The 57,671-nt window shown below is 50.4% G+C and carries 41 protein-coding genes (1 of these 41 running past the window's edge); 17 read left to right on the forward strand and 24 right to left on the reverse strand.

Features of this window, described 5'->3' with window-relative positions:
* Window positions 1-946: 946 nt before the first annotated feature.
* Window positions 947-2,254, reverse strand: a complete 1,308-nt coding sequence (locus ST42_RS13030) for a helix-turn-helix domain-containing protein (protein WP_082028538.1) — start codon at window positions 2,252-2,254, stop codon at window positions 947-949.
* A 399-nt stretch (window positions 2,255-2,653) separates the two neighbouring features.
* On the opposite strand from ST42_RS13030, the gene ST42_RS00745 reads away from it, so the two are divergent.
* Together ST42_RS00745 and ST42_RS00750 are read left to right on the forward strand one after the other, a co-directional pair.
* Entirely contained in the window at window positions 2,654-4,804 is a 2,151-nt protein-coding gene (locus ST42_RS00745; protein WP_044071886.1) for a GH92 family glycosyl hydrolase, read from the forward strand.
* A gap of 88 nt (window positions 4,805-4,892) precedes the next feature.
* Window positions 4,893-6,383 (forward strand): glycoside hydrolase family 125 protein, encoded by a 1,491-nt coding sequence (locus ST42_RS00750; RefSeq protein ID WP_052484776.1) that lies wholly within the window; start codon window positions 4,893-4,895, stop codon window positions 6,381-6,383.
* Between the two features lie 142 nt (window positions 6,384-6,525).
* On the opposite strand, the gene ST42_RS00755 is transcribed toward ST42_RS00750, so the two are convergent.
* The 9 genes from ST42_RS00755 to ST42_RS00795 form a co-directional block, all read right to left on the reverse strand.
* Window positions 6,526-7,560, reverse strand: coding sequence for an L-rhamnose/proton symporter RhaT (locus ST42_RS00755; protein WP_044064997.1), 1,035 nt, complete (start codon window positions 7,558-7,560; stop codon window positions 6,526-6,528).
* A gap of 97 nt (window positions 7,561-7,657) precedes the next feature.
* Entirely contained in the window at window positions 7,658-8,911 is a 1,254-nt protein-coding gene (locus ST42_RS00760) for an L-rhamnose isomerase (RefSeq protein ID WP_022316830.1), read from the reverse strand.
* Between the two features lie 42 nt (window positions 8,912-8,953).
* Window positions 8,954-10,438 carry a rhamnulokinase gene (locus ST42_RS00765; protein WP_044071887.1) on the reverse strand — a complete coding sequence of 495 codons (1,485 nt, stop codon included), beginning with the start codon at window positions 10,436-10,438 and terminating at the stop codon, window positions 8,954-8,956.
* Window positions 10,439-12,925: 2,487 nt separating this feature from the next.
* A complete protein-coding gene (locus tag ST42_RS00770; protein WP_044071889.1) occupies window positions 12,926-14,608 on the reverse strand; it encodes a SulP family inorganic anion transporter in 1,683 nt (560 codons plus the stop codon).
* A gap of 348 nt (window positions 14,609-14,956) precedes the next feature.
* Entirely contained in the window at window positions 14,957-15,832 is an 876-nt protein-coding gene (locus ST42_RS00775) for a helix-turn-helix transcriptional regulator (protein WP_022315856.1), read from the reverse strand.
* Window positions 15,833-15,851: 19 nt separating this feature from the next.
* A complete protein-coding gene (locus tag ST42_RS00780) occupies window positions 15,852-16,424 on the reverse strand; it encodes a GNAT family N-acetyltransferase (protein WP_042519174.1) in 573 nt (190 codons plus the stop codon).
* 96 nt (window positions 16,425-16,520) lie between these two features.
* Window positions 16,521-17,228 carry an SIMPL domain-containing protein gene (locus ST42_RS00785; RefSeq protein ID WP_022315854.1) on the reverse strand — a complete coding sequence of 236 codons (708 nt, stop codon included), beginning with the start codon at window positions 17,226-17,228 and terminating at the stop codon, window positions 16,521-16,523.
* A 206-nt stretch (window positions 17,229-17,434) separates the two neighbouring features.
* Window positions 17,435-18,853: a sensor histidine kinase gene (locus ST42_RS00790; RefSeq protein ID WP_044071890.1), complete on the reverse strand. Its 1,419-nt coding sequence runs from the start codon at window positions 18,851-18,853 to the stop codon at window positions 17,435-17,437.
* 71 nt (window positions 18,854-18,924) lie between these two features.
* Window positions 18,925-19,614: a response regulator transcription factor gene (locus ST42_RS00795; RefSeq protein WP_044071891.1), complete on the reverse strand. Its 690-nt coding sequence runs from the start codon at window positions 19,612-19,614 to the stop codon at window positions 18,925-18,927.
* A gap of 381 nt (window positions 19,615-19,995) precedes the next feature.
* On the opposite strand from ST42_RS00795, the gene ST42_RS00800 reads away from it, so the two are divergent.
* Window positions 19,996-21,171, forward strand: a complete 1,176-nt coding sequence (locus ST42_RS00800; RefSeq protein ID WP_042519180.1) for a trans-sulfuration enzyme family protein — start codon at window positions 19,996-19,998, stop codon at window positions 21,169-21,171.
* 77 nt (window positions 21,172-21,248) lie between these two features.
* Window positions 21,249-22,418 carry a MalY/PatB family protein gene (locus tag ST42_RS00805; protein ID WP_044071937.1) on the forward strand — a complete coding sequence of 390 codons (1,170 nt, stop codon included), beginning with the start codon at window positions 21,249-21,251 and terminating at the stop codon, window positions 22,416-22,418.
* A gap of 204 nt (window positions 22,419-22,622) precedes the next feature.
* On the opposite strand, the gene ST42_RS00810 is transcribed toward ST42_RS00805, so the two are convergent.
* The 6 genes from ST42_RS00810 to dacB form a co-directional block, all read right to left on the reverse strand.
* A complete protein-coding gene (locus ST42_RS00810) occupies window positions 22,623-24,653 on the reverse strand; it encodes a choice-of-anchor J domain-containing protein (protein WP_044071892.1) in 2,031 nt (676 codons plus the stop codon).
* Window positions 24,654-24,690: 37 nt separating this feature from the next.
* Window positions 24,691-27,387: a TonB-dependent receptor gene (locus ST42_RS00815; protein ID WP_042519183.1), complete on the reverse strand. Its 2,697-nt coding sequence runs from the start codon at window positions 27,385-27,387 to the stop codon at window positions 24,691-24,693.
* Between the two features lie 351 nt (window positions 27,388-27,738).
* Entirely contained in the window at window positions 27,739-29,298 is a 1,560-nt protein-coding gene (locus tag ST42_RS00820) for an ATP-binding protein (protein ID WP_082028539.1), read from the reverse strand.
* Between the two features lie 231 nt (window positions 29,299-29,529).
* On the reverse strand, window positions 29,530-29,715 hold the full coding sequence (locus ST42_RS00825) for a hypothetical protein (RefSeq protein ID WP_022316261.1): 186 nt from the start codon (window positions 29,713-29,715) through the stop codon (window positions 29,530-29,532).
* Between the two features lie 252 nt (window positions 29,716-29,967).
* The gene (locus tag ST42_RS00830; RefSeq protein ID WP_044071894.1) at window positions 29,968-31,326 is read right to left on the reverse strand and encodes an MATE family efflux transporter; all 1,359 of its coding nucleotides are present in this window, start codon (window positions 31,324-31,326) and stop codon (window positions 29,968-29,970) included.
* Between the two features lie 162 nt (window positions 31,327-31,488).
* Window positions 31,489-32,856 carry a D-alanyl-D-alanine carboxypeptidase/D-alanyl-D-alanine endopeptidase gene (gene dacB, locus ST42_RS00835; RefSeq protein WP_044071895.1) on the reverse strand — a complete coding sequence of 456 codons (1,368 nt, stop codon included), beginning with the start codon at window positions 32,854-32,856 and terminating at the stop codon, window positions 31,489-31,491.
* Window positions 32,857-33,086: 230 nt separating this feature from the next.
* Here dacB and nadB point away from each other — a divergent pair, with 230 nt between their 5' ends.
* The 4 genes from nadB (at window position 33,087) to ST42_RS00860 (ending at window position 38,599) form a co-directional block, all read left to right on the forward strand.
* Window positions 33,087-34,676, forward strand: coding sequence for an L-aspartate oxidase (gene nadB / locus ST42_RS00840; RefSeq protein WP_042519190.1), 1,590 nt, complete (start codon window positions 33,087-33,089; stop codon window positions 34,674-34,676).
* Window positions 34,677-34,982: 306 nt separating this feature from the next.
* Window positions 34,983-35,852, forward strand: a complete 870-nt coding sequence (locus ST42_RS00850; protein ID WP_022316257.1) for an electron transfer flavoprotein subunit beta/FixA family protein — start codon at window positions 34,983-34,985, stop codon at window positions 35,850-35,852.
* Window positions 35,853-35,855: 3 nt separating this feature from the next.
* Entirely contained in the window at window positions 35,856-36,878 is a 1,023-nt protein-coding gene (locus ST42_RS00855) for an electron transfer flavoprotein subunit alpha/FixB family protein (RefSeq protein WP_022316256.1), read from the forward strand.
* Between the two features lie 8 nt (window positions 36,879-36,886).
* Complete coding sequence (locus tag ST42_RS00860) at window positions 36,887-38,599, forward strand: acyl-CoA dehydrogenase family protein (RefSeq protein WP_044071896.1); 1,713 nt, start codon at window positions 36,887-36,889, stop codon at window positions 38,597-38,599.
* A gap of 113 nt (window positions 38,600-38,712) precedes the next feature.
* Here the strand turns inward: ST42_RS00860 and ST42_RS00865 are convergent, their stop codons facing one another.
* A complete protein-coding gene (locus tag ST42_RS00865) occupies window positions 38,713-40,221 on the reverse strand; it encodes an ATP-dependent DNA helicase (protein WP_044071897.1) in 1,509 nt (502 codons plus the stop codon).
* Between the two features lie 119 nt (window positions 40,222-40,340).
* Between ST42_RS00865 and ST42_RS00870 the strand changes: the two genes are divergently transcribed.
* From ST42_RS00870 to cls, 5 genes are all read left to right on the forward strand, one after another.
* Window positions 40,341-40,817: a hypothetical protein gene (locus tag ST42_RS00870; protein WP_044071898.1), complete on the forward strand. Its 477-nt coding sequence runs from the start codon at window positions 40,341-40,343 to the stop codon at window positions 40,815-40,817.
* Window positions 40,798-41,607, forward strand: coding sequence for a DUF3822 family protein (locus ST42_RS00875; protein WP_262503191.1), 810 nt, complete (start codon window positions 40,798-40,800; stop codon window positions 41,605-41,607). Before ST42_RS00870 ends, ST42_RS00875 begins: the two co-directional genes overlap by 20 nt.
* 49 nt (window positions 41,608-41,656) lie before the next feature.
* The gene (locus ST42_RS00880; RefSeq protein WP_044071901.1) at window positions 41,657-42,211 is read left to right on the forward strand and encodes an RsmD family RNA methyltransferase; all 555 of its coding nucleotides are present in this window, start codon (window positions 41,657-41,659) and stop codon (window positions 42,209-42,211) included.
* Window positions 42,204-44,150, forward strand: coding sequence for a DNA primase (gene dnaG, locus ST42_RS00885; RefSeq protein ID WP_044071902.1), 1,947 nt, complete (start codon window positions 42,204-42,206; stop codon window positions 44,148-44,150). Before ST42_RS00880 ends, dnaG begins: the two co-directional genes overlap by 8 nt.
* Window positions 44,151-44,235: 85 nt before the next feature.
* Window positions 44,236-45,660: a cardiolipin synthase gene (gene cls / locus ST42_RS00890; RefSeq protein ID WP_044071938.1), complete on the forward strand. Its 1,425-nt coding sequence runs from the start codon at window positions 44,236-44,238 to the stop codon at window positions 45,658-45,660.
* Between the two features lie 315 nt (window positions 45,661-45,975).
* Here cls and nhaD read toward each other — a convergent pair whose 3' ends face one another.
* The 4 genes from nhaD to ST42_RS00910 form a co-directional block, all read right to left on the reverse strand.
* Window positions 45,976-47,328 carry a sodium:proton antiporter NhaD gene (gene nhaD, locus ST42_RS00895; protein ID WP_044071903.1) on the reverse strand — a complete coding sequence of 451 codons (1,353 nt, stop codon included), beginning with the start codon at window positions 47,326-47,328 and terminating at the stop codon, window positions 45,976-45,978.
* Between the two features lie 297 nt (window positions 47,329-47,625).
* Window positions 47,626-49,131, reverse strand: a complete 1,506-nt coding sequence (locus ST42_RS00900; RefSeq protein WP_022316246.1) for a glutamine synthetase family protein — start codon at window positions 49,129-49,131, stop codon at window positions 47,626-47,628.
* A gap of 243 nt (window positions 49,132-49,374) precedes the next feature.
* Window positions 49,375-51,075: a phosphoethanolamine transferase gene (locus ST42_RS00905; protein WP_044071905.1), complete on the reverse strand. Its 1,701-nt coding sequence runs from the start codon at window positions 51,073-51,075 to the stop codon at window positions 49,375-49,377.
* Between the two features lie 27 nt (window positions 51,076-51,102).
* The gene (locus ST42_RS00910; RefSeq protein WP_044066122.1) at window positions 51,103-52,062 is read right to left on the reverse strand and encodes a PCMD domain-containing protein; all 960 of its coding nucleotides are present in this window, start codon (window positions 52,060-52,062) and stop codon (window positions 51,103-51,105) included.
* Window positions 52,063-52,414: 352 nt separating this feature from the next.
* Here ST42_RS00910 and ST42_RS13350 point away from each other — a divergent pair, with 352 nt between their 5' ends.
* Together ST42_RS13350 and ST42_RS00915 are read left to right on the forward strand one after the other, a co-directional pair.
* Window positions 52,415-52,585, forward strand: coding sequence for a DUF3791 domain-containing protein (locus ST42_RS13350; RefSeq protein ID WP_370756888.1), 171 nt, complete (start codon window positions 52,415-52,417; stop codon window positions 52,583-52,585).
* A 73-nt stretch (window positions 52,586-52,658) separates the two neighbouring features.
* Complete coding sequence (locus ST42_RS00915; RefSeq protein ID WP_044071940.1) at window positions 52,659-52,880, forward strand: hypothetical protein; 222 nt, start codon at window positions 52,659-52,661, stop codon at window positions 52,878-52,880.
* A 450-nt stretch (window positions 52,881-53,330) separates the two neighbouring features.
* Here the strand turns inward: ST42_RS00915 and ST42_RS00920 are convergent, their stop codons facing one another.
* From ST42_RS00920 to rhaD, 3 genes are all read right to left on the reverse strand, one after another.
* Window positions 53,331-54,557, reverse strand: coding sequence for a saccharopine dehydrogenase family protein (locus ST42_RS00920; protein ID WP_022315830.1), 1,227 nt, complete (start codon window positions 54,555-54,557; stop codon window positions 53,331-53,333).
* Window positions 54,558-54,570: 13 nt separating this feature from the next.
* Window positions 54,571-55,167 (reverse strand): DUF6621 family protein, encoded by a 597-nt coding sequence (locus tag ST42_RS00925; protein ID WP_042519208.1) that lies wholly within the window; start codon window positions 55,165-55,167, stop codon window positions 54,571-54,573.
* 224 nt (window positions 55,168-55,391) lie between these two features.
* A complete protein-coding gene (rhaD, locus tag ST42_RS00930; RefSeq protein WP_022315828.1) occupies window positions 55,392-56,201 on the reverse strand; it encodes a rhamnulose-1-phosphate aldolase in 810 nt (269 codons plus the stop codon).
* Window positions 56,202-56,553: 352 nt separating this feature from the next.
* Here rhaD and ST42_RS00935 point away from each other — a divergent pair, with 352 nt between their 5' ends.
* Both ST42_RS00935 and ST42_RS00940 read left to right on the forward strand, forming a co-directional pair.
* Window positions 56,554-57,447, forward strand: a complete 894-nt coding sequence (locus ST42_RS00935; protein ID WP_044071907.1) for a hypothetical protein — start codon at window positions 56,554-56,556, stop codon at window positions 57,445-57,447.
* A gap of 40 nt (window positions 57,448-57,487) precedes the next feature.
* Window positions 57,488-57,671, forward strand: partial view of a hypothetical protein gene (locus ST42_RS00940; RefSeq protein ID WP_044071909.1) — the start only. 347 nt of this gene lie beyond the right edge of the window; the window shows 184 of its 531 coding nt (coding positions 1-184); it begins with the start codon at window positions 57,488-57,490; its stop codon lies off the right edge, out of view.

Genomic DNA, 57,671 nt, shown 5'->3' on the forward strand with positions numbered 1-57,671 from the left:
CTATACACAGACGTCTTTGAAGACTTATTTATTTTTGGTACAATTCTTTACTTTTTGTGTTTTGCTATATTTATTTCATGCTACATTAATAAATTCCTATATGCTAAATCTTTTCAACCATTCCATCCACAATTCTTCAGATGCTCCGTGTTTTCGGGGCCTCCATACATTCTGGACAAACGGTTCCTTTTTTCTTTATCTTGATAATTGTATTTTTATCTTAATTCTTTTATACTTTCTTGTTTTTTGCTTTAGTCCTAAAAACTGTAGATATTGCTTTAGTGAAGTTCAGCTTTTGACAATTTAAAAATGATGATTGAATCTATATATTTTATTATTTGACTTAATCAAAGTTGTATTATTCTATATTGTCATCTCTCCTTTTTGCTTTCTTTTTGCTTTCTTGCTAGCTTTTGTTCTTGCTTATTGCCTTTATCTTCTTCTTTTTTTTAATAGTGCCCCACATCGTTCTGTTGATGCGGAGCCCTATTCTTTATTGTTCTTACATATTTAATATTTCAAGGAGATATTTATTGTCTCTTCAATGCATCATTTATTTGATTGCGCTGCAAAGGTAATAAAAGGGAATTAATTCGAGTTAGTAAAAATATGATATAAATTTACTAATGTGTCGCATCCGATGTAATATTTTGTTGATTTAATACAAATGTTTCTTTGAACCTCTGGCTGACATTTGAGGGTGAGATGTTGGGAAGTGCTTGAATTTAAGGCAGATATGTGATATATGACATTGTAACATTTTGGCTTAATCGTTTTTGAATGATTAATAAATATGTTACACTAATATTTATGAGATTGCTTGAAAAATGGTTTTGTGTCCTTGGTTTCTGTTGCTTTGTCGTGTCTGAAAGATGGATTTTCGTATATAACGAATATTCCCCCCCCAACGGTCTGATAGCCGTTTCAGATGAGTGTACAAAGTGAATTATTTTCTTCTGCGCCTCTTATGCTCCTGCTTGTATTGCGACGGCGTTATGCTTTCAGACTTCTTGAATACCTTTGACATGGCAGAAGAGTCCGTAAAACCAGTATGGGCAGCTATATCTACCAGAGTCATTTCCGGTCTTTGACTTATCAACCGCTTCACTTCCTCTATGCGCAGCATGTTTATCCATGCATTGAAGTTCATTCTATACATATTGTTTATGAAGCCGCTCAGCAACCGTTGGTCGATTCCCATTTCAGCAGCGGCTTCTCTCAGTGCCAGTCCCTCACGGCAGTATGGCTTTGACGGTAGTCTCATCCAGCTTCTCACTGTGGCTTCTATTGCCTCAGGCTCCTTCTTCTTTTCTTCCTTATTCGTTTTTCTTGCATGCGAATGGATTATTTCGTTTGTTGTACTATCCTTGTTCGCTTCATTCTTCAACAATAGGTTTTCTATATCCTTTATGCTTATAGCCTTTAGTCTTGTGTTTTCTGCATTCCTTTTGGCTTCAAGATAACCAGTTTCTTTCATATATCTCAGCGATATGTTGACTATGATGCCACCATTTGATACGAATATAGCTGTATGGACAAACACGAATACTATATTCGCACTGTTGCTAAGGTGTTTCCCGGTTATTGCCTCGAAGAATATTACACAACCTAAAATCGTTACGTATGCAATGGTCATCTTGGCAATCTTTATCATCGGCTTCGTCCTGATGCGTTTGCTGAGCTCTTCGTCCTTTTCCACACTATCTCTAAACCTTCTTATTTCGAAGTATATCATTGCGGAGTATACCAGGTAGATAGAGAATATGGCTACAAGCAGAATGTATTTTATTATCTTGGCAGGGAGAGTATTGGTGAACAGTTCATAAGATCCGATATTGAACTCCGTTTCTCTGTTCACGATGAAATATACAAGGTAAATCAGTGTCAATGCCACAATCGGCAGGCAGGTCATGTTTTTTATGTCCACCTTCTTCTGGTCTGCAATGGTCATTGTCAGAATAGATGTTGTCAGCAGATACAGTTGGATATAGTATGTCAGAGGGTAGGCGAATGATGTCAACACGTCATAGTCGATACCTTTTGCTATCAATGTGGCATTGCACATCTGAAGCACGCCGATTACAAGTGACGTCCATGCGATGCAGGCCCTTGGTGATTTGTAGCAGGCGGCCATTTCCTTTTCCATCACTCTCAGCGACATCAGGAATATACCCAATATGATGAATGCCGTGCTGCTTATCACGTATGCCGTATAGCCCAACATATTGAAAGTTGGAGTTAAAATCATTTCCATATCAGCCAAGTTTTACTGTTTAAGGTATAAGTCTCGCTTTTGTCTTGCTTCAAAGCATGATTCAATTTCAAGTACAAAAATACAAATTCTTTTCTTCTTTCTGCTCTTTTCCCCTTTTTTTTCTCATCCTTGTTGTCGCGTTCCCCCTTCATTTGTCACATCTTCCCAGTCTTTAGTCAAGGCTTGTTCTGGTTTTGATTCCTTTGGTTAGTAACAGTAAAATAATAACTTGGTACGCAATTTCTTTTTCTTCCCTCACTCAGCATGTTTTTTTGCTTCACTTTTATTGATTATTCGTCGAAATTCTTGTCCGTGTCGTGATTTATTCATACTTTTATACCGAATATTATCCGACGACCCGTTTCGGGCAGTCTTTGGAAACACACCTTAATATATAATATGAAGCATTCAATCTTTACCTTATTGCTTGCGATAGGTGCATTTTTTTGCGGTTTCGCACAAGACAATCTCACACAATACGTGAATCCCCGAATCGGCACCGGCGGACACGGACATGTATTTCTTGGTGCCAACGTGCCCTTCGGTTATGTCCAGCTCGGTCCCACAGAGCACACCCGCGGTTGGGACTGGTGTTCCGGCTACCACGACTCCGATTCTGTGCTGATAGGTTTCGGCCATCAGCATCTTAGCGGCACCGGCGTAGGCGATCTTGGCGATGTGGCTTTCCTTCCCGTCGCTGATGCCGGTCAAGAAGAGATAGTCTTCCATCACAGCAATGAGAGCGTGCGCCCCGGCTATTACGCCCTGAAACTCGAGCGGCCCAATGTGTGGGTAGAGTTGACAGCCACCCGGCGTGCCGGTTTCCACCGCTATACCTTCGGTGCTGACATGGCGAAAGCACAGCTTGTTCTCGACCTTCATCAAGGTATAGGTTACGACAAGCCTGCAGACTATGCCCTCGACCGCATCACTGATACGACAATCTCCGGCCATCGTCATTCCACAGGTTGGGCAAAGAACCAGAAGGTGTTCTTCTCTGCGGAATTCTCCCAGACAGTCAGCATAGAACCGCTTGACAGCGGCAGATGGCTTCTGACGGCAGCCGACGTGTCCCAGCCATTGATGATAAAGGTAGGCATGTCTGCCGTCAGCGTCGACAATGCGGCAGAAAACCTGCATAAAGAGATTCCCGGATGGGATTTCCGCAAGGTAGTGGCAGATGCCGACAAGGCATGGAACGACGAACTCTCAAAGGTCAGGATAGAAACCGCCGATGCCACGTATCGTCGCATTTTCTATACTGCCATGTATCACACCATGACAGCCCCTTCGGTATTCTCGGATGTCAACGGCCAGTATCGCGGTGCCGACGGCGAGGTGCATCAGGGTGATTTCACCAACTATACCACTCTCTCCCTTTGGGACACATATCGGGCAGCCCATCCTCTTATGACGCTGATACACACCGACATGCTGCCCGACATAGCCAAGACGTTCGTCAACATCTACCGTCAGCAGGGCAAACTCCCCGTATGGCATCTGATGGGCAATGAGACAGACTGTATGGTGGGCAATCCGGCAATTCCCGTGCTTGCCGACCTGGTGCTGAAAGGATATGTAGCCGACAAAGAAGGAGCCTACGAAGCCATGAAACAGTCAGCTCTGAAAGATGAGCGCGGACTTGACCTGCTGAAAAAATACGGTTATCTGCCCTACGACAAAGACGCCAACAGGGAGACCGTAGCCAAGGGATTGGAATATGCCCTTGCCGACTGGTGTGTGGCAAAGGTGGCACGCCTCTTGGGAAAGAAAGCCGATGCGAAATATTTCGGCGACCGCGCCATGAGCTACCGCAAGTATTTCGATCCCGAAACCACCTTCATGCGCGGCATCGGTACCGACGGCAAGTTCCGTGAACCATTCAATCCCTTCTCCGCCGACCATCGTCAGGACGACTATACCGAGGGCAACGCATGGCAGTATACATGGCTTGTACCCCATGATGTGCACGGACTTGTGAAGCTCTTCGGCAGCGAACGGCGTTTCACCCAGAAACTCGACTCACTCTTCATCGTGACCGGAGATCTCGGAGCCGGCGCATCTCCCGACATCACCGGACTCATCGGACAGTATGCCCATGGCAACGAGCCGAGCCATCAGGTGCTGTATATGTATAACTATGTGGGTCAGCCATGGAAAGGGGCCCGTCTGCTGCGCCAGACCATGACGGAGCTGTATCGTGACGACCCCGACGGTCTGTGTGGCAACGAAGACGTGGGACAGATGTCAGCATGGTATATCCTGTCATCCATGGGCCTCTATCAGGTGGAGCCCGCCGGCGGTAGATACATCATCGGTTCGCCGCTCTTCAACAAAGCCACGATGCAAGTCTCCGGCGGCAAGACATTCACCATCGTAGCCACAGACAACAGCAAGGAGAATATCTATGTGCAGTCAGCCAAGCTCAACGGCAAGCGATACACCAAGTCATATATCCTATACGACGACATCCGTAAAGGCGGAGTGCTCGAACTGCAGATGGGCAACAAGCCATCGGCATGGGGAACTAAGTCTGCCGACCGTCCATAGCCCCAACCGGTAATCAGACAGCCTGATTGCCTTTTGGAGATAATCCTTATCACGCAAACAATTTCAAAACAAGAATAATACCACAATCATGAAACAGACCCTGTTTACCATAGCCTTCCTCGCAGCCACAGCCACGATGACGGCACAAGAGAACGCCACCGTCGACGTGCACTCACGCTATACCAAGGTGGTTGCTCCAGTAAAAGGAAAATATGAATCGAAGCGTCCGCCCGTTGACGAGCGCCTCTTCACCTCAACCGCCGTCGAGAAGAAAATCCGTGAGGTTCAGAAAATCCTGAAGAAGAATCCCAAGTTGGCATGGATGTTTGCCAACTGCTTCCCCAATACCCTTGAGAGCACCGTTCATTATCGTGTGCTCCCCAATGGCGACGACGACACCTTCGTGTATACCGGCGACATCCCGGCGATGTGGCTCCGCGATTCAGGAGCCCAGGTGTGGCCCTATGTCGCCCTTGCCAATAAGGACGACAATCTGAAGAAGATGCTTCGTGGCGTCATACTCCGACAGATGAAGTGTATAAACATCGACCGCTACGCCAATGCCTATAACGACGGGCCTACGGGAGCCGGCTGGCATAAGGACAACACGGAGATGCCCCCCGAAGTGTTTGAACGCAAATACGAGATAGACTCATTCTGCTATCCCATCCGCCTTGCCTACGAATATTGGAAGGTGACCGGCGACGACAGTATCTTCGGTGAAGACTGGCTGAGGGCGATAGACAATATCCTCGCCACCTTCATCGAGCAGCAGCGTAAGGAGAACCGTGGTCCATACACGTTTACCCGTATGACCGACCGCGCCTTCGACACCCTGGGATGGGACGGCTATGGGGCGCCGGTGAAACCGGTAGGGCTGATAGCCTCCATGTTCCGTCCGTCAGACGATGCCACCATCCTGCCGTTCCTCGTGCCGTCAAATTTCATGGCGGTGTCTTCTATGAACAAGGCAGCTGAAATCCTGCACCATTGTGCAGGCAAGGCGTATGGCAGCCGAAAGACGGAAATCCTCCTGATGGCAAAGAGATGCAGCGAACTGGCAGCCGAAGTGAAGGCTGCCCTGCAGAAATATGCCGTTTACGACCATCCGAAATACGGCAAGATATACGCTTATGAGGTGGACGGTTTCGGCAACCGTCTCCTGATGGACGATGCCAATGTGCCGTCGCTCCTCGGTATGGGATATATGGGCGATGTAGACATCGATGACCCTATTTATCAGAACACCCGCCGCTTTGTGTGGAGCGCCGACAACCCCTGCTTCTTCAGCGGCAAGGCAGGAGCAGGTATCGGCGGTCCGCATATCGGCTACGACATGCCATGGCCGATGTCTGTCATGATGAAATGTTTCACGGCGAAAGACGACGAAGAGATACGCTGGTGTATGCAGACGCTGCTTCAGACCGACGCCGGTACGGGCTTCATCCATGAGTCGTTCCACAAAGACGACGCCTCACGCTACACCCGCGCCTGGTTCGCATGGCAGAACACCCTCTTCGGAGAGCTCGTGATAAAGCTCATCAACGACGGAAAGGCAGACCTTCTGAATAGTCTTTAACCCCCAACTCTCATAAGAAATTGATCAATAAAAATCGGTCATCAAGGCTTGCACTTCTATGCAAGCCTTGATGACCGATTGCTTTAAGTCCCCAACTTTCATTGGATCATTATAATAGAACGGTCTGATGACCGTTTGGAGTTTATACCAATTGTGGCAGGAACGAAGAGATGATGAGCACCACGATGCCCACTATCAGCACTACGATGGTCTTCTTCGAACACCCTTTCCATTCCTTCAGTATGATGCCCCACACGTTAGAGAACACCACGTTGAGCGCCATCAGTATGCAGAAGGAGAGAGTCATCAGCGTGTCGGATGCGGTCAGGAATCCCTTGCCCAGCGACAGACCGAAGAACTGGCTGTACCACAATGCGCCAGCCAGCGCACAGAACACGATGTTGTTTGCCAGCACCCCACTCTTGGAATAGTCGCCCCATGTCTTGTTCTTAGCATTCTGGAAGAAGCAGTATGCAGCGTTAGTGATGAATCCGCCCAGTGTGACGAGCAATGTGGCAGGCAGCGTCTTATACATGTCGGGAGTGAGGTCGCCGAAGTTTATCCCCTTTCCGAATTCCAGTCCCACGTTGAAGCATCCGCTCATGAATCCGGCGAGCAGGGCTATGGCGAGTCCCTTCGGAAAGTTGAAGTCCTTCACCGCTGCCTTCTTTTCCTCTTCAGATAGCGATGCCGCCTTCATAGAGCCTGCCACACCGATTATGGCGATGCCAGCCAGCGTCACCACCACGCCCAGAATCACGGCGAAGGTCAGTCTGCTCAGCGCATCCTCTTCAGGGAAGAAGATGTTCAGGAGCACGGGTCCCATGATGGTTCCCAGTCCAGCACATGTTCCGAGGGCTATGCTCTGTCCGAGCGCCACTCCGAGATAGCGCATCGAGAGTCCGAAAGTCAGTCCGCCCACTCCCCATAGTGCTCCGAACAGCACCGTCATCCATATATCGAAGCTGCTTCCGTTGACAATCAGTTCCGTTATCGAGTGACCTTCCGGCACGGCGAGCAGCGCTCCCATCAGCGGGAACACTATCCATGCGAAAATGCCCTGCACCAGCCAATACGACTCCCAGCTCCAGCTCTTTATCTTGTTTATCGGCACATAGCAGCTCGACTGGCAGAATGCGCCGATGGCAATGATGAGAAGTCCGATGATAATTTCCATAATATCCTGTTTGTGACAAAGCCGGAGCGCCAGGGAAATCGGTTGTTCCCCTTGGTGCTCCGGCTATATTATTGCTTGATATCGAAAATCTGTTCTCTTAGTTTCTCTTTGCGAGCACCTCATTCTCGTATTTTTCCACGTCAGCGAAATACTCCTCGCCCACAGGCACGCTGTTCTTCATGTTGAAGTAGTCGTAAACGGCTCCGAAAGGCAGTGTCTTTGCCTCTTCGAGCAGAGCCAGACGCTGGAACAGTTTGCCCTCGTCCTCATACTGGCGCAGAGTTGCCGTTGGTTCGAGCAGAGCCGAGAGCAGCGACTTTTGGGCAGCGCGCACTCCGATGATGTATGCTCCGATGCGGTTTATAGATGCGTCGAAATAGTCGAGACCGATATGTGCGCGGTCGAGAGCGTTGGCGCGTACAATCTCAGAGAAGAGGTTGCGGGTGTTGTCGTCGAAGAGTGTCACGTGGTCAGAATCCCAGTGCATAGGGCGCGACACGTGGAGCATCAGCTCCGGCACGTAGAGCAGCAATGCTGAGATGGCGTCAGAGACGTTCTCTGTCGGTTCGTAGTGGCCGGTGTCGAGAGTATACATCACGTTGTTCTTGGCGCAATAGCCGGTATAGAAATAGTTTGAGCCCACGGTATAAGCCTCCAGTCCGATACCGAACAGCTTTGCTTCCAGACACGACTTCATTCCCGGCAGGTCTTCAGCCAATATCTCGTCGAGGCTCTGCTTGAGGATTTCGCGGTAGCGCAGCTTGTTCACGGTGAGGTCCTTGCTTCCGTCGTGCACCCATATATTCATGATACAAGGGTCGTTCTGGAATTTACCCATAGCGTCGGCGATACGGCGGCAGCGCTTTGTGTGCTCAATCCAGAAGTCGCGTATCTCCTTGTCAGGATTGGCGAGCGTCAGGCTGCCGCTCTTAGGATGCGAGAATGATGTGGAGTTGAAGTCGAGCTTCATATTGTGCTCCTTCGCCCACTGCATCCATCCTTCGAAGTGTTCCACTCCCACTTCGTCGCGGTCAACGAATTTTCCTCCGAACTCACCGTAAGTCTCATGCAGGTTCAGACGGAACTTACCGGCCAGCAGCGAGTCCACCTTCTCAATGTCCTGACGCAGTTCGTCTATGTTGCGTGCCTTTCCAGGATAGTTTCCAGTAGTCTGAATACCGCCTGAAGCTGCCACGTTGCGCTCGAAGCCGACCACGTCGTCAGCCTGCCAGCAATGCAGGGATATAGGAGTGTTTTCGAGAGTTTCGATAGCCTTGTCGGTATCTACACCCAGAGCGGCATAGCGCTCTTTTGCCATTTCATAGGCTTTTGTGATTTGTTCTGTTTTCATATTCTTTAGGTTTTTATAGTTGTTGTTTTTTTAGTTTCCTCATTAACCTTTCCTCTTCTTTATCTCCAGATATTTTCCGTAAGCCTCGTCCCAAAGCTCCTTGTCTTCAGGCACGAAGCGGTTCATCACCACGCTGTCGGCAATGATGCTGCGCATGTCGAAAATGTCGTTCACTTCGCCTGCCGCCTTCGCCTGTATCATGATGTTGCCCAGAGCGGTGCATTCCTGCGGTCCGGCGAGCACCTCCACTCCCGTGGCATTTGCCGTAAACTGGTTGAGCTGCCTGTTCAGCGATCCTCCGCCAATGATATGCAGGGTGTTGATGGGGAACGCCGCCATCTCTCTGAGATATCCGAACACCTCGCGGTATCTCAGTGCGAGACTCTCGAATATGCAGCGGCATGTCTCGGCGTAGCCTTCCGGCACGTGCTGTCCCGTTTCCCGGCAGTATTCCTTTATCGCTTCCTGCATGTCGGCTGGGTTGGCAAACATCTTGTCGTCAGGGTTTATGATGCTCTGAAACGGTTTCGTAGCCATTGCCTCGGCGGTCAGTATGGCGTAGTCGCGGGGAGCGTCCTCTCCCCATTCCTTGCGGCATCTCTCCAGCAGCCACATTCCGCAGATGTTCTTCAGGAATCGTGTGGTGCCCTCTATGCCGCCCTCGTTGGTGAAGTTCCTTTCATACGACACCTCGTTTATTATGGCGTCTTCAGTCTCTATTCCCATCAGACTCCATGTTCCCGAACTGAGATAGGCAAACTGTTCGTTCTTTGCCGGCACGGCAGCCACGGCGCTTCCCGTGTCGTGTCCTGCCACGGCAATCACCGGTATCGCTCCCAGTCCCGTCATCTTCTGCACCTCCTTTGTCAGCGTGCCTATACACGTGCCCGGGTTCACCATCATTCCGAACTTCTCCCTTGTCAGTCCCACGCTCTTGAGCAGTTCCGGTTCGAGGTCTTTTGTGCGTGGATTCAGCATCTGGCTTGTCGAAGCGATGGTGTATTCGCAGACAGCCTTTCCTGTGAGCATCCACGACAGGGCGTCGGGCACGAAGAGAATCTTCTTCGCATTGGCGAGCGCCACATTGTTCTCCCTTCTCATGGCATATAGCTGGAAGAGGGAGTTGAAGTTCATGAATTGGATTCCCGTAGTTTCATACACACGCTTCTTGTCTACGCATTTGCTGAAATATTCGTCCATAGCCTCGAAAGTGAATGGGTCGCGGTAGGCGATAGGGTTGCGCAGTATGGCGTTGTCTTCTCCTATGCACACGAAGTCCACTCCCCAGGTGTCGATACCGATGCTCGTTATCGGCAGCTGTCGCTTAGCCACGAGTTTCAGTCCCTTGATGATTTCGTTGTATAGTGCGAAGATGTCCCAATAGAAGTGACCTCCCGTTTCAATCAGCGAGTTGTCAAACCGTGTGAGTTCCTCCAGTTGCACTTTGCCTTCGGCAAGTGTTCCGATGATAGTCCTTCCGCTTGTGGCACCCAGGTCCACGGCAAAGAAATATTTGTTGTTGTCCATTTGTTTGATTATGTTATTTTCGGTCAGTTTGAATTAGTAGGTTCGTGATGCCGGCAGCCATGTCATGACAGGTTTTCGGCATAGGTGGTTTTTGAGGGCAAAGATAGTGCAAATCGAATGCAGAGCGTCAAGCTTGCTTGGACGCTATGCTGAGATGCAGCCTATTTTTTGCAAAGATATTGCAAGGCGAGAGGAGAATGAAATGAATGTATTCATTTCTTATCCCGAGCCGTAGCTTATCTTATGCAAAGATACTTGTTTTTGGTGTTTGCAAAACCCGATTATTTGCGATTTAATCTGAAACTTTTGGTAATTGCAAGAATAAGATTTGTAACTTCTGAATGTGCCGATTCCCAATGGTAAGCTATAGGTCAGATATTTCCCCCACGGCGTGGGGAACAGAACCCCCTAATGTGGGGTTTCATTCCCCACGGTGTGGGGGGATTTCAGGTGGTGCAAAACGGCATGATACATCTGTGATATATCAATGATACTTTTATGTAAAACATTCAGAAAAGTATCATTGCTTTAACCTGTTGGCTTGTAGTATTTTAAATGCTCTGGATAGACGGAGAATGATACTATGACACTTCTTTAGAAGAAAAATGAGTGCATGGCACTTCCTTTTTTGATATGCCTTGCGATGTATTGTGGTTATAGGATGTTCCCTTCTGCCAATGAACTTTATAGGATGTTCCTTTCTGCCAATGAACTTCAGCCCCCTCTCGTTCTCAAACCCATCCTAACCTTCCCCAAGGGAAGGAACAAGTTACTCTGATTCTGTCAAAGACAGTGAGATGCAAGTTACCCCTGAATATTGATAACACTCTGATAATCAGACGCAACAGTATCTGTCCCTCCCCTACGGGGGAGGTTAGGTGGGGGCTGATATGATTAAGATGGAGTCAGATGTTGTGAATAGGAGGAAGTTACTCCGTTTATCATCATCAGCCCCCTCTCGTTTTCAAACCCATCCTAACCTTCCCCAAGGGAAGGAACAAGTTACTCTGATTCTGTCAAAGACAGTGAGATGCAAGTTACCCCTGAATATTGATAACACTCTGATAATCAGACAAAACAGTATCTGTCCCTCCCCTACGGGGGAGGTTAGGTGGGGGCTGATCTGATTAAGATGGAGGCAGATGTTGTGAATAGGAGGAAGTTACTCCGTTTATCATCATCAGCCCCCTCTCGTTCTCAAACCCATCCTAACCTTCCCCAAGGGAAGGAACAAGTTACTCTGATTCTGTCAAAGACAGTGAGATGCAAGTTACCCCTAAATATTGATAACACTCTGATAATCAGACACAACAGTATCTGTCCCTCCCCTACGGGGGAGGTTAGGTGGGGGCTGATGTTGATTTTCTATGTAATATTCCTTTCTTTTATCTCCATCATTAACTTCGTGGCTTATCCCGGTTTCTGTCTAAAAATCATCAGCCGAATCATCAGTTAGGGAAAAGGGAGTGCCCAAGCACTCGAGAATCCACGAAAATCCTGATAGAAATCCAACAACCATTTACCAAATAAAAAATCAGTGAAAAAGCCAAATCCGTGTTCTCCGTTAAATCTGTGTTTAAATTTTTGTCCATCACCGCAGGCGTATGGACACTATATTATCATAGATATAATTTTTTCCGTGTTGCCGTTGTGTCCCTGGCCTTCGGCAGGGCCACAAATCAAAAAATGAAACACGGATAGCACTGACTTTATACGGATTAGTCTTTTCACGGATTCATTTTTTGATGATATTTCGTCAGTGAGATTTGGATTTTGGTTTGGATTTAGCAGGATTTGCAAGTGCTTGGGCACTTCCTTTTGGGTGTATGATAGGGTGATGTACTCGATAGAATGTTATCGTATGCTTTCAGGAAAAGGGAGTGCCCAAGCACTCGCAAATCCACGCAAATCCAAGATAAAATCCAAAAATATAAGTCTAAAATAATCCGTGATGATTAATCCGTGGTGTTCCGTGCAATCCGTGTTTTTATTTTAGACCAGTGTCCATCGCCGCAGGCTGATGGACACTAAGCACTCACAGATATATTTATTCCGTGTTGCCGTTGTGTCTCCAGCCTTCGGCAGGGACACAAATCAAAAAATGAAACACGGATAGCACTGACTTTACACGGATTAGTCTTTTCACGGATTCATTTTTGATGATATTTCGTCAGTGAGATTTGGATTTTGGTTTGGATTTAGCAGGATTTGCAAGTGCTTGGGCACTTCCTTTTGGGTGTATGATAGGGTGATGTACTCGATAGAATGTTATCGTATGCTTTCAGGAAAAGGGAGTGCCCAAGCACTCGCAAATCCACGCAAATCCAAGATAAAATCCAAAAATATAAGTCTAAAATAATCCGTGATGATTAATCCGTGGTGTTCCGTGCAATCCGTGTTTTTATTTTAGACCAGTGTCCATCGCCGTAGGCTGATGGACACCATTTCTCACAGATTTATTTATCCTTATTTCTGATTTCAGTTCCCTTATTTCTTTTCTCCCACAATCTCCTTAGCTCTGTCCAGAGCAATCTTGATGTGGCTGCAGATGTTCTCTTCGCCGACAGATTCGTAGAAACCTGCTTTGCCGAGGGCGGCGTGTACATGAGGGTTCACACCTGAGAGAACCACCTGTATACCATCCTTGTGGCTCATCTCGCAGAGGTTGGTGAGGTTGTGGATACCCGTGGAGTCAACGAAGGGTACCTTACGCATCCTTATGATGCGCACCTTGGGGCGGTCGCCGAACGCCGCCATGATTTCCTCGAAGCGGTTGCCGGCACCGAAGAAGAACGGACCGTTGATTTCATACACTTCCACTCCCTCCGGAATGGTGAGATGCTCCAGGTTGCCCTTTATCATGTCGCTCTCCTCATTGATTTCGTTCTCTATCAACTTTACGTCGGTCACCTCAGACACACGCTTCATGAAGAGCAGACAGGCTATGATGAGGCCAACCTCGATAGCCACGGTGAGGTCGAAGATGATGGTGAGGAAGAAGGTGATGAGAAGCACGGTGACATCGCTCTTGGGATTCTTCATCAGCGAGAGGAACGAACGCCATCCGCACATACCGTATGACACTATCACGAGCACTCCGGCAAGACATGCCATAGGGATATATTTTGCCAGTGGCATGAAGAACAGGAATATGAGCAGCAGCACCACGGCATGGATAATGCCGGCGATAGGTGATTTTCCGCCGTTGTTGATGTTGGTCATCGTGCGGGCGATGGCTCCCGTTGCCGGTATGCCGCCGAAGATAGGCGAGGCGAGGTTTGCCACACCCTGTGCTATCAGCTCGGTGTTGGAGTTGTGGTGGTCGCCGATTACACCGTCGGCAACAGTTGCCGAGAGCAGCGACTCTATGGCGCCGAGCACGGCGATGGTCAGTGCCGGGGGTACCAGTTCCTTTATAGTGTCCCATGTTATTGTGGGCATGTGGGCTTCGGGGATGGCGTTGCTCACTGAGAAGCGGTCGCCGATGGTCTCGATGCTCGTCACTCCGGCAAACTGCTTGAGGAGCAGTGCTGCCACGGTCATCACGATGATTGCCACGAGCGATCCCGGAATCTTCTTGCTGAACTTAGGCGTGACGGCAATCACCACCACGCTGAGTATTCCCACTGCCGCACACCACCAGTCTATGGTTCCGAAGTTGCAGATGTAGCACCACCACTTCTCTATGAAGTCGCTCGGCACCTTGTCGATGCTCAGTCCGAAGAGGTCTTTTATCTGCGTGGTGAAAATCGTGACGGCGATACCGCTGGTGAATCCTACGACGATGGGGTAGGGGATGAACTTGATGATGGTGCCCAGATGCAGCACTCCGAAGAGGATGAGGAAGGCACCTGCCATCAGAGTGGCAATGGTGAGCCCCTCGAAGCCATACTGCTGGATGATGCCATAGATGATGATGATGAAGGCACCCGTAGGTCCGCCAATCTGCACCTTGCTGCCTCCGAGCAGCGAGATGATGAATCCCGCCACGATAGCGGTGATGATCCCCTTCTCTGGTGTCACTCCGGATGCGATACCGAAGGCGATGGCAAGTGGCAATGCCACGATGCCCACGATGATGCCCGCCATGACGTCGGCCATGAGAGTCTTCTTGTTGTAGTTCCTCAGTGTGGTGAAGAGCTGCGGCTTGAAATCTAATTTACTGTTCATCGATAATTGTTATTCTGAATATATTTGTATTTATTAATGCGTATTAATAGAATTAAGGAAACGAAAATGGAGCAGTCCGTCAACTTTTAACCCTAATCGGTCATTAGGGCTTGCTTGGATTTTGTTTTTTAGAAGAGTGGATTTTGTTTGGCTTTTAATGAGTAATAGCGGGCTATTGCTCATTAAAAACGAGCAAAAGTCGCCTTATAAAAAACAAAAGACTGCAAGCAGTTGAAAAAAAAATACATTAAACGGCCTAATGACCGATTTGGGTTTAGTGTAGAACTGCTCCTTGTGTGTGTAAATCATGCCGCAAAGGTACGACAAAATATTAACAAATCCTAATTTTTATCCCATCTTTTCTCTGTATTCGCTTGGTTTGCATCCCACTTTCGCCTTGAACTTGCTTGAGAAATAGTCGGGCGAATCGAAGTTCAGCCTGTAGGCTATCTCTTTGATGCTTATCGGCGTAGAGGAGAGCAGTTCGCGTGCCCTCTGCAGTCGTAGCTCCTGTTGGTAGAGAGCCGGCGAGATGCCCGTGAACTCCTTGAACAGTTTGCGGAAGTTGGAATATCCCATTCCCAGCTGGTCTGCTATCTCCTGTATGGTGATGCGGCTTTCCAGTCTCTCGCGTATCATGAGACGAGCCTTGTTTATGATGTCCACCTTGTCCTGGTCGCGGCTCAGGATGATGTTGCGCTCTCTGGCATACATCGTGCCGATGAGATTGTTCACGATGCCGGCGAGCGACTGCTGCGAGTATGCCTCCTCGCGCTTTGCCACCTGCATGGCAGACTCGTAGAGGCTTATTATCTCAGGACAGTAGCCTACGTGGTATACCGGTTTTTCGGGCGACAGGAATCCGTGTTCCACTCTGTCGTCCATGTTCTTTCCTCTGTAGCCTATCCAGTAGCTCTCCCATCGGGAGGAGGCGAGCGGATGGTATGTGTGCCATTCGTTGGGGAAGAGCAGGAAGATGTCGCCAGCCTTTATCGGATGGTCTTTCACGTGGTCGGAACAGAACACGCCCTCTCCGTCGAGCAGGTAGAGCATCTGGTATTCGTCGAGCGTCCGTCCCCTTGTCACGTCGAAGTAGTATCCTCCGGCGTGGCCTCTGGTGGGGTATGGGTCGCCGGGGTTGAGCTTGTCGTAGCCCACGGTGCTCACCGTGAGTCCCCACAGCGCATCTCTCTCGTTTGCCACGAGGTATTTGCTTTCCTGCATGATATGTGTCTTTGGTTCTTTAATCTATCCTGTATACGAGGTGGCGCATCGGATGTCCGCCCCACGAGGAATCGTTGGCATATTCGAATCCCACGTGCAGATACAGTCTCTCGGCGTTAGGGTTGCCTTTGTCCACGAGCAGTCCCACGGCAGGGTGTCCCTCCTTTGCCGCTTTCTCTATCATTGCCCGCAGCAGTGATGTGGCGATGCCTTTGCCGCGGTGGTCGGGCATCACGGCGAGGCTGTCGAGATACACCTCTCCGGCTTGCGTCTCGTCGTCCATCCGGCTGAAGTCTCTGCCGAAGCATTCCTTGGCAGCGTTGATGAATGCCTGTCGCAGCTCATGCAGCTTTCCGCCGTCGTAGCCCACGATGGCTCCCATCACGTCGCCGTCGTCGTCGATGGCAACGAGGGTGTTCAGATAGCTGTACTGGGAGTCTTCCCTTTCCACGAGCGATGTCATCATGGAGCGGAAGTCGGCAAGCGTATGGTGTTCGCCGGCGAAATACTGGCAGCAGTCGTCTGTCATTGCCGTCATAATGAGTTGTGAGATGATTGGAGCCTGGCTCTTTGTCGCTGTCTGTATTTTCATAATCGTTGCTAAAATTGTGATGTTAATGGGAATGATGGGCAAAATTAGCAAATTTAATGATAAAATGCAAGATTAGCGGCGTAATTCAGCAGCCGGTCAGTCTTTCAGCGAGTATGTCACTGTGGTCACCACCCTCACCTTCTTGATGTATGGAGTGTTGGAGTCGCGGTCTTCGATTGAGAACTGTCCCTGGTCGGCATTCATTATCTTGTCTATCTTGCTGTCGCTGTTTTTGGCAAACTGCTCGGCGGTCACTTTCGCGTTCTCTATAGCTTCCTGCATCATCTTCGGTTTCAGTTGGCGGAATGCCACATATTCGTATTTCACCGGGTTTTCGTAGCCGCCGTCAACGATGGCGACGCCCTGCTTCAGCAGGTCGCCCTGTCGGGAGATTATGCTGCGCACGAGATTCACGTTTTTTGAAGTTACGGTAATGATGGATGTGATGTTGTAGCGGTAGGGCTGTTGGTTGGCGCCATATCGTTCGGCGTTGAGGTCGATCACCACTGGTGCGTTTACGATTATCTCGTTGTCTTTCACTCCGTTGGCAATCAGGAATTTGCGTATTTTGTTTGTCGTGGCGTTGATCTTCTGGTATAGTTCCGGCAGGTCGTCACCCAACTCCTTGGATAGGATAGGCCACGTCACTTTGTCTGCCTCCACCTCCTTTTCTGCCAGTCCTTTCACTACCACTTTGCGGTCTTTGCCAGCCAGACTCTTAAGTCCTGAGTCTACAAAAAATCCGAGCACGATGATGCCGATGGCTAAGATCAGTGCTTGCTTGATACCTGTGTTTACATTCATGATTTTTCCTCCGTTATTTAGTTTATATTGGTTTGGCGTGTCTCCTATATGTTGTCATTTGGCAAAGATATGAAATATACTGGCACCCACAAGCGATTTAAAAGTTTTTCACAAGCTTTAAGTCCTGACTGCCAATTGTGCGCGTTTCAGCGGCAATCGGCAGTAAGGGCTTCAGTCTTCGTATGAATATGGTTTGCGGAACGTCGTCATTTCAGTGTGAATGTGAATATCAGTCCGTGGTTGGGCGGCAAGGCGTTTTTCACGCTGACGCTTCCGCCGTGTAGGAGTATGGCGTTTTTCACGATGGCGAGTCCGAGCCCCGTGCCTCCCATCTTGCGGCTTCGTCCTTTGTCAACACGGTAGAAGCGTTCGAAGAGGCGTGCGAGGTGTTCGTGTGGCACTCCGACACCGTTGTCGGAGAATGTGAAACGCCATTCCTGCTGACTTGTCTTTTCGGCAGTCAGCGAGATGGTGGTTCCTTCGCCGGCATAGGCGATGGCATTGTCGGTGAGGTTGCGGAACACGCTGTAGAGCAGTGATTGGTTGCCCTTCACCTGTATGTCGGCTGGCAGCCGGTTGTCGAATGTCATCGAGTGTTCCTTGAGTTGCAGCGCCGTCTCCTTCTGTATGTTTGCCACCATCTGCGAGATGTCCACGGTGTCGAAGTCGGTAAGCATGTCGGGAGCGTCGTCGAGACGGTTCAGCGTTGAGATGTCGCGCAGCAGCGACGTGAGGCGCTGCGCCTGTGCATAGCATCGCTGAAGGAACTGCGCCTTCATGCTCTCGCTGATGTTCGGATTGTCGAGGATGGTCTCCAGGTAACCCTGTATGCTCGCTACGGGAGTCTTCAGCTCGTGGGCTATGTTCTGGGTGAGCTGTCGCTTCAGTATGTCCTGTTCCTTCTTGGTGTGTTGCAGGCGTTTGTATATCTTGATGATTTTTTCGGCAATCTCTCCCAACTCGTCGTTCGGAAACTCTATGAGGTCTTCCGTCTCGAGGCTCTCGTTGTGATCGGCACGGTTTGCAAAGGTGCGTAGCTTCGTCACGTTGGCCCCCAGCCTCTGTGTGAAGCGGAAGAGCAAGAAGGTTAGGATAAGCATTGCGGCGAGGGCAAACCAGATGTAGTGCTGGTCGGTCTGCAGAGTCCTGATGAGGCTGTTGTCGTAGGGCAGTGCGGTGCGGATGATGAATTTCTGGTGTGGAAAGTATGTAGCCGAATAGAAGAACGACTCTCCGAGCGTGCTGCTCTTGCGGTCGATTGAGAATCCGTGGCCCATGTTGAGAGCCTGTCTTATCTCGCTTCGGTTGAGATGGTTTTCGAGCTGATGGTAGTTCTTGAACCTGTTGTCGTAGAGCACGTTGCCTTTCATATCGACCAGTGTCACTCTGATTTTCGACTTGTAGTGGCGCTTCACGTATTCGTCGAGGTCTCTTTCTGAGTGGCTCTTGTCGAGACTCATCACTTCAGCCATGCGCTCGTTGTAGTCTTGCAGACGGGTGTCGAGCATGTCGATCTTGTATTGTTTCTCTCTCTCGTGCTGGAACACGATGAATGCAGCGGCAAAGGCGATGAACACGGCGATGACGCTGAAATACAGTTTTTTTCCTACGGATGTCCTTGACATAGTGGATGGGGGTTAGTTATCAGTAGACAAGGGAATCAGCCTTGCCGTCATTGTACGGATGCATGATGATGCTATGCGTCGAAATAATATCCGAAGCCGAGTCTCGTCACGATGCACTTGGAGAAACGTCCTATCTTCTTTCTCAGTCGTGTGATGTTCACGTCCACCGTGCGGTCGAGCACGAGCACATCCTTTGGCCACACCCTGTCGATGAGTTCCTGACGTGAGAACACCCTGCCACGCTCGTCGAGCAGCAGATGCAGGATTTCAAATTCCGTCTTGGTGAACGGTATGTCCTCGCCGTCGATAGCCACCGTCTTCTTGTCGAGATTGAGTTCCAGTCCCTGATACGAGATGATGTTGTTGTGTGGGGCATAGCCCGTATCGCTTGTCCTTCTCAACACGGCGCGCACTCTCACCAGCACCTCACGGATGGAGAAAGGCTTTGAGATGTAGTCGTCGGCACCGAGGTTGAATCCCGTCACCGTGTCGTTCTCCGTGTCTCTTGCCGTAAGGAAGATGATAGGTATGTTAGCCGTCATCGGTTCGTCTTTGAGTTTTTTTGCGAGTGCGAATCCCGACATCGCTCCCATCATCACGTCGAGCAGCAGCAGGTCGTATTTCTCCGCTCCAATCTCCAGCACCTCTTCGGCAGAGTTTGCAGTGTCCACCTCGTAGCCTTCCGTTTCAAGATTGAACTTCAGAATCTCGCAGAGGTCCTGCTCGTCGTCAACGACTAAAATATGGTTTTTCGTTTCCATCTTTTCCTGAGTTTTTATTGTTACGGTGCAAAAGTAGTTTCATACTAGTTCATAATTGTTACAGTGATGTTACAATATTGTTACACCACAAAAGCTTATCTTATGCAAAGATAAAGCAAATTGCTTGCAACACAAACAAACTTTAAGAATAAACCATTGCGTTATGCGAGAAAAGACGATTCCTCCCCCAATCGTTCGTTAGGGTTTGCTTGTATTCAGTGCGTCCCGTTTCCGACTGACATACAGTTCCGATGGACAATTCTGATGATCAGTTTGGGTTGAGCTATAAAAAAGTATAAAAACATTACGTGTTGGTCATAAACCGTCATTTTTACTGTAAATTTGCAGTTCGGAAATAAACACAAACTTATAATAGAAACGATGAAAAATCAGACAAAGGCTATTGACACGCCATTTGGACAGCGCGACGCATACGGGTCGCTGAGCATGCCGGTATACCACACCGCAGCATACGAGTTTGACACTGCCGCCGATATGGCGGACGCCTTCACAGGCAAAGTGATAGCACCAGACTATTCCAGAGTACTCAACCCAACGGTGATGTATCTCGAAGACAAGGTGAAGGCAATGACGGGAGCCGCCAATGTGATGGCGCTGTCGTCGGGAATGGCTGCCATTAGCAACACAATACTCGCCCTCTCGGCAGCAGGCAAGAATATCGTCACCTCACGACACATGTTCGGCAATACCTTCTCGCTCATCACCGAGTCGATGCCACGCTTCGGCGTTGAGGCACGTCCCTGCGATCTGCTCAACCTCGACGAGGTGCGCTCAAAGATGGATGCCAACACCTGCTGCATATTCCTGGAGATTATCACCAACCCACAGATGGAAGTGGCAGACCTGAAGGCTCTCTCGGCGATAGCCCATGAGTATGGCGTGCCATTGATTGCCGATACCACGGTGATACCGTTCACACAGTTCTCGGCAAAAGATCTCGGCGTAGACATCGAGGTGGTGTCGAGCACGAAATATCTCTCAGGCGGTGCCACCACCCTCGGCGGACTCATTATCGACTACGGCACGGCAGAGGGATTCGGCCACAAGATGAAGAACGAGATGCTCTTCAACTTCGGTGCCTACATGACTCCCCACGTGGCATACATGCAGTCGCTCGGACTGGAGACCCTCGATGCCCGCTACAGAGTGCAGAGCCAGAACACCATCTATCTTGCCAACAGACTGCGTGAGCTGCCACAGATAAAGAGCGTAAACTATGTTGGACTCGCCGACAATCCGTTCCACGATATCGCCGTGGCACAATATGGCAAGACAGCCGGAGCGATGATGACCATCGACCTGGAGAGCAAGGAAGCCGCTTTCAGCATGATAAACAATCTGAAGCTCGTCCGCCGTGCCACAAACCTCTTCGACAACCGCACGCTCGCCATCCATCCGGCAAGCACCATCTTCGGAAACTTCTCCGACGAGGAGCGCAGAAAGATGGACGTGCTCGACACTACGGTGCGTATTTCAGTGGGACTGGAAGATATGGACGACGTGTTCGAGGATATCAAGCAGGCTGTGGAGCGCTGATATATGCCCCTTGCTGCCGGTGATTGCCGGCAGAGGATAAAGACAACGACAAAAAATCAGCACACATAGAGTTTGATATGTACGATTTCAATAAGATAATAGACCGTTCGGGCAGTGGCGACCTTAAGCACGAGGTGCTTGAGGAGCGCTACGGCAGAGGTGACCTGTTGCCTCTGTGGGTTGCTGACATGGACTTCGAGACACCGCAGTTCATCACCGATGCCCTGCGCCGCCGCCTCGACCATTCACTCTTCGGCTACACCGTGGAGCCGAAGGAATACTGGCCCACCGTGCAGCGATGGATACGCGACCACCATCAGTGGGAGGTGCCGCTGGAGTGGTTCAGCTACATTCCGGGCATAGTGAAAGGCATCGGAATGGTGATAAACGTGTTTACGAATTCCGACGAGAAGGTGATAATCCAGCCGCCGGTATACCATCCCTTCCGCCTCACTCCAGAGGGAAACGGCAGAGAAGTGGTGTATAATCCGCTGAAGGAGAATGCCGACGGCACATATTCGATGGATTTCGACAACCTTGCAGAGGTAGCCGACGAGAAATGCCGTCTCCTTATACTCTCCAATCCTCACAACCCGGCAGGCATAGTGTGGGGCAGGGAGACGCTGGCACGCCTTGCCGACTTCTGTTACGACCGCGGCATCATAGTCATTTCCGACGAGATACACTGCGACATGGCTCTGTGGGGCAACAAGCACGTGCCCTTTGCCACGGCGTCAGAGAAGGCTGCCCAGTGTAGCATCACATTCGGAGCACCGTCGAAGACCTTCAACATTGCAGGCATCGTCAGCTCCTATTCGATAGTCCCCAACCCAGAGATAAGGAAGAAGTTCTATTCGTGGCTCGCCGCCAACGAACTTAACGAGGCACCCATGTTCTCGCCCATCGCCACCATCGCCGCCTTTGAGCAAGGAGAGCAGTGGCGCAGGGCGATGCTCGCTTATGTGGAAGACAACATCCGTTATGTGGAAGACTACTGCCGTGAACATCTGCCGATGATACGGCCATTGCGACCGGAGGCGTCATTTCTGGTGTGGCTCGACTGCCGCAAGCTCGGTCTCAATCACGACCGGCTCATCGACCTCTTTGTCAACAAGGCACGTCTCGCCCTCAACGACGGAGAGATGTTCGGCAAGGGTGGCGAAGGCTTCATGAGAATGAACGTGGCAACGCCGCGCGCCATCCTCACACAGGCACTCTCCCAACTGAAAGACGCCGTTTGCGGATGATATGAATTGATGCCCGATTGAGGTTGAAAGACGAAACAAAATCCAAGCAAGCCCTAATGACCGATTTGGGTTAAATCATAAAAAAAGAAGGATGTCGCTTTGGCATCCTTCTTTTTTATGATTCTGTTCAAAGCGGTAATGAGAATCTCAAGTCATCGAAGACCCGGTTTCTGATTGCCGCTTTGATATTCGGGGAAATTACTGTTATTCAGCGTCTCTCTCCTTCACCACGATGTTCTTGAACTCGTATGTAGGAGCCACTTCGTCAGTGCTCTTGTATACGAAGGCGATATGGATAGTGTTGCCTACATATTTTGCGAGCGAAGCAGGACCAACGGTTACGAAGCTCCAAGAGTCGCCGGCAGAGCGTGTAGCCGGGTCAAACTCCACGTCCTCCCATGTGGCAGCCTTCACGTCGGTGCCGTCGAAGTTGGTAGACACCTTCACCTGTATGAAGTCAGTCAGGTTGTTGGAACCCAGGAAGTTGAGTGCCTCTTCGAATGAGATTACAGGGTCTTTGCCCTTCTTCATGTTGAGTGCAGGCGAAACGAGCCAGCTCTCGGCAGCCTGGTTCACCTTGTTGGCGAATGCCGAAGCCTTCCATCCGTAAGCCGCGGTGTTAGACCATACGTAGCTCAGTGTGCCGATGTTGATGTTGTATGCCACGAAGCCACCCTCGTTGCCGAGCAGCGACTCGTTGAGATACATGCTTATCTGAGCCTCATAGCCATTCTCGGTGTTGGCGAAAGTGGTGGTCTCCTTCTTGTATACCTTAGACTCTGCCCATCCCTCAGTGGCAGAATATGTGTATTCCACTACAGCCATTGCCGTAGCCGACTTGCGGTATACCACAGCCACCTTCTGTCCGTCAGCGGCGAAAGGATAAGCCTGCTGCAGCAGCTGAGGCAGATAGTTGGCAGGTTTGCCGATTGTGGTAGAGCCTACAGCCTCATACATAGCAGGCTGAACAGCCATCACCTTGGCGTCAGAAGTGGTGTATGTCTTCCATGCAGTGCCGTCAAACTTGTATACCACCGACTTGTTTGCCTTCGAAGCGGCAGCGCGGCGCATTCCGTTCATCTTGGCACCCGAAGCAGCCTCTGCAACGCTTGTCACCATGGTGTTCACGTATTTGCCCTTTGAAGCAGAACCTACGGTGTATCCGTAAACCACCACGTTCTTGCCGTTGAGGTCGGCGCTTACCATTCCTTCCGGAACGTAAGCCAGACTTCCCTGCTTCTCAGTTCCGTCGATAGCCACGTTGTAGTAGTTGCCGTTGATTGTCAGTTTGCCGGTATATGTCACGTATGCCACGTAAGGGGCATTGGCATAAGCCTCAAAGTCGGCGCTGCCCATGGTCTTAGCCTTAGGCTGTGTGTATGTGCCGTTGCCAGCCTTCAATACAGAAACCTCTGTGCCGTCGGTAGGATACTGCTGCAGACCGCCATATTCTGTGGTCGTTCCGCTAACAGCCACCTCGTCGCCAACCTTCACGTCGCTGGTCTTGTATACGAGGATATAACCGGTTCCGTCGTAGAGCAGGAAGCCGCGGCTGTAAACTGCCGGCACCTTGCCCTTCACGGTGTAAGTACCCACGCCACCTGCGATGACGTCAGAAATCTTGGTGTATTGACTCTCTGTCTGAGAGCCTCCGCCGGCAGGTTCAAACTCAGAGTAAGAGTAGTTCACCACCATGATGTCGCCAGCCTTGGCATCGGCTTTTGCTGTCTTCAGTGCGGCAGCTATCTTGTTCTCTGTAGAAGGAGTGAGGTATGTAGCCGTTGACGCACCGTCCCAGATCGTGTTGTAGTCGTCGGCAGTCAGAGTGTATTCACCCTTCATGTTGTCGAAGTCGGCGAGATATTCCGATTTTCCGCAATACTCGTTGTATGTCACCTTGAACGTAGAGCCCAGGTCGGCAGCAGGATATTTGTTGTTGATGAATGCCGGCAGGAACTGGTCGGCGGTAATCATATTGTCGAAATACTTCTGTGTGCCGAGTTTATTCAACGCGTCGGTATACGCTGTAGTTCCGCTCTGCTCGTCGAGCTGTGCGGCGAGAGCCTTGTTGGCTGCGAGATTGGCGATGGCGGTGTAGTCGCCATCCTCGAGCACTATTGGCAAATCCTTCTTCACGTCGGTAATCTGGTCGCCGATATGAAACTGGTCTTCAAAGTCGTTACACGCGGTAAGCGACAGCAGGGCGACAGCCGACAGTAAATATATCTTTTTCATATTCTTCTAATGTTATATATATAATGTATACGGTTGATTAGAAATTGATCTTCAGTCTTGTGCTGAACGTGCGTCCGAAGGCATAGAATCCGTAGATGTTGTCCTTTGTTGCAGTGCCGGAACTTGGGTTCCACACCTTGCCCAGATACTGATAGTCGAAGAGGTTGTTCACGTTGCCCGAGATTGTGGCGTTCAGACCTGCAATCTTGAACTTGTAAGATGCGTTGAGGTCGAACTGGCTTGCTGTAGGCACTCTCCATGGGTCAGCCACGGTGTTTGTCTTGCCCAGTGAGAGGTTGCTGCCCGAGATAGAATAGTAGGCATAGTTGCGGGCGTAGAGAGTCCAGTCGGCACCGATACGAATCTCCTTGCCGATCTTGATTGTAGCGCCGAGAGCTGCCGTTGTCTGAGCGGCGCCGCCAACATGGATACCCTTCAGGTTGATACCCGTAGAGAGATGGTCTTCAGCTCCGATACCGCTTGCTATGCTTCCGTCCTTTGTGAGAGGCTGTCCGTTGTAGTCAAACACGTATCCCTTGGCATTGCTGTCCCATTTCCAGTCGCCGATAGAGAACATGGCGTTCACGTCGAGCCAGTAGAGCGGACTTGCCTTTGCCTCGATTTCGATACCCTTGTGCAGTGCGTTCACGCCGGTCATGTTCACGAAGGCGTCAACCTGTGCCGTGCCCACTGTAGAGCTCTTTGCCATTGTCTTGTCGAGCCACTTTGTCCAATAAGCGTTCACGTCAACCTGCAGCCACTTCAGACGGTAGCCGTAGCCAAGTTCGAACGATACTACTTTCTCGTTCTTGGCGTCAGGGTTAGTCACGTTGCTTGATGCGAATGAGAGGAACGCACCGTAGTTGAACTTAGGAGCGCGGCTGATGTAGCCCACGTTGAAGAATGCGTTGTGATGCTCGTTGAAGTTGTAGTTGGCACCACCCTTCACGGTGAAGCCGAGATAGTTCTTGGTCTCAGACTCAGCGTTTTTCTTGTCGTAGTAGAGACGGTCGTAACGCCAGTAAGAAGTGTTTGAGAGCGAACCAGAGAGGAATGAAGAGAGACCGTTCTTGGAGTATTCAGCCTGGAAGAAGGCACCTTCCTGAACCACGTGTCCGTCATAGTCGCGATATACAGCATCGCCCACGCCGAGCTTCTGGTATACCCAGCTCTGGTTTGCGGCATTGGCGTTGTTTTCAGGTTTCACCGACTTGCGGGTGCTGTCGATGAAATATTTGCCTCCATAGAGGTCAACGATGTCGTTGGTGTGTGTGCCCTTGTAGAAGCGGAAGTCTACACCACCGTAGAAGTCGATGTCCTTTGTCAGTTTGGTGTTGTATGTAGAAACGAGTCCATACCAGTTGTGGTAGTTCTTCGCCTTTGTCATCACCATGATAGAACCGTTCTCGTTGTTGGCGTTCAGTTCCTCTACAGCGCCATAGTCGAATGTGCCGTCAGCCTTGCGGAACTTGTTCTGCATCACTCCCTTGTATGCTCCATACCAGTCGGTGTAAGAGTATCCGTAGTCGGTATTCGCCTGTCCGCTGTATCCGTATCCACGGCCGATGCTCATATAGAGCACGGTGCTCAACGACGAATTGTCGTTGATCTGCCACTGGTGGTTGAGGCTCAGCTGAGGCTTGTGGTAAACGTTATATTCGGCAGAGCGCATCTTGCCGTTGCTGTCGAAACCGTAAGTAGGGTTATACTTGTGGTCTTTCACTCCCCACACCTGCTCTGTCATCTTCCAGTCGGCGAGAGTCAGCGCGTCTTTGCGCTGGAAGTGCTCCTGAGGAGCTCCGAAGGCGGTGAACGAGAGCTGGTGCTTGTCGTTCAGACGCTTGGAGATGTTCAGGAAGTATGTGTAGCCTGAGAATTCAGTGCCCTGCACGTATCCGTCGCCCCATGTCTTTGAACCGAGCAATGTCATCGACCATCCTGTCTTTGACAGACCAGTAGAAACGGTGAACATCACCTTGTTCATGTTGTCGTTGCCCATACCATAATATATCGATCCGCCCTTCTTTGCCTCGATAGACTTTGTGATGATGTTGATGGTACCACCTACAGAAGGTGCCGACACCTTTGAAGCACCGAGTCCGCGCTGTGTCTGCATAGAACGGGTCACGTCGGTCAGACCTGCCCAGTTAGACCAGTATACGTTCTGGTTCTCCATGTCGTTCATAGGCACACCGTTCACCATTACGGCGATGTTGGTGTTGTCGAATCCACGCATGTATATCTCAGAGTCGCCATAGCCACCACCCTCTTTGTTGGCATGCACGCCAGGGGTAGACTTGAGGATCTCGGGGAACTCCTGTGTTCCGATTTTCTCCTCGATGAACGAGAGCGGAACGGAAGACACAGCCACCGGAGTCTTTCTTGCCACAGCCACCTGTGATGTCACCACTACGTCGTCGAGCATGCGTCCATCTGGCTTCAGGCTGATGGTGGCGATGTCGCCCTTGCTGGCATTGGTCTTCATGGATTTAGACTTGTAGCCGATGTAGTCTACAGTGATTTCTGCAGTTCCCTTTACGCCTTTCACTGTGAAAGCACCGTCGATGTCGGTTGCCACCTTGACGCCGTTAACGGTTACCGTAGCACCGATGAGCGGTTCGTTGTTTTCCGCATCAACTACCTTACCTCTTAGCGTGGACTGAGCCACTGCCGTCACCGTGCCGACAATGGCCAGCACAGCCACGAGAAGGAGATGTTTTAGATGATTTTTCATACTTAAATTTGTAAAAGTTGATTAATACTGCACAAATATACAAATTAATGTTTAATAACCCTATAAATGTTAAACAAAAAGGCGCTTTGTAATGTAATTTTAATGGGAAACCGCCAAATAATGTTGGGAAAAGAAGAAAACGGGACGAATTAACGAACCTGTTTTAGCAGGCAGTGATGAAATAGTAATTGGTCCATTGACAACGGACTAATTTGACAAGGCAACACTGGAAGCATTTCTTACAGTGCAGTTTACTCCTCATTTTGAGATACTTGAATTATCGGAGCGAAGACACTTATAATGATTGAGACACGCAAATACTTTTCAATTTTTTTTGATAAAGAGTCGCAGCTATCCTTCTATCCGCCACTCCGTGATGGTGCGTTCCTCGCTGCTGTAGTTCACGCCCACCTTTACCAGCCGTTTGCCGTCGGCTGTATAGGGGATGAGATAGCCCTTCTCGTCAATCTGGCGGAGCGCGGCGTCGGCGGAGCCGTCAAACTTCAACTCCATGACGTAGACCACCGAGGGCAGCGTGATCACCACGTCGGCCCTGCCGTGCGCACTTTCCTCCTCCACCTTGATGAACGAGCCGATGAGCGAGAACACCAGATAGAAGATGGTCTGCACGTCGCGCTCCGTCTTGTTCGACAGGCGGTAGGACACGCCGGCGAGATAGGCGCGCATCAGCGTGAGCGCTTGCTCCATGTCGTCGGCGATGACCGCCTTGACAAACTTGATGACGAAACTGCTGTTGGTGCCCTCGGCCGGCGTGAGGTAGTTGGCGGCAAGCGAGCGCACCATCCCCGTGCGCACCTCCTCGTTGGGATAGCCCAGCGTGTAGAGGTCGATCATCGGTTCGTAGTGCTTGATGGTGAGGTAGCCGCTCTGGTAGAGCAACGGAAGGGCGGTGGTCATGTTCTCTGGCGACACGTCGAAGTCGCTCACTCCGGCGTCCTGGCCAGTGAGGTCGCGCAAGCCGACATTGTATTTCTGGAGCAATTTGATGATGTAGGTGGGCGTGCCCGAGTCGAACCAGTAGTCGCCGATGTCGCCTGAGGCAAGGGCTTTGATCAAGCTGAACGGATTGTACACATCCTCAGAGTTCTTGCTGAAATGATAGCCGTCGTATTTCCGCTTGAGCCGTTCGAATGTCTCGTCCACGCTGAGGTGCAGGTGCTCGGCAAGGCGCTCCACATCGGGCAGCATCTGAGTGTGGAGCTCCTCGCTGCTGATGCCGCAGATGGCGGAATACTTGTCGTACATGGAGATGTTGAACAGGTTGTTCAGCTCACTGAAGATGCTGAGCTGCGCAAACTTGGTGATGCCCGTGAGGAACACGAACTCAAGATACGGGTCGAGCGACTTGATGGGCGAATAGAAGTTCTGCATCGCGCGGCGCAGGGCGACAAGGTTCTGCTCCTCGTGCACCACGTCAAGCAGCGGCGCGTCGTACTCATCGATGATGAGCGCCACTTTCCGGCCTGTTAGCCTGTTTGCCGTCACCACCAGGTCTTTCAAGCGAATGTTGGGGTCTTGCTTTTCGCTCTTGTAGCCAAAAACGGCTTCCTGGTCGGTGAGCATGTCGGCAAGATAACGCTCGAGCATGTCCTTGTCCATGTGCTTGGCTGCACTCATGTCGAAGTGCAGCACGGGATGCTTCACCCAGTCCTTCTCATACTCTCCCATGGCGAGGCCTTCGAACAGGTCCTTGCGCCCCTCGTAATAAGCATGGATCATCGAGGCAAACAGCGACTTGCCGAACCGCCTCGGGCGGCTCAGGAAAACATACTTATAACCCTTGTCGATGAAATCCACAAGATACTGCGTCTTGTCGATATAAAGATAGTTACGTTCCCGAATCTCGCTGAACGTCTGTATGCCTATCGGATATTTTCTTGCCTGTGCCATGGTCATTTGTTTTGCTGTTATTCATCCATGTAGGATGCGATATGCTGCATTCTATTGCAAATATAGTGATTATTTGAATAAACGGCAAGTCTTTTACAAAAAACGCTCCATGGCAATACCATAAAGGGGCATTCTCAAGCATTGGATAATTTATTGTTATCCAATGACTCGATCAATTTGTATATGATGAACATCCTTTATGTATGAAAAAATCGACGAGTAAGCATAATGTCATTCCTCATCAACAGGAAAGAGTTTGTTCAGATGCCGCTTCTTTTCATTTCCTTTACGGGTGTTTCTTCTTATGGAAACTTTAGGCTCAGTTTTGGGCACGCTGCTTGCCCACTTGGGGCACGCTGCTTGCCCCACTTGAGAACGCTGCTTGCCCCGGTTGGGCACAATCGTTGCCTGTTTCATGAGGTTTTGTTATCCTTGCCAATGATTGTGGTTTGGAAATCTCCGGGTGGCGCAAAGCGGCATGATACTTCAATGATACTTTTATGATACTTTTCTGTAAAGCATTCAGAAAAGTGTCATAACGGTAACTTGTTGGCTTGTTTGACTTTGGATGCTGTGGGGAACCGGAAAATGATACTTTGACACTTTTCCGGAGAAAAACATTTTTCGTTAGTCCAGAATCTGGCATTATGGCTAGCCTGGATTCTGGGGTTAACCATGGTCATTCCCGAAATCCTTTTTCAGATCGCGGAACACGCTCCATGCCACAGGCACTGATAGGAGGAACGAACAGAGGTCGGACACCGCCTGACTCATCTCCACACCCTGCAGACCGAGAAACAATGGGAGGATGAATACCGCCGGGATGAAGAACATACCGCTGCGCGAGGCGGCCACGAGATTGGCACGCATCGGTTTGCGTGCCGTCTGCGACAGCATGTTGGTGAGGATGATGGTGGCGATGAGAGGGTAGGTGATGAGCTGCCAGCGGAAAGCCGCTGTGCCGACGGCTATTACGGCAGGGTCGTCGCGGAATACCGATATTATGGGTTCCGTGAATATGAAGCCTATTATGGTGATGGCGAGGAAGAACACCGTGCCTATCTTTATGCAGTAAACAAAGCCCTCGTATATCCTGTCGAGCAGCTTCGCTCCGCAGCAGAATCCGCAAAGCGGCTGGAATCCCTGTCCCAGTCCCACAATGCCGGCATACACAAAATTGGAAATCCTCGTCACTATCGACATTCCCGCTATGGCAGCGTCGCCGTAGGCCCCCGCAGCGATGTTCAGCATTATCGTGGCAACGCTCGCCAGTCCCTGTCGTGAGAGCGACGGAGTGCCGTTGATGACTATTTCCTTGGCGAAGGCGCCCGAAAGGCGGCAGTTCCTTAGTTCAATGGCTATATTGCCCCGATGGCGAGTCATGTTGAACAGTATGAAGAAACTCATCGTCTGGCTCACGAGCGTAGCCACGGCAGCCCCCGTTATTCCCAGACAGAAATAGAATATCAGTATCGGTGCGAGCACCACGTTGAGCACCACACCGCTGAGTATGCCATACATGGCATATTTGGCGTTGCCTTGAAAGCGCATCTGGTTGTTCAGCGTGAAGGCACCCGTCATGAACGGCGCTCCCACGAGGATTATGCCCAGGTATCGTTCCGTGTATGGCAGAATGGTCTCCGTGGAACCGAGGAATATGCAGATGTCGGAAAGAAACGCCAGTCCCACCACTGCAACCGCCAGACCGAAAGTCACGCTGCCCACAAGTCCTGTGGCAGCCATGTATTTAGCCTCGTCGGTGCGCTTTGCGCCGAGCATCCGTGATATGTAGTTGCCCGAACCGTGTCCGAAGAAGAATCCGATTGCCTGTATGATGGTCATTATAGAGAATGAAATGCCCACGGCGGCAGTGCTCTGCGTGTTTATCTGTCCCACGTAGTATGTGTCGACCATTCCGTATATGCTTGTCACCAGCATTGATATTATGGTGGGTACCGCCATGCTTACAATCACCCTGTGTACGGGAGCGTGAGTGAGAAAAGTGTAGTTGTCTCTTTGCTTCTTCATCTTTGTTATTGTCGTACCGCTTCAGTACTTGCGTTTCCTATGCTCTGGTTGTCGTTTTTTTATCCTGTATGTCAAGCCCCGAGACTGTCTGATTGCCGTTTCGGGATGAAAAGACGGATGCCGCTTCGGGGAGTCCGTAAAAGTCAGATGTCCGTCCCACCGTCATTTGCAGAGAGCCTGACAGACCTTGTCCTGGAAGTTCCTGCCAGAAGAAGAATGTCTGATTCCCATGTTTATGATAGAGAAGCAGATGCGGTGACCGTTGGCCGTGGTGAGATATCCGGCGAGCGAACTGACACCTGTCACCGTGCCCGTCTTTGCCTTCACGTTCTCATGTGCTGCCCCTTTACGCATGCGTTTCGAGAGAGTGCCGTCCACTCCGGCTATAGGCAGGCAAGGCAGCATGTTGTCGTAGATTTCAGGATGGCGGTAGGCATATCTCAGGAAGTCCACTTCCAGTTCCGGCGACACGTAGTTGTATAGCGACAGTCCGCTGCCGTCGGCGATATAATATGCCGAAGGCCTCCTGCCCACCTTGGATATTATGGCGTTCACCGCCTGTCTGCCATGTCTTGCAGATGCGGTGTTGCGTCCTGCCACTTCGGCAGCCAGCTGATAGAATATCGCTTCAGAATAGAGGTTGTCGCTGCGCTTCAGCTGGCGGCGCATCACTTCGAGCAATGGGGTGCGCTTTATATATAAGGTGTGAGCGCCGGAGGGCATCGAACCGTTGCTGCACGTTCCTGTCACGGTGATACCATTCTGTCTGAGCTTCCTCTGCAGTCTCTCGCCGAACTCCTCCTTCCTGCCGGCGAGCAGTGGAGAGAGCACAGGATTGTCGTCGTCCCAGCACCAACCCTCGCCAAGACGGTCCTTGTCTTTCATCGTGAGGTCGAGATATATGTTGCCGTCGATGGTGTCGATGCCGAGCGCCTTCACGCTGTCGGCAAACTCGGCGATGTCGTCGCTCCCTATCGTGGGGTCGAAGCCACCTTTCACATACAGGTTTCCGCGGAGCGTCAGACTGTCTGTCCTGCCTGTATATGCCATGCGCGTCTTCAGTTCGTAGCCTGCACCCAGACGGTCGATAGCCGTCACCGCCACCATCATCTTCAGAGTGCTGGCAGGGCGCATCAGCTGAGAGGCGTTGCGTTCGTAGATAGTGGAGTCGGCGGTGAGGTCGTAGATTTTCATTCCCACCATCGAGGTGTTGAATATCGTGGTGTTGTCGAAAATCTTCTCAATCCTGTGTCTCACATTCTCCGGCCACGGCAGGTTCTCGTCGTCGTAACTGATGTCGTCGCCGTCGTCAGACGCCTCGTCGGTGGAGTCGTTCTGCTGGATGCCAATCGTCATGGTGTCCACGTCGACGGTGTCTACGATTACGGTGTCGTCGTCATTGAATATTTCGTTGAGGCAGGTCTCTTGGGCAAATGCGCAATGAGTGACCTCGTCGGTGGCATACATCGGAAGCAGCAACAGCGCCGCAAGACTTATTATGCCACTTGCAAACAGTTTTCTCTTTTTCATTTATTGATATGTTCAGATGGGTTTGATGTTGGTGTGCCAATGGAAAAGCAACAGGAAAAAGTCGCTGCTATGGTACTCCAAATTCCATAACGCATACAAAATTACGAACTTTTGGGCGAAAAAGTGGAATAATTACTATTAAAGAATGTAATAACCTACAAAAAGCCTCCGATATTTATCCGTTTTAAGAAAATCTTATTACTTTTGCATTGATTAAAACAAACGTCTTTATGGTTTATAAATACGATTTTCTCATTATCGGTGCCGGCGTCGCCGGAATGAGCTATGCGCTAAAGGTAGCAAGAGAACACAAAGGCAAGATATGCCTGATCTGCAAAACAACGCTCGATGAGGCGAATACATACTTCGCCCAGGGAGGAGTGGCATCGGTGACGAATCTCAAGATAGACAATTTCGATAAGCATATCGAAGACACTATGATAGCCGGTGACTACATCAATGATGTGGAAGCTGTGGAGCAAGTGGTAAGGAATGCACCGGAGCAGATTGATGAACTGGTGAAGTGGGGAGTGCACTTCGACCGCAAGGAAGACGGCAGCTTCGATCTGCACCGTGAGGGAGGACACTCTGAGTTCCGTATCCTGCACCATGCCGACGACACAGGAGCCGAGATCCAACGAGGACTGATGGAGGCCGTGCGCAGCAATCCGGACATCGACATCAAGGAGAATCATTTCGCAGTAGAGATAATAACGCAGCACCATCTCGGAATAGTGGTGACGCGCCGCACGCCGAACATACAGTGTTATGGAGCTTACGTGCTGAACCCGGAGACACAGAAGGTGGACACGTATCTGAGTAAGGTCACACTGATGTGTACCGGAGGATGCGGAGCCGTGTACCAGACCACCACAAACCCCGTGATAGCCACCGGCGACGGAGAGGCAATGGTATACCGCGCAAAGGGAACGGTGCAGGACATGGAGTTCGTGCAGTTCCATCCCACATCATTATATAATCCGCAAGAGACCCATCCCGCATACCTCATCACAGAGGCGATGAGAGGCTACGGCGGCATCCTGCGACTGCCCAACGGAGAGTCGTTCATGGAGAAATACGACAAGCGGTTGAGTCTCGCTCCCCGCGACATCGTGGCGCGTGCCATCGACAAGGAGATGAAGATACACGGTATCGACCATGTGTGTCTGGACGTGACCCACAAGGATCCGGAGGAGACAAAGCATCATTTCCCGAATATATACAAGAAATGTCTGAGTATCGGCATCGACATCACCAAGGAGTATATCCCCGTAAGGCCGGCAGCCCATTATATGTGCGGCGGCATCAAGGTGGACCTCAACGGCGAGTCGAGCATCAAGCGCCTCTATGCCATCGGCGAATGCTCATGCACAGGACTTCACGGAGGCAACCGTCTGGCAAGCAACTCGCTCATCGAGGCTGTGGTATATGCCGATGCGGCTGCAAAGCACAGTCTGGCACACATTGATGAATATGACTTCAATGTGCATGTGCCGGAGTGGGACGACCAGGGCACCCTGACCAATGAGGAGAAAGTGCTCATCACGCAGAGCGTGAAGGAAGTGGGACAGATAATGAGCAACTATGTGGGCATCGTGAGAAGTGACCTCAGACTGAAACGTGCATGGAACCGTCTCGACCTGCTCTATGAAGAGACAGAGTCGCTCTTCAAGAGGGTGAAGGCGAGCAAGGATATCTGTGAACTTAGAAACATGATAAACGTGGGCTACCTCATCACACGTCAGGCAATAGAGCGTAAGGAGTGTCGTGGTCTGCATTTCACCATCGACTATCCTCTTCATGCTTACGACAAGAAGTAATAGGAGAGTGGATGGCTGACGGAAAGATATATATAGCATTAACCCCAAACCAGTCATCAGGCGATGTTCCGGATGACAGGTTTGGGCTTTGTTGTTTTTGGAGTAAAAAGGGACGGTTTGGCATTTGCTGACAAGACAAGGTCATAAACAGCATAATGATAGGAAATTAGCATTTCATAATGTAACAGACAGGTCTTTTTATAACCTGTATTGTTAGCTTTTTCGTGCTTTTCTTTGCAGCACAACAAAAAAATCGTATTTTTGCACCTATTGTATAACATGAACTTTACATTATAACAGAATAATATGGGTTTAAAAATCATTGTACTTGCCAAGCAGGTACCAGACACACGCAATGTTGGCAAAGACGCCATGACGGCTGAAGGCACCGTGAACCGTGCCGCATTGCCAGCAATTTTCAATCCTGAAGATTTGAACGCCCTCGAACAGGCGTTACGTTTGAAAGACCAGAATCCAGGCTCCACAGTGGGTATCCTCACCATGGGCCCTCCACGTGCTGCCGAGATCATCCGCCAGGGACTCTATAGAGGAGCAGACACAGGATGGCTGCTGACCGACAGACTCTTTGCTGGTGCCGACACGCTCGCTACCTCATACGCACTTGCTACGGCAATCCAGAAAATCGGCGGTGCCGACGTGGTAATCGGTGGTCGTCAGGCTATCGACGGTGACACTGCACAGGTGGGACCACAGGTGGCACAGAAGCTGGGACTCTCTCAGGTGACTTATGCCGAGGAGATAGAGAAGTGTGAGAATGGCGTGCTCACCATCCGTCGCCATATCGACGGAGGAGTGGAGACCGTAGAGGCTCCTATGCCTATCGTCATCACGGTGAACGGCAGCGCCGCTCCTTGCCGTCCTTGCAACGCCAAGCTCGTGATGAAATACAAGCGTGCCAACGTGCCTTTGGAGCGCACTGCAGACATGCCATACGCCGAGCTTTATGCCGAGCGCCCATATCTGACGCTCAACCAGTGGTCTGTAGCCGATGTTGACGGCGACCCGGAGCAGTGTGGACTCGCCGGCTCGCCAACCAAGGTGAAGGCTGTGAAGAATATCGTGTTCCAGGCCAAGGAGAGCAAGACGCTCACCGCTTCCGACACTGATATCGAGGGAATGATAAAAGAATTGTTGGACGAAAAGATTATTGGATAAGAGATGAACAACGTATTTGTATATTGCGAGATAGAGAACACCACGGTTGCCGAGGTGTCTCAGGAATTGCTTACCAAAGGCCGCAAGCTCGCCAACCAGCTTGGTGTGGAGCTTCATGCCATCGTTGCCGGTACTGGCATCAAGGGCAAGGTGGAAGACCAGATACTGCCTTATGGCGTTGACAAGCTCTTCGCCTTTGATGCAGAGGGTCTCTTCCCATACACATCAGCACCACATACGGATATCCTGGTGAACCTCTTCAAGGAGGAGAAGCCACAGATCTGCCTCATGGGAGCAACAGTGATTGGCCGTGACCTCGGTCCGAGAGTGTCGTCATCGCTGACAAGCGGACTGACAGCCGACTGTACACAGCTCGAAATCGGTGATTTCGACGACAAGAAGAGCGGCACGCATTATGACAACCTGCTCTATCAGATTCGTCCGGCATTCGGCGGAAACATCGTTGCCACAATCGTAAACCCGGAGCATCGTCCACAGATGGCTACCGTGCGTAGCGGAGTGATGCAGAAAGCCGTATACGAGGGTGAGGCAAAGCATGAAGTGGTATATATGGACGTAGCAAAATATGTGCCTGAGGCTGACTATGTGGTGAAGGTCATCGACCGCCACGTTGAGGCTGCCAAGCACAACCTGAAGGGTGCGCCGATCGTCGTTGCCGGTGGCTACGGCGTGGGCAGCAAGGAAGGCTTCGACATGCTATTCCAACTCGCCAAGGAACTCCACGGAGAGGTGGGCGCCAGCCGTGCGGCTGTTGACGCTGGATGGGTAGACCACGACCGCCAGATTGGCCAGACCGGTGTGACAGTGCATCCAAAGGTGTATATCGCATGTGGTATCTCCGGTCAGATTCAGCATATCGCAGGTATGCAGGACTCTGGTATCATCATCTCCGTGAACAACGACCCTGAGGCTCCTATCAACAAGATTGCCGACTATGTAATCAACGGCACTGTGGAGGAGGTCGTTCCAAAACTCATAAAGTATTATAAGCAGAACTCAAAGTAAAGAACATCATGGCTAATTATTATAGCGACCATCCGGAATTTGATTTCTATCTCAATCACCCGGAAATGAAACGCGTCGTTGAGCTCAAGGAACGCAACTTCGCAGACAAAGACAAGTATGAGGATGCACCCGTAGACTTCGACGATGCCATCGAGAACTACAAGCGTGTGCTCGACATCACCGGCGACATCGCCGCCAATATCCTCGAACCCAACAGTGAGGCTGTTGACCTCGAAGGTCCACACCTCGTGGAGGGACGCATGCACTATGCTTCGAAAACATACGAGAACATCGAGGCTACACGTCAGGCAGGACTCTGGGGCATCTCAATGCCTCGCCGCTACGGCGGTCTGAACATGCCTATCACTCCTTATTCCATGGCTTCGGAAATCGTGGCTACGGCAGATGCCGGATTCCAGAACATCTGGAGCTTGCAGGACTGTATCGAGACTCTCTATGAGTTCGGTTCTGAGGAGCAGCGCCAGAAGTATATTCCACGTGTATGTGCCGGAGAGACCATGAGTATGGACCTCACTGAACCTGATGCCGGTTCTGACTTGCAGCGCGTAATGCTCAAGGCTACATACAGCGAGGAGGAGGGATGCTGGCTGCTCAATGGTGTGAAGCGTTTCATCACCAACGGCGACTCTGACATCCATCTCGTGCTGGCCCGTTCAGAGGCAGGCACACACGACGGACGTGGACTCTCAATGTTTATCTACGACAAGAACCAGGGTGGCGTTACCGTGCGCCACATCGAGAACAAGCTCGGTATCCACGGTTCACCTACCTGTGAGCTGGTATACAAGAATGCCAAGGCAGAACTCTGCGGAAGCACCCGTATGGGACTCATCAAATATGTGATGGCGCTCATGAACGGTGCCCGTCTGGGTATCGCCGCACAGTCTGTCGGCGTGAGCCAGGCAGCCTACGACGAGGCTCTTGCCTATGCCAAGGACCGCAAGCAGTTTGGCGAGGCTATCGTGAAGTTCCCAGCCGTATACGATATGATTGCCCGTATCAAGGCAAAGCTCGACGCCGGTCGCAGCATCCTGTATCAGACAGCACGCTACGTTGACATCTACAAGGCTCTCGAAGATATCTCCCGTGAGCGCAAACTCACTCCGGAGGAGCGTCAGGAGCAGAAGAAGTATGCCCGTCTTGCTGATGCCTTCACTCCAGTGGCAAAGGGTATGAACTCTGAGTATGCCAACCAGAATGTATACGACTGCATCCAGGTGCATGGCGGTTCGGGATTCATTATGGAATACAAGTGTCAGCGCCTGTACCGCGACGCACGTATCTTCTCTATCTACGAGGGAACGACACAGCTGCAGGTTGTAGCTGCATTGCGTTACATCACCAACAGCACCTATCTCAACATCATGAAGGAGATGCTCGAGAGAGAGGTGTCTGAGGATATGAAGCCGCTGCATGTGCGTGTGGCAAAGATGATAGAGCTCTACGAGCAGTCGCTCGAATACGTGAAGCAGGCTGAAAACCAGGAGGTGCTTGACTTCCTCGCCCGTCGCCTCTACGATATGACTGCCGATATCCTCATGTCGCTGCTCATCATCGGTGACGCTACTGCCTCACCGGAACTCTTCGCCAAGAGTGCACAGGTTTATGTGCGCTATGCTGAGGAGGAGGTAATCGGCCACAGCTGCTATGTCAAGAGCTTCATAGCCGAGGATTTGGTGAACTTCCGTGCCGCAGAGTAAGCGGATCAGAATTTATATATACAACATATTAAGGGGATATGCAGACTGTATCACGTCTTGCATATCCCCTTTGTATTGGGGGTATCAACATTTTGCAAAAGCTGTTGCCATGTTCACTCTTCTGTCTGCGTCTTAGGCCAGTTCACGAGATACAGTTTTTCCGTTGCTCGTGTGAAGGCTGTGTATAGCCAGTGGATATAGTCGGGCGTGAGCATGTCGTCGGTCATGTATCCTTGGTCCACATACACGTGTGCCCATTGTCCGCCCTGAGCCTTGTGGCAGGTCACGGCATAGGCGAATTTCACCTGCAATGCGTTGTAGTATTTGTCAGACCTCACGTGTCCCATGCGTTCGCTCTTCAGTCTAAGGTCGGCATAGTCTGCAAGGACGCCATTGAAGAGCTGTTCGCTCTGTTCGCGGGTCAGCGATGGCGATTCAGACTGCAGCGAGTCAATGATGACGGTGGCCTGCAGCTCGTAGTTGTCGTAGTCGGGGAATTCAAGGGCGAGGTCGGCGAAGCGGAAACCATACAATTCTCTGATGTTGCGTACGCGGCGCACCTTCGCCCTGTCGCCGTTGGCGATGAATGAGAAAGGCGTCTTCTCCATGTCGGCAGTAGGCGGCGTGGGAGCTGGTTCCGATGATTTGGCAGCCTCACGAGCCTTTTTCTCCTCCTGTTCCACCCAGAAATAGTTGTTTCTCACAATCATCAGCATGTCGCCAGGTGTCAGTTCGTCCTCCCTGCCGAGCACCATGCCCCGGATGCCGTTGTTGTATACGTTAGCCCTCTTGTTGCTGCGAGTCACCACCATTGTCTCGTCGAGTCCCACCTCAGAGTAGCTGCCGGCAAGCTGTTCTATCAGTTCGTCGCCAGGCACCATCTGGATGTCGGCAAAAGCCTTGAACCTTATTTTGGGCAACTGTGTAGCTTCGTCGTGGGTTATCATCTGGCGTATCACGTTGGCGTTGTATAAGATGCCGGAGTCGTGAGCCTGTCGCAACACCTCGTTCAGTTCCACACTGTGCATCGTCAGGAAATAGTTGGCGGCGAGACTGTCAGCCATGAGAGCCGGCGACTCCTCTTCGCCGACAGGAGGCAGCTGTGCCCTGTCGCCGACAAGCATCAGCCGGCAGTTGTCGCCGGAGAACACGAACTCCATGAGGTCGTCGAGCAGACAGCCGCTGCCGAATCCCGGCGCACCGCCACCGGAAGCGAATCCGTCGTTAGACACCATAGAAGCCTCGTCAACGACAAACAGCGTGTCACGCTGCTTGTTTATGTTGAGGCTGAATCCCGTCATGTCGCCGGTGAAAGTCTTCTGCCGGTATATCCTGCGGTGGATGGTGAATGCCGGCATTCCCGCATTCATGGATAGCACTTTGGCAGCCCTTCCCGTGGGAGCAAGCAGCACCACCCTCTGGTGCAAGCGAGCCAAAGTCTTGACCATAGCCGCCGAGAGCGACGTCTTTCCGGTACCTGCCGAACCACACATCACCATCGCCGGACGGTCGTCGCGACAAGTCATGAACCTGCAGAACGTACGTATCGCTTCCTGCTGTTCGTCAGTGGGGCATAAGCCGAAGGTTTCTGTGATGGCCCTGCTTAATTCATCCTCAATCATGGTTATTTTTAGCTAAACTCTTGATATTACAAATTATTTACCGTAATTTTGCATATTACGATATTCTATCGACGAGTGCAAAGTTACGCTAAAGATTTCTTTATAGCAAGGCAAGAAGAATGAAAATAAAACTCAACCATATACTTGCCGCCATCGTGGTGGTGCTCCTCGCTCTCTGTTGGGCGAGCGTTAGGCGTCCTATGCACTTCGCCGACCAGCGTAAGCAGCGAGAGGCGGAAGTCATACAACGGCTGACGGAAATCCGCAAGGCGGAAAAAGTCTACAGACAGCGCTTCGGAATATACGCCGGGTCTTTCAGACAGCTCATCGGGAGCGGACTGCTTGCCGATTCGCTGCGCTACGTGCCGTATTCAAGAGGACAGGAGTTTGAGCTCTCAGCCTCGGTGCATACAGGCAAGTCGGGAGCCGCAGTGCCAGTGATGGAATGCGGTGCGCCATACGATGCCTATCTGCAAGGACTCGACGAGAACAGCATCCGCGAGCTCACCGAAGGGGCAAACGGAAGGGGAGAATATCCGGGAATGAAATTTGGAGACATCACAACACCTAATGACAATGCAGGAAACTGGGAATAACATATCACAGCAGGAACATCGACTAATGATAAGAGTGGGACATGGATCACTCGCCTTCGCATACAGAAATGGCAATGGTGCAGGATTCTCGTTCGTGCCATACGCCATAAATGGTGGAATCTCCATGGCGGCAAACCTCAGAGAGGCGTTGCGCGACGATACGCTCCGACTGGCGAAATGGAGGAAAGTGCAGGTGCTTCTCGACTCGCCGGTGGTGATGGTGCCTATCGACGAATACGACGAGCACAGCAAGGAGCTGCTCTATAACTACACCGTGATGGGACAGGAGAATAATGCCGTGCTCGCCACCATACTGCCGCAGGTGAACGCCGTGGCACTGTATTCGCTGAACAAGGACCTGAGACTCGTGCTCACCGACAATTTCTCCGACATAAAGGTGCATCCGGTATGTGGGGCAACATGGCAATATCTGCAGCGACGAAGCATGGCTGGCAACAACGAGAAACTGTATTGCTATTTCCACGACGGGAAGATGGAGCTTTGCAGCTTCCGCAAAAACAGGTTCCGCTTCTCCAACACGTTCGAAGTGGCGCATGCCAACGATGCCGCATATTTCATCCTTTCGGTATGGAATCAGCTGGCGATGAACGAGAAGAAGGACGACATCTATTTGTGTGGCGAATTCAAGGAGCGCGACGCTCTGATAGAAGAACTCCATCGCTTTGTAGCCAACATATACAAAATCAAGGCGTCGTCGGATTTCAACCGCCATCCGCTGACCTTGCAGGAAGGTGTGCCTTTCGATATGGTGACGGCACTGCTGAAATGAACATGGGCAGGACTTGGCGGCAAGTCCACTCATCAATAACAATAATATAATGCGCATAATAACAGGATTATACAAGGGAAGGAGATTTGATGTGCCCCGCACCTTCAAAGCCCGTCCCACGACAGATTTCGCAAAGGAGAACATTTTCAACGTTCTCAACGGATATATAGATTTCGAAGGCACCACAGCTCTCGACCTCTTCTCCGGCACGGGAAGCATATCGCTCGAACTCGTGTCGAGAGGTTGTCAGCAGGTAATCAGCGTGGAAGCCGACCGCGACCACCATACCTTCATCAAACAATGTGTGGCAAAGCTCGGAGCCGGCAACTGCGTGACGATACGTGGCGATGTGTTCCGCTTCATCAAGGGATGCAAGCAGCAGTTCGACTTCATCTTCGCCGACCCACCATACGCCCTGCCGGAATTGCCAACACTGCCAGAGCTCGTGTTCAAGGCAGGAATGCTCAAGCCGGGAGGCGTGTTCGTGTTTGAACATGGAAAGAAGAACGACTTCAGCCAGCATCCGAATTTCGTGGAGCATAGAGAATACGGAAGTGTGAATTTCTCTATATTCAGGGAGGCAGACAAGGAGGCAGATGATTGACCACGCTACGATAGAAAGAATCAAGGATGCGGCAAACATCGTGGATGTCGTCTCTGAGTTTGTGACGCTCAAGAAAGTGGGCGCCAACTACAAAGGATTATGCCCGTTCCACGACGAGAAGACACCGTCGTTCTATGTCTCGCCGGCACGCGGAATCTGCCACTGCTTCTCATGCGGAAAGTCGGCAAATCCCGTCAGTTTCCTCATGGAACATGAGCAGATGACGTATGTGGAGGCACTGAAATGGCTCGCCAACAAATACAACATCGAAGTGCGTGAGCGCGAGATGAGCGAAGAGGAGAAGCGGGAGCAGAACGACCGTGAGAGTATGTTCATCGTCAACAAATGGGCGATGGAATATTTCAACAACATCCTCCTCAACGATGTAGATGGCAGAGCGGTAGGTATGCAGTATTTCCGCAGCCGCGGTTTCCGCGACGACATAATAGAGAAATTCCATCTCGGTTTCGCCCTTCCGTCGCGTAATGCCCTCGCGCAGGAAGCCCTGCGCAAGGGATTCAACGAGAAATATCTCATAGCCACCGGACTATGCTTCAAGCGTGACAACGGAGAACTCGTAGACAAATATTCGGGCAGGGTGATGTTTCCGTGGATTGGAGTCAACGGCAACGTGAGGGCCTTCGGCGGACGACTTCTCGATTCCCGCACAAAGGGAGTGCAGCAGAAATACATCAACTCCTCCGACTCGGAGATATACCACAAGGAACGCGAACTGTATGGCATCTTCCAGGCAAAGAAGGCGATAGCCAAAGAGAACTGCGTGTATATGGTGGAGGGATACACTGACGTGATTTCCATGCACCAGTGTGGTATAGAGAATGTGGTGGCAAACTCCGGTACGGCACTCAGCGTGTATCAGATACGGCTCCTTCACCGCTTCACCGACAATATCGTGTTGCTCTACGACGGTGACGCCGCAGGAATCCATGCCGCAATGCGAGGCATCGACATGCTCCTCGCTGAAGCGATGAAAGTGAAGGTGCTGCTGCTGCCGGGAGGCGACGACCCCGACAGTTTCGCACGCAAGCATAAGGCGGAAGATTTCCGCAAATATGTGGCCGACCATCAGCAGGACGTGATAGAATTCAAGATAGCCTATCTCTTGAAGGGCGTCACCGACCCGATGAAGCGCTCAGAGGCGATAAGCAGTATAGTGAAGAGCATATCGGTGATACAAGACCAGATAGTGAGAGCCACATATCTGCAGGACGCAGCCCACCGCATCGGCATAAACGAAGCTACGCTCATCACCACGATGAACAAGTTTATCCGCAGCGGCAAGGAGGCGGAACTGAAGGCGCAGCAGCGAGAGCAGCAAAGCACTCCCGCAGCAGACCAGCCGGCGCAGCAGACTCAGGTGGGACCGGAACCGCCAATGCAGCAGGCCAAGAAGGTGGAGTATATGCTCATGCAGGCTGTGGTGAGACACGGAGAGCAGATAATCTACGACAATGTGGAGACTGCCGACGGACAGACCATGGCGCTCAACGTGGCGCAGTATGTCAGCTACGACCTCGGCACCGACAACCTCTCATTCTCTGTGCCGCTATATAACAAGGTGTTGCAGGAAGTGGTGGACCATAGTGCTGATCCCGGCTTCAAGGCAGAAGACTATCTGATGAAGCATCCCGATATGGAGATTAGCAAACTCGCCACAGAGATGTCGTTCGACAGGTTCCAGCTGCGCAAAGGAGCCAAGCTGCGCACCGGCGATGATGTGCTGAGAGACCAGATAGTCCATCTCGTGCTCGATTTCAGAATGGACGTGGTGTCAGAGAAACTTGCGCATCTCAAGAAGGAGATATCGCTCAACACTGGAAACCAGGAAAAACTCATCTCGCTCATAAAGGAGTATCAGGAGACCCAGAAGCTCCGCAATGCCATAGCCAAGGAAATTGGCAGCGAGATAATAATATAAGGTGGCACGTCATTGTGCTCAATGCGCCGCATGATGCATCTGATAAAGAAAGAGATGCTCATGCCGGCGGTATACATCAATGCTTATGGAGTATCTGTATTGGATTTTTATAAGTGTCTACGTCATTGTCGTCGTTGCGACAATCATCAATGTGCTCATGGACAACAGACTGCCCGTGAAGACCATGGCATGGGTAATGGTGCTTGCCTTCATGCCAGTGGTGGGCATTGTGCTCTATTTCTTCTTCGGGCAGGACACGAGAAAGGAGAAACTCATAAGCCAACTCAGTCTCGACCTGCTCACCAAACGATCGATGCTGGAATTTGCCGTGCAGACTGACCTCAAGGTGCCGGATGGTAGCGAGACGCTGGTGAAACTCTTCGCCTCGCAGAACTGGGCGATGCCTTTCAAAGACAATGCCGTGGACATCTACACCACGGGATACGACTTCTTCAGCTCCTTGTTCCGTGAGATAGGAGCGGCAAAGAGCAGCATACACCTCGACACATATATCTTCGACCATGACTCGCTCGGACAACTACTCGCCGACATGCTCATAGACAAGGCGCGGGAAGGAGTGGAAGTGAGAGTAATCTACGACGATGTGGGATGCTGGAACGTTCACGACTCCTTCTTCAAGCGTATGCGTGATGCCGGTATCAAGGTGATGCCATTCATGCCCGTGCGCTTCCCTGCTTTCACAAGCAAGGTGAACTACCGCAACCACCGCAAGCTCTGCGTCATCGACGGCAGAGTGGGATTCATCGGCGGCATGAACGTTGCCAAACGTTATGTCACGGGCACTGACGGCCATAGCTGGCGTGATACCCATCTCAAGATTGTAGGAGGAGCGGTGTATGCCATACAGAGGGCGTTTCTCATCGACTGGTATTTCGTTTCTGGCACTCTCATCACCGACCGTCGCTATTATCCCGAACTGTTGGGAAACGTGAAGAACGACATTGTGATACAGATAGTGACGAGCAGTCCGGTGGAGAAGTGGCCAGACATAATGCAGGGCTATGTGCGCATACTGCTTGAGGCGCGCCGCTATGTGTATATAGAGACTCCATATTTCCTCCCCACCGAGACGGTGATGTCGGCAATGCGTATCGCCGCTCTGGCTGGAGTAGACGTGAGGATAATGATTCCCCGCCATGGCGACGCAAAGTTCGTGGAGTGGGCGAGCCGGTCGTATGTCTTCGAGACCATTCAGGCTGGCGTAAAGGTATACCTCTACCGTCCGGGATTTCTTCATTCCAAGCTTCTCGTTTGCGATGATATAGTGTGTACCTGCGGTTCTACCAACGTGGACTTCCGCAGTTTTGAGAACAATTTCGAGGCGAACGCCTTTATCTACGACCGTGAAACCACTTTGCGTTTCAAACAGATTTTCATGGACGACATCAAGGAGTGCAACTTCGTCACCGAGCGTATGATAAGCAGGAAGCGTCCGTTCGCCCAGCGTCTGTGGGAATCTGTAGTGCGTCTTCTCTCGCCATTGTTGTAAGCGGGAGCTGTCAGCCTCTATGGACTGTAATTGTTTTGCCAAGGGTGAAACCACAAAAAAACGGAAAAGGATAGTTATGGATGGAAAATCGGGTACTGGTGCTGCCCCATTTGGGTGCTGGCGTTGCCCATTTTGCCTTTTATGTATATAAGTTTGCAGCTTGCTGAAACCCTTGGTGGAAAACATGGAAAAGGGCTGACACTTCATTCAAGAGAGGTGTCAGCCCTTTGTTGGTAATTCTAATCGTTCATTAGAACTTTATCTCCGATCGCCCATTATGGCTTGCTTGGATTTTGAGCTTTTAGAAGAAACGGTTTACAGACCGATGATGCTTTTCTCCACCCAGTATGCTATGATACCGGCGAGATAGCCTACGAAGGCAATCCATGACACCTTCTTCATGTACCAGCCGAATGTTATCTTCTCGAGGCCCATTACAACCACACCGGCAGCAGAACCGATGATGAGCATAGAACCGCCAACGCCGGCACAGTAGGCAAGCAGCTGCCAGAAGATACCGTCTACAGACATGTCGCCACCGATGCTTGGGTCTACAGGATACATACCCATGCAGCCAGCTACGAGAGGCACGTTGTCTACGATGCTCGAGAGCACTCCGATGATACCGGTCACGAGATAGTGGTTGCCTTCGAACACCACGTTGAGGCCGTTGCCGAGCTGTGTCAGCACACCGATTGTTTCAAGACAAGCCACAGCCATCAGAATTCCGAGGAAGAAGAGAATCGTCGACATGTCGATGCGTGAGAGCATATTGCTTACGCGCTTCTGCATGGTGCTCTTCTTGGCACTCTTGGGCAGATGGCTATAGAATAGCTCTGTGACGGTCCAGAGCAGTCCGAGAACGAGCAGTATGCCTACGAACGGAGGCAGATGGGTGATAGACTTGAAGATAGGCACGAAGATGAGTCCGCCCACACCGAGGAAAAACACAGTCTTGCGCTGAACGGCGGTAAATTCGCTTGATGTCAGTTCGCCGCCCTGCTCTTGAGGCAATGCCAGTTCGCCTTTCAGTGAGAAACTCAGTATGTAAGCCGGTATCACCATTGATACAATAGATGGCACAATGATTTCCTTTATCACTCCGAGGGCTGTTATCACTCCCTTGTTCCAGAGCATGATGGTGGTCACGTCGCCGATAGGAGAGAAGGCGCCGCCGGAGTTGGCTGCGATTACCACGAGGGCTGCATATATGATGCGGTCTTTATGTTCGCTGACGAGTTTTCTGAGTATCATGATCATCACGATGGACGTGGTGAGGTTGTCGAGTATTGCCGAGAGGATAAAGGTCATGAAGGCGATACGCCACAGCAGGGCTTTCTTGCTTTTGGTCTTCAGTGTGTCTCTGACGAAATTGAAACCGCCGTTCTGGTCTACAAGTTCCACTATTGTCATTGCTCCCATGAGGAAGAACAGTGTGGTGGCAGTGCTGCCAAGGTGGTGTTCAATGGCTTCGTTGACTACAGACGGAATTTTGTCGCCGATGGCGGCAGAGAGATACTGCGATGGGTCACACATGAAGATTGTCCAGCAACCCACGAACATGAGCAATGCGATTGCTGCCTTGTTTACCTTCGTCACGCTCTCGATGGCTATGAAGAAATAGCCGATCATGAATACCGCAACGATTAGCATTGATAAGCTTGTCATTTTTTTGGTTATTAATTTTGATTAGTTTGATTTGTTCGTTTGTAATATCGACTTTGCAAAGTTAAGCATTAAATTGGTATGCGCAACATTTTTTTAATTAAAAAAAACATAACGGTGATATATGCGTAGTGTTGTAGGGTGGGGTAGTAATGATTTGCAGCGGTGTCGGTTTTGTTGTGTGTAATGCAAAAAAACTCGGACATGCCCCTGTGTTGCAGGGCATGTCCGAGATAAGTTGTAGACTCAGGGCTACTCGTTTTCCCAAGATAGCCTTTCGTATTGTTTCTTTTCTGGATATTATCCGCAGTGGAAGTATCCCTCAACGAGCTTCAGGATTTCAGCCTCGTTGTTCTGGATGTCCTCACGCAGAGTCTTGTCGCCGAAAGCTCTCAGCTGCTTCTGGATACCGTCAATCATCATTGCAGAGAATACTCCGTGCTCCTCGAATACCTTGCGGAACTTCTCGAGGCAGTCAGCAGAAGCCTCGCAGCTGTCTGGCAACTGTGCGAGAGCAGCAACGCGCTCAGCGTTCTCAGCATCGTGGATGTTGTAGTTTACGTATGTCTTCTCAGCGATTTCGAGAGCGTCCTTCATCTCGAATCCGTGGCGGCAAGCCACGCAGAGACCAGCGATGAGCTGATAGATGTCAGCAGAACCGTCTGGTGAGCGCATCTCTACAGTCTGCTTCAGTGATGTGTCGTAGCCGGCAGCTGTATCGAGTGGGTTAGCACCGTGGCACATGTCGCATTTTGAAGTCCATCCCAGTGGCACACGTACGAGCACTGATCTGTTGCAGTCGCCCCAGCATACGTTTGTAGGAGCTTCCTGATGAGGAACGAGACGGAAGTAAGAAGTAGGGTTCTTGTTTCCGAATGCGGTGATGGCAGGAGCGAGGTCCATCATACCGGCGATCATTGTGCGAGCCTCGTCGCTGAGCTTGCCGTCGTGGATCATCATGTTCTTGCCGTCCTTCATGATTCTCATGTGGATATGGAGACCAGAACCAGCCTTTCCGGTTGTGATCTTAGGAGCGAATGTCACGTTGAGACCCATACGGTCTGCTACGTTTCTGATCACCCACTTTGCGATCATGAGCTGGTCAGCGCTCTCCTGACAGTCGATAGGCAGGAACTCGATTTCGCCCTGCTCATAAACGTTGCCGTCCATTCTGAAGTTGCCTACCTCAGAGTGACCATATTTGATCTGTCCGCCGGTTCTTGAAATGTAGTACATACATTTTGTGCGGAAATCTGTTGTCTTAGCGTATGGAGCAGACTCGTGGTAGCCCTTCTGGTCAACAGCAGGGAATGTGCCGTCGTCTGGAGTGATAACGTAGTATTCCAACTCGCCCATAGACTGGAACTCCATGCCTGTAACCTCGCGGAAAGCCTTTGCAGCCTTTGCCAGAGTGTGCTCAGGTGCGCTCTCGAGTGGCTGTCCGTCCTTGTCGAAGAAGGAAGCGAGCATGCAGAGAGTAGGAACTTCTGCGAATGGGTCAACGAAAGCTGTGCGGTAGCGAGGCACTACATAGAGGTCGCTGCTGCTTGCGCTGATGAATGGGAACAAGCTTGAGCCGTCAACGCGCTCACCACAAGTGAGGATAGTGTCGAGGTAGCTCAGACTGTTGATTACGAAATTCAGAGTCTTAAGCTTGCCGTCGCCTCCTGGATACATGAAGTTGACCATCCGGATTTCGTTGTTGCGGATGAAGCTGATGATGTCTGCTTTTGTGAATTCACTTGCCGGTTTCTGTAGAAATTCCACTACTTCGTTGGCATTGAGTATTAGTTCTTCGCTGTTCATAGTAAAAGTATTAAAATGATATTAGAAATAGCCTTTTCGGGCGGCAAATATACGCATTTACTTTGTTCGTACAAAATAAAAAACCTAAATATTTGACAAAATGACAAATCTTTAGGCTTTTTATCCATTTATACCCTCTTTGTGGCTCCGGCTTTGGCTTTTTTTATCTAAAATAGGATATTAGGGCTTGTTCGTTTTTTTATTGACGGGGCCTTTATTTCTTGCCCTTAGGGGAGTGTGTGGCTAATGCTTTTTCCCGACATTCCCGATCATTTTCAGGTCCTTCTCGCTCAGTCCTGTCTTGTCGAGTGGCATTGCCTTGTTATGGTCGTTGAGATAGCGGCGGGGGGCCGAATGCAGTTTGCCGGGACTTATATTCAGGGAGTCGGCACGGGATGGTGTGCTGATTCCTGCCAGTCCGAGCATGGAGTGGAAGAACGACGCACTGCTTGCCACCGGCTTGTGGCGGTTGGCGACGAGTGTGGCGTGAATGCCCGGGTATAACCTGTCGTAGCTCTCCGACACCCATGCTATGAGCGGCACGTGCAGCTCGTAGTATGATGGAGTGGGTGAGGCGTGAAGGAACAGTTTGCGGTCGTCGTCGAAGATGTTCTCGCCGTGGTCGGAGGTGTATAGCATGGCAGCTACAGCCCCTGTCTTGCGCAGTGTCGCAATGATGTCGTGTAGCAGTCTGTCGGTCTGACGGATGCTGTTGTCGTATGCGTTTACGAGTTGCTGCCTGTTCGACGCCTTGGCTTCAGAAGCGTCGTCGGGACGGAAGAAGGCTTCGCTCCGAGGATAGCGTTCGCGGTAGTTGAAGTGCGAACCGTAGCAGTGCAGCACTATCAGTTCCCGTTTCCTGTTCTTTGCCAATACCTTATTTAATATAGTCAGCATCTCCTCGTCGGGAGTGTTGGCTCCTTCCTTGCTGTGTTCCTTTATGAAAGTCCAGTCGTCGGCCTCCTCTCCGAAGAAGTCGATGAACGAGTGGTTCGGGAGTTGGTTTGAGATGAAGGTGGTGTGGAAGCCGGCCTCTTTGAATGCCTCTATTATTCCCTTCTCTCTGTATATGCGGTCGTAGTCGGTGGCAGAAGCCGCCGAGAGGAGCATAGGCACGCTTTTGTGGGTGGTGTTCGACTGCGACATCACGTTGCTGAACGCCACCAGCCCCCGTTCCCGCTGCATCAGCGGAGTGGTAGGCCTGTTGTATCCGTAGATGGAGAATTCGCAGGCACGTGCCGTTTCGCCAACCACCATCACGTATATCTCCCTGCCGTCGTATGCCGTTTCCTTTTTTGCCTTGAAGGAGAATCCCTTTGACGTTTCGGCATAGTGGTTGGTCTGGTATGTACGTTCGCCGGCGAGATAGATGTTGTATATGACGTTGGCAGGGTAGAGGTCCAGTTCCGCCCTGTAATCATCATCGGTGATATATGCGGCAGAGAGCGACAGCAGTCCGGCGGCAGTCAGTGCGCCGCCGATTATCCTCTGGTTGTGGATGAATGTCTTCGTGGTAGTCTTCTTTCCTCTTATCGACACCACGCCAAGGATGAGGATTGGCAGATATACTATGAATACGAAAGCCACTCCAGGCACGAGGTTGTCGAGCAGTTCCATCGCTTCGCCCGGATTGGTGGTCACGAGATTCAGAAACATGTCAACGGCGATTATCCCCTTGCCGAAAAGGTATAGCAATACTATCTGGAATGCCGCAAAGAATATAAACAGGAACAGGCCCCAGATGGGCTTCCCCGGTTTGCGGCTGAGCGTCATCGCCATCCAGTATATGCCGGCAGGCAGCAATACGTTGGCGAGAGAAGCCGCCACACCGAGCTGCTCCGTCACGCAGAGGGCGATGTTTGGCAGCAGGAGAGCTGCTATGGTGATAAAAAACAAGTGGTGCGGATGTGCACACCACTTGTATATGTTTGTTATTGTCTTCATTCTGTAGTTGTTGATAGTGCGTATGGTTTAGTATACCAGTCCCACATTGTCCACCCAGAAGGTGTTGCCCGGTGTTCCGATGTATGCGCCGCCGTGGCTTGAGGAGAACTGCAATACGAGGTGTGTCGGTGTCTCGTCGGCGTCGGCCCATCCCGTTTCTCTCACTATCACGCTCTTTCCCTTGCTGTTGCGAGCGTAGTCGCAGGAGCGCAGTCCCATGGTGGCGGCGTTGTAGTGAGGGTTGTGTCTGATATCTCCATACATGATATTGTATGTCGCTCCGTTCACCCATCCCGTAGACTTGCCGTATTTCACCACCAGCGTGCCCACGCGCTTTGCCGTGATGTTGCCTTTCTTGTCTTCGTATCTCTTCTGCAGATAAAGCACCGTGATGCAGTAGTCCTGTCCGGGCACTGTGGATGGGCTGCTGAATCCGGTTTCCTTTATTCTGTTTCTCGTTCCCGGCACAGAAACCTTGTAGTCGTATCTAAGAGCTTTGGGGCGTTTGTTGAAGCGGATACCCCAGTTCATGTTCTTCGGACCGTCTTTTGTTCCGGTGATAGGTTCCTTCATGTCGCCGAGATATATCGAACCGGCAGCCAGCACCTTTATGTTTATCATTCCGAGAGCCTTGCAGGTCTCTATGTGAGTCATCATCTTGGCGCAGTAGCCGTGGCCGGGATGCACATCGCGGTATACCGAGTTGTTTGTCTTCGTGATGCCCATCACCTTTGCCATCACGTTGGATGTTCCCCAAGGCGAACCACCGAGGTTCTTGTATGGGTTATTGTTGTTGATGGTCATGTTGGGGCCGATGGCATATATCGTCTTTTTCTTTCCGCCGATGACGGCAGACTCCTTGATGTTTCTCACCACCCAGTTGTCCATCTTTCCATATTCCAGCAGTTCAAACTTTTGTGCTAGGACCTCAGACGATGTGGCGGCCAGAAGCAGTCCGCACAATGCTATTCTAATACCTTTTATCATGTCGTTGATTTTTATATGATACAAATATGTTGCAAAGTTACTCCTTTCTTTCTTATGATGGTCTTTTTGTATGGTGTAAAAATGTTCAAAATGTCTTATTTGCTCGGTTTATCCTCTTTCACGGTGGCAATTCTGTGTTTTGGGGAATAAAATACTTGTGGCATTCAGAGTCGACGCTATGACTGCCTGAGATCTAAATCTGGAACTTGGATTATTATTTTCTGAAAAGATTTTGCTGTTTGAATCTATTGTTGTAGATTTGCGGTGAGACACTTATTTGGATAATAACTAAAACGTTTGAAAGTTATGGATTTGACACACAATATGATAGAATATGTGAACTGCTGTGTCGGTGCTTTTGCCAAATCGTTTTAGTTTGACATTGGCACAGTCGTACGCTTACCTGCGTAGGTTTAGAGGTATAGATTTTCTTATTGGTTGTTATGCTGCAGAGCATACACTTTCTATAGAGGATGCTGTGGAGGATATTATGTTGTTATGCCAAAAGAATGGAGGACGGTAGGGGTGTTGAAACCTGCAATTCAATATTTCTTTGGTACAGAAAAAGCAATAAGTTACTTAAAGAAAATTTAATTATGAGTGAAGATATTCAATTTCAGATAGAATGTCTCTCTACCGAATTGGTTGAGATGCTTATGCGAAGGTATGGATGGGATATGAAGAATGCACTTGACGAACTGTATTCTTCAGAAACCTATAAACGATTGTGTAATCCTGCTTGTGGCTTGTTTTATGAAGGGGCTGTATATGTATTCTCGTATTTGGAAAACAAGATAGAAACAGGTGTGGTAAATTAGAATTGTCTGTCATTTTTTATCCTGTAACGAATTGTCTGATGACTGGGATTCAGACGGGAGGAATATGGATATTACATCATGAACTTTTGGGACAGTCGTCAGGCATCTTTTCTGCCCATCAGGGGCAAGCACCGTGCCCATGTTGAGTAAGCAGCTTACTCCGGTTGGGCAAGCAGCGTGCCCATTTTTCTTCCAAATGCAGTCATCAGGACGTCTATGTAATATCCTGCAACAGCTTGCCGTCTTTTGCATTTTATAAGGCGTCCTCCTTGTTTACTCGTATCCCGTCAACTTGTCTACTTTCAATTAAACCCTAATGACCGTTTGGGGTTAATGACAAAGAGTGTGTCGCAATGATACAGGCAGGCTTGTAGTCCCACCTTATTATATATCATTACGACACACTCTTCGTTTATATCGTCTGTCTTGTCCGGCAGACCGTTTGGTGTATTACAGCTCCAGGTCGCCGTTGAAAATCTCGTGCCAAGGCAGACCCTGCTTGTTCAGCTGCTCCATGAATGGATCTGGGTCGAACTCCTCCACGTTCCATACACCCGGACGGCGCCACAGTCCCTTGAAGAACATCATCGCACCGATCATTGCCGGCACACCGGTGGTATAGCTCACTCCCTGCATTCCGGTCTCCTGGTATGCAGCCTGGTGGCTGCAGTTGTTGTATACATAGTATGTCAGCTCCTTGCCGTCCTTCAGTCCGCGGATGCGGCATCCGATGCTTGTCTCTCCGTCGTAGTTCTCGCCCAGGTCCTGTGGGTTAGGCAATACTGCCTTGAGGAACTGTAGCGGAACAATCTTCACCTTCACCTTCTTGTCAGGGTTGTCGGCCAACGGAGCCTCGTATTCAATCTCGTCGATGCGCGACATGCCAAGGTTCTGTATGCAGTCGAGATAAGTCAGATACTGCTGTCCGAATGTCATCCAGAAACGTGCGCGCTTGATGGTAGGATAGTTCTTCACGAGGCTCTCAATCTCCTCGTGGTGGAGCAGATAGCTCTCCTTCGGTCCCACGTTAGGATAAGTGAGCGGCTGGTGTATTTCGAGCGGAGCAGTCTCCACCCATTTTCCGTCCTCCCAGTAGAGACCCTTCTGGGTGATCTCACGGATGTTGATTTCAGGGTTGAAGTTTGTGGCGAATGCCTTGTGGTGGTTTCCGGCGTTGCAGTCCACGATGTCGAGATACTGTATCTCATCGAAATAGTGCTTTGCAGCGTATGCCGTGAATATGCTTGTCACACCGGGGTCGAATCCGCATCCCAGGATTGCCGTCAGTCCGGCATCCTCGAAACGCTTTTTGTATGCCCACTGCCAGCTGTATTCGAAGTGAGCCTCGTCTTTCGGTTCATAGTTGGCAGTGTCGAGATAGCTCACTCCGCAAGCCAGACAAGCCTCCATGATGGTGAGGTCCTGATATGGCAGGGCGAGGTTTACGCAGAGCTCCGGCTTGTAGTCGTTCATGAGAGCCTTGAGCTGCTCCACGTCGTCGGCGTCAACCTGAGCGGTCTTGATGTCAGGATTTCCGATATACTCCTTGATTTTGTCGCATTTAGACTTTGTGCGACTTGCAATCATGATGTCGGTGAAGACATCAGCGTTCTGTGCAATCTTTACGGCAGCCACGGTGGCTACACCGCCGGCGCCAATGATAAGTACTTTTCCCATATCTATGTTTTTTTTATTTTATTTCTTCTCCTTTAATTCCCAATGCACTCATGAGCGAATATCCCAGAATCTCCTGTCTGAAGTTTCCTCCCTCCATGGGCTGCATGGCAAAGAGTGTGATGCGCTTGCCTTCGTCGTCGATGCGTCTGAGGGCGTGGCGCACTTTGGCGTATGCTTCCTCGTCGTCGGGAACCACCATCACCCGCTTCACTTCCTTCTGCGAACTTGCTATCATGGCGGCTTCGGCGATGAAGTCGGCTTTGCTCACCAGTTCTTCCACGGGGTATGCGCTCATCGAGAACTCTCCGAGATGGTCGTTGAATGCCATTCCGTTTATTTCCGTCTTTATGCCAGAAGGCGTGAAGTTGTCGAGACGCTCCGTTTTCTTGTCGTGGATCAACACCACCTGCACCTCGTTCTTCCCCTCTCTCACTCCTCCGTCGAGAGCCACGCAGTCTATCCATCTTGCCAGGTCGGCTTTCGGGATTCTTCTCATCAGCATACGCTCAAAGTTCACGGTGAGGTCAAACGCCACCTTGTCGATGAAGTCGGCGTCGGCGATTATTACGTTCTCGCTCCATTTCGCTGGATTGTCAAAAACATTGTTCATGGTTGCAAAGTTAGCGTAAATCGCTTTCAGAACAAAATTTGCAAAGGTAAGATTTGCAATTTTCTTACTTATTTCATCCCCCAAACGGTCAATTGGGCCTTTGGGGATTGTCTGCTCTCTGATAGCTTGGGCATAAAAGGCTGTTTGCAATACGTTTAAGTCCCATCCTTGCATTCCCGGAAGAATGTATAGGATGGGGCTGGTCGTATCAGTTTGTTGCAGTCTTATTTAGGCAGGTTGAATGCCTTGCTCATCTCTGCCATCTGTTCCTGGCTCATGCCTTCGGGCTCGAAGCCCATGCATTTGGAACTGATGTATATCTTTGCACTCTTTGAGAGCACGTCGATCTGGTCGAAAGCGTCCATCACGTCGAGTCCCTTTGCAAACACGCCATGCTTCTCCCACAACACCACGTCGTAGTCTTCGAGTTCTCGCAGCGTGGCGTCGGCGAGGGTGTTAGAACCAGGCAGTTCGTAGGGCACCACTCCCAGTCCCAGCGGACAGAATGCCTTCGTCTCCGGAATCATGCTCCAGAGGATGTTGGTGAGCACGTCCTTTGCCAGGAACTTGCGGTTGTGGCTCATTGCCACCAGTTCGATAGGATGTGTGTGAACCGTTGCCTTGTATGGTGAACCGGTCTCTATGAGATGTGCATGCACGGTGAGATGCGATGGCAGTTCGCTAGTAGGCATCACTTCGTTGTCGGCGATTATCACGTAGCTTGCGCAGTCGTCAAGAATGCGTATTATGCTTCCGTTTTCCATTGGGCGTCTTGCCAGGTCGCGCATTCTCTTTCCCGTTCCCTTGCAGTAGAAGTAGCATCCCTTGAGAGCCGGCAGCGTAACTCCGATTTGTTTCACGTCGCTGATGGCAGGCATTGCCTTCATCTCCTCGTCGGCATATTCCGTCACGTTCACAGTAATGTTTCCGCCGTTGCGTTCTGCCCATCCGTTCTGCCACAGATATCCAGCCACTTCGGCAATCTTCTCCACCTCGCTGCTGAGTGCGGGGCGTCCTTCCAATATACTCTTCATGATGTTTTGTATGTGTAATGTTCTATGATTATGTTTTTATTCAGGTGTAGTTTTTTATCTTATGCAAAGATAATGCAAACCGAATGCAGAATATCAAGCTTGCTTGGATATTATGCTGAGGTGCAGCTTATCTTATGCAAAGATAATGCATCTTATTCTCCCGCCGGTTGTAAGAATTGATTTTTATACTTTTATTTTTGCGATGAGAGGGTGTGGCGTGATTCCTGAATCATTTTCTGTTTATGGATTCTCGCTGCGTTTGCAAGGTTGCAAATGCCCAAATGATTTGTATGGTGATTGTAATGTTGTAAATTTGCCGGCATAATAGACTATTAAATAAAAGCATACCGAAATGGAATACATATTGAAGACCAAACATTCAGAAATTCTGGACCTTTTGAAAAAGTTCCAGGATAGGAAAAGCGGAAAGATAGTTGAATCGAGAAAAATATTGAGAGACAGCTTCTATTTCTTGCGCCGGAAAGACAAGAGACTGGTGCTCAGGGCATTTCTGAACGGGAGCAAGACTGATATGGACTTCGCATCTTTGAAAATGCAATACCGGTGGTTTCCGGAACTTATGCCACTCCTCAAAGAAAGATGGCTGTCTGTGCAGACAAAAGAAGTGGCCCTCTTCATCATACATAATACAAGCAAGGATTATGTCCTGTCGCAGAAGCTTTTGCTCATCAAGACATTGGGCTATTATCAATATCTTGCCGAAACAGCCCCTTGGGGCGAGGATGAGGTCGTTTCTCCTTCTCTCAACCTTCCAGATTACGCACTTTCAAGAGCCGAATACTGTAGGGTATGTTTCCTTTATGGAATACCGATAGACAAGAATGTAATTCTCAAGTCCTTGTTTCTGAACATAATTGAATTTCTTGGCTATGACGACAGTCCGGATTGGGGACGTTCCTATAGACAGCCACGTGATATAGCAAGGGGAGTACCGGATTGGAGAAAGGAATTCAGTCCTGTTTTATACCTTGATTTTTTGTTGAATCAGGCAAATGTGGGATTGATAATCCAGACGATGAGGGATTTTAACATGAAAAAGGAAATGGAATTCTTTTGGGAGTGGAAAGAAAAAATGATCGACTCGTTTCAATGCTACTCCTCATTTGATGACGTTGAAGATTTCTGCAAATACATTGTAACCAAAGTGAGGGAGAACTTCCCACCTCAATATTCTTATATGCTTCCGAAACGGGAGAAAGAAGAACCCGTTATAAGTGAACTATAATGATAGAGTATTTATTAAGAACAGACAAATTGAATAGGGTATGAAAGAAAATACACATTACACTCCGAGGCTTATCGGTTCATTTCTTTTGAGCGTTATTCTGGCATGGGGACTGAACATGCTGCTTTCCTTGGTGTTGGTTTCAACGCTGGTGCTCGTGCCGTTGCTGTTGAATAGTATCTTTGATTTCAGTTTCAGTGACGCATTGTGTTATGCTTCAATTC

Source organism: Prevotella pectinovora (assembly GCF_000834015.1).
Lineage (GTDB): Bacteria > Bacteroidota > Bacteroidia > Bacteroidales > Bacteroidaceae > Prevotella > Prevotella pectinovora.

Coding starts and splice junctions, on each gene's coding strand:
- ST42_RS00915 (WP_044071940.1), top strand. CDS start 52,659: ATGAGTGAAGATATTCAATTTCAGATAGAATGTCTCTCTACCGAATTG.
- ST42_RS00910 (WP_044066122.1), bottom strand. CDS start 52,062: ATGATAAAAGGTATTAGAATAGCATTGTGCGGACTGCTTCTGGCCGCC.
- ST42_RS00765 (WP_044071887.1), bottom strand. CDS start 10,438: ATGGACAACAACAAATATTTCTTTGCCGTGGACCTGGGTGCCACAAGC.
- cls (WP_044071938.1), top strand. CDS start 44,236: ATGGAGTATCTGTATTGGATTTTTATAAGTGTCTACGTCATTGTCGTC.
- ST42_RS00850 (WP_022316257.1), top strand. CDS start 34,983: ATGGGTTTAAAAATCATTGTACTTGCCAAGCAGGTACCAGACACACGC.
- nhaD (WP_044071903.1), bottom strand. CDS start 47,328: ATGACAAGCTTATCAATGCTAATCGTTGCGGTATTCATGATCGGCTAT.
- ST42_RS00760 (WP_022316830.1), bottom strand. CDS start 8,911: ATGAAAACAGAACAAATCACAAAAGCCTATGAAATGGCAAAAGAGCGC.
- nadB (WP_042519190.1), top strand. CDS start 33,087: ATGGTTTATAAATACGATTTTCTCATTATCGGTGCCGGCGTCGCCGGA.
- ST42_RS00830 (WP_044071894.1), bottom strand. CDS start 31,326: ATGAAGAAGCAAAGAGACAACTACACTTTTCTCACTCACGCTCCCGTA.
- ST42_RS00825 (WP_022316261.1), bottom strand. CDS start 29,715: ATGAAACAGGCAACGATTGTGCCCAACCGGGGCAAGCAGCGTTCTCAA.
- ST42_RS00800 (WP_042519180.1), top strand. CDS start 19,996: ATGAAAAATCAGACAAAGGCTATTGACACGCCATTTGGACAGCGCGAC.
- ST42_RS00925 (WP_042519208.1), bottom strand. CDS start 55,167: ATGAACAATGTTTTTGACAATCCAGCGAAATGGAGCGAGAACGTAATA.
- dacB (WP_044071895.1), bottom strand. CDS start 32,856: ATGAAAAAGAGAAAACTGTTTGCAAGTGGCATAATAAGTCTTGCGGCG.
- ST42_RS00820 (WP_082028539.1), bottom strand. CDS start 29,298: ATGGCACAGGCAAGAAAATATCCGATAGGCATACAGACGTTCAGCGAG.
- ST42_RS00755 (WP_044064997.1), bottom strand. CDS start 7,560: ATGGAAATTATCATCGGACTTCTCATCATTGCCATCGGCGCATTCTGC.
- ST42_RS00815 (WP_042519183.1), bottom strand. CDS start 27,387: ATGAAAAATCATCTAAAACATCTCCTTCTCGTGGCTGTGCTGGCCATT.
- ST42_RS00920 (WP_022315830.1), bottom strand. CDS start 54,557: ATGGGAAAAGTACTTATCATTGGCGCCGGCGGTGTAGCCACCGTGGCT.
- ST42_RS13030 (WP_082028538.1), bottom strand. CDS start 2,254: ATGGAAATGATTTTAACTCCAACTTTCAATATGTTGGGCTATACGGCA.
- ST42_RS00935 (WP_044071907.1), top strand. CDS start 56,554: ATGGAATACATATTGAAGACCAAACATTCAGAAATTCTGGACCTTTTG.
- dnaG (WP_044071902.1), top strand. CDS start 42,204: ATGATTGACCACGCTACGATAGAAAGAATCAAGGATGCGGCAAACATC.
- ST42_RS00880 (WP_044071901.1), top strand. CDS start 41,657: ATGCGCATAATAACAGGATTATACAAGGGAAGGAGATTTGATGTGCCC.
- ST42_RS00770 (WP_044071889.1), bottom strand. CDS start 14,608: ATGAACAGTAAATTAGATTTCAAGCCGCAGCTCTTCACCACACTGAGG.
- ST42_RS00900 (WP_022316246.1), bottom strand. CDS start 49,131: ATGAACAGCGAAGAACTAATACTCAATGCCAACGAAGTAGTGGAATTT.
- ST42_RS00855 (WP_022316256.1), top strand. CDS start 35,856: ATGAACAACGTATTTGTATATTGCGAGATAGAGAACACCACGGTTGCC.
- ST42_RS00785 (WP_022315854.1), bottom strand. CDS start 17,228: ATGAATGTAAACACAGGTATCAAGCAAGCACTGATCTTAGCCATCGGC.
- ST42_RS00905 (WP_044071905.1), bottom strand. CDS start 51,075: ATGAAGACAATAACAAACATATACAAGTGGTGTGCACATCCGCACCAC.
- ST42_RS00745 (WP_044071886.1), top strand. CDS start 2,654: ATGAAGCATTCAATCTTTACCTTATTGCTTGCGATAGGTGCATTTTTT.
- ST42_RS00775 (WP_022315856.1), bottom strand. CDS start 15,832: ATGCAGGAAAGCAAATACCTCGTGGCAAACGAGAGAGATGCGCTGTGG.
- ST42_RS00810 (WP_044071892.1), bottom strand. CDS start 24,653: ATGAAAAAGATATATTTACTGTCGGCTGTCGCCCTGCTGTCGCTTACC.
- ST42_RS00875 (WP_262503191.1), top strand. CDS start 40,798: ATGCAGGAAACTGGGAATAACATATCACAGCAGGAACATCGACTAATG.
- ST42_RS00750 (WP_052484776.1), top strand. CDS start 4,893: ATGAAACAGACCCTGTTTACCATAGCCTTCCTCGCAGCCACAGCCACG.
- ST42_RS00870 (WP_044071898.1), top strand. CDS start 40,341: ATGAAAATAAAACTCAACCATATACTTGCCGCCATCGTGGTGGTGCTC.
- ST42_RS00795 (WP_044071891.1), bottom strand. CDS start 19,614: ATGGAAACGAAAAACCATATTTTAGTCGTTGACGACGAGCAGGACCTC.
- ST42_RS00860 (WP_044071896.1), top strand. CDS start 36,887: ATGGCTAATTATTATAGCGACCATCCGGAATTTGATTTCTATCTCAAT.
- ST42_RS00790 (WP_044071890.1), bottom strand. CDS start 18,853: ATGTCAAGGACATCCGTAGGAAAAAAACTGTATTTCAGCGTCATCGCC.
- ST42_RS00865 (WP_044071897.1), bottom strand. CDS start 40,221: ATGATTGAGGATGAATTAAGCAGGGCCATCACAGAAACCTTCGGCTTA.
- ST42_RS00805 (WP_044071937.1), top strand. CDS start 21,249: ATGTACGATTTCAATAAGATAATAGACCGTTCGGGCAGTGGCGACCTT.
- ST42_RS00780 (WP_042519174.1), bottom strand. CDS start 16,424: ATGAAAATACAGACAGCGACAAAGAGCCAGGCTCCAATCATCTCACAA.
- rhaD (WP_022315828.1), bottom strand. CDS start 56,201: ATGAAGAGTATATTGGAAGGACGCCCCGCACTCAGCAGCGAGGTGGAG.